Annotated in this window: 53 protein-coding genes, 1 tRNA gene and 1 pseudogene (1 of these 55 running past the window's edge); 41 read left to right on the top strand and 14 right to left on the bottom strand. The window is 69.2% G+C overall.

Going from position 1 to position 57671, the window contains the following annotated elements; genetic code table 11:
- The 11 genes and pseudogenes from JDV09_RS16005 to JDV09_RS15955 all read left to right on the top strand — a co-directional run.
- Positions 1 to 1253, top strand: partial view of a sensor histidine kinase gene (locus JDV09_RS16005; RefSeq protein WP_221370125.1) — the 3' portion only. The gene continues 358 nt to the left of window position 1, outside the view; only the last 1253 of its 1611 coding nucleotides appear in the window; its start codon lies off the left edge, out of view; its stop codon occupies positions 1251 to 1253.
- A gap of 67 nt (positions 1254 to 1320) precedes the next feature.
- A pseudogene (locus JDV09_RS16000) lies at positions 1321 to 2133 on the top strand (glycosyltransferase family 39 protein); the annotation flags it as partial.
- A gap of 132 nt (positions 2134 to 2265) precedes the next feature.
- Positions 2266 to 3543 (top strand): bifunctional glycosyltransferase family 2/GtrA family protein, encoded by a 1278-nt coding sequence (locus JDV09_RS15995; RefSeq protein WP_255605450.1) that lies wholly within the window; start codon positions 2266 to 2268, stop codon positions 3541 to 3543.
- Complete coding sequence (locus JDV09_RS15990; protein WP_221370123.1) at positions 3540 to 5468, top strand: glycosyltransferase family 39 protein; 1929 nt, start codon at positions 3540 to 3542, stop codon at positions 5466 to 5468. Before JDV09_RS15995 ends, JDV09_RS15990 begins: the two co-directional genes overlap by 4 nt.
- A 106-nt stretch (positions 5469 to 5574) precedes the next feature.
- Entirely contained in the window at positions 5575 to 6504 is a 930-nt protein-coding gene (gene cysD / locus JDV09_RS15985) for a sulfate adenylyltransferase subunit CysD (RefSeq protein ID WP_221370122.1), read from the top strand.
- Position 6505: 1 nt separating this feature from the next.
- Positions 6506 to 8353 carry a sulfate adenylyltransferase subunit CysN gene (cysC, locus tag JDV09_RS15980; RefSeq protein ID WP_221370121.1) on the top strand — a complete coding sequence of 616 codons (1848 nt, stop codon included), beginning with the start codon at positions 6506 to 6508 and terminating at the stop codon, positions 8351 to 8353.
- A complete protein-coding gene (locus tag JDV09_RS15975; RefSeq protein ID WP_221370120.1) occupies positions 8350 to 9093 on the top strand; it encodes a 3'(2'),5'-bisphosphate nucleotidase CysQ in 744 nt (247 codons plus the stop codon). The genes cysC and JDV09_RS15975 overlap by 4 nt, the downstream gene beginning before the upstream one ends.
- A gap of 116 nt (positions 9094 to 9209) precedes the next feature.
- Positions 9210 to 9848, top strand: a complete 639-nt coding sequence (locus JDV09_RS15970; protein ID WP_221370119.1) for a nuclear transport factor 2 family protein — start codon at positions 9210 to 9212, stop codon at positions 9846 to 9848.
- A gap of 76 nt (positions 9849 to 9924) precedes the next feature.
- Positions 9925 to 10401, top strand: coding sequence for an Rrf2 family transcriptional regulator (locus JDV09_RS15965; RefSeq protein WP_221370118.1), 477 nt, complete (start codon positions 9925 to 9927; stop codon positions 10399 to 10401).
- Positions 10402 to 10458: 57 nt separating this feature from the next.
- Positions 10459 to 11487 carry a nitronate monooxygenase gene (locus tag JDV09_RS15960; protein ID WP_221370117.1) on the top strand — a complete coding sequence of 343 codons (1029 nt, stop codon included), beginning with the start codon at positions 10459 to 10461 and terminating at the stop codon, positions 11485 to 11487.
- Positions 11484 to 12806 (top strand): flavin monoamine oxidase family protein, encoded by a 1323-nt coding sequence (locus JDV09_RS15955; protein WP_308124142.1) that lies wholly within the window; start codon positions 11484 to 11486, stop codon positions 12804 to 12806. Before JDV09_RS15960 ends, JDV09_RS15955 begins: the two co-directional genes overlap by 4 nt.
- Here JDV09_RS15955 and JDV09_RS15950 read toward each other — a convergent pair.
- The 3 genes from JDV09_RS15950 to JDV09_RS15940 are packed head-to-tail and all read right to left on the bottom strand — an operon-like array spanning position 12803 to position 15643.
- Positions 12803 to 13687, bottom strand: coding sequence for a DUF4097 family beta strand repeat-containing protein (locus tag JDV09_RS15950; RefSeq protein WP_221370116.1), 885 nt, complete (start codon positions 13685 to 13687; stop codon positions 12803 to 12805). The two genes, JDV09_RS15955 and JDV09_RS15950, sit on opposite strands and share 4 nt — an antisense overlap.
- Before the next feature lie 19 nt (positions 13688 to 13706).
- The gene (locus tag JDV09_RS15945; protein ID WP_221370115.1) at positions 13707 to 14351 is read right to left on the bottom strand and encodes a response regulator transcription factor; all 645 of its coding nucleotides are present in this window, start codon (positions 14349 to 14351) and stop codon (positions 13707 to 13709) included.
- The gene (locus JDV09_RS15940) at positions 14339 to 15643 is read right to left on the bottom strand and encodes a sensor histidine kinase (protein WP_221370114.1); all 1305 of its coding nucleotides are present in this window, start codon (positions 15641 to 15643) and stop codon (positions 14339 to 14341) included. The genes JDV09_RS15945 and JDV09_RS15940 overlap by 13 nt, the downstream gene beginning before the upstream one ends.
- A 210-nt stretch (positions 15644 to 15853) precedes the next feature.
- Here JDV09_RS15940 and JDV09_RS15935 point away from each other — a divergent pair, with 210 nt between their 5' ends.
- Entirely contained in the window at positions 15854 to 16996 is a 1143-nt protein-coding gene (locus JDV09_RS15935; protein WP_221370113.1) for a TDT family transporter, read from the top strand.
- Between the two features lie 54 nt (positions 16997 to 17050).
- Positions 17051 to 17926, top strand: a complete 876-nt coding sequence (locus JDV09_RS15930) for an LLM class flavin-dependent oxidoreductase (RefSeq protein ID WP_221370138.1) — start codon at positions 17051 to 17053, stop codon at positions 17924 to 17926.
- Positions 17927 to 17962: 36 nt separating this feature from the next.
- On the opposite strand, the gene JDV09_RS26860 is transcribed toward JDV09_RS15930, so the two are convergent.
- From JDV09_RS26860 to JDV09_RS15915, 3 genes are all read right to left on the bottom strand, one after another.
- Positions 17963 to 21013: a PQQ-dependent sugar dehydrogenase gene (locus tag JDV09_RS26860; RefSeq protein WP_304620183.1), complete on the bottom strand. Its 3051-nt coding sequence runs from the start codon at positions 21011 to 21013 to the stop codon at positions 17963 to 17965.
- Between the two features lie 348 nt (positions 21014 to 21361).
- Complete coding sequence (locus JDV09_RS15920; RefSeq protein WP_221370112.1) at positions 21362 to 22468, bottom strand: acyl-CoA dehydrogenase family protein; 1107 nt, start codon at positions 22466 to 22468, stop codon at positions 21362 to 21364.
- Positions 22469 to 22476: 8 nt separating this feature from the next.
- Complete coding sequence (locus tag JDV09_RS15915; RefSeq protein WP_221370111.1) at positions 22477 to 23634, bottom strand: acyl-CoA dehydrogenase family protein; 1158 nt, start codon at positions 23632 to 23634, stop codon at positions 22477 to 22479.
- Positions 23635 to 23735: 101 nt separating this feature from the next.
- Here JDV09_RS15915 and JDV09_RS15910 point away from each other — a divergent pair, with 101 nt between their 5' ends.
- A complete protein-coding gene (locus JDV09_RS15910) occupies positions 23736 to 24644 on the top strand; it encodes an EamA family transporter (RefSeq protein WP_221370110.1) in 909 nt (302 codons plus the stop codon).
- A gap of 58 nt (positions 24645 to 24702) precedes the next feature.
- Here the strand turns inward: JDV09_RS15910 and JDV09_RS15905 are convergent, their stop codons facing one another.
- Positions 24703 to 25563, bottom strand: coding sequence for an SDR family oxidoreductase (locus JDV09_RS15905; RefSeq protein WP_221370109.1), 861 nt, complete (start codon positions 25561 to 25563; stop codon positions 24703 to 24705).
- Positions 25564 to 25668: 105 nt separating this feature from the next.
- Between JDV09_RS15905 and JDV09_RS15900 the strand changes: the two genes are divergently transcribed.
- The gene (locus tag JDV09_RS15900; RefSeq protein ID WP_221370108.1) at positions 25669 to 26289 is read left to right on the top strand and encodes a DsbA family protein; all 621 of its coding nucleotides are present in this window, start codon (positions 25669 to 25671) and stop codon (positions 26287 to 26289) included.
- Between the two features lie 9 nt (positions 26290 to 26298).
- On the opposite strand, the gene JDV09_RS15895 is transcribed toward JDV09_RS15900, so the two are convergent.
- From JDV09_RS15895 to JDV09_RS15885, 3 genes are all read right to left on the bottom strand, one after another.
- Positions 26299 to 27147, bottom strand: coding sequence for a hypothetical protein (locus JDV09_RS15895; RefSeq protein WP_221370107.1), 849 nt, complete (start codon positions 27145 to 27147; stop codon positions 26299 to 26301).
- Between the two features lie 157 nt (positions 27148 to 27304).
- Complete coding sequence (locus JDV09_RS15890) at positions 27305 to 27598, bottom strand: hypothetical protein (protein WP_221370106.1); 294 nt, start codon at positions 27596 to 27598, stop codon at positions 27305 to 27307.
- A 298-nt stretch (positions 27599 to 27896) separates the two neighbouring features.
- Positions 27897 to 28199, bottom strand: coding sequence for a hypothetical protein (locus JDV09_RS15885; RefSeq protein ID WP_255605449.1), 303 nt, complete (start codon positions 28197 to 28199; stop codon positions 27897 to 27899).
- Positions 28200 to 28991: 792 nt separating this feature from the next.
- On the opposite strand from JDV09_RS15885, the gene JDV09_RS15880 reads away from it, so the two are divergent.
- On the top strand, positions 28992 to 29306 hold the full coding sequence (locus JDV09_RS15880; protein ID WP_221370105.1) for a hypothetical protein: 315 nt from the start codon (positions 28992 to 28994) through the stop codon (positions 29304 to 29306).
- Positions 29307 to 29368: 62 nt separating this feature from the next.
- On the opposite strand, the gene JDV09_RS15875 is transcribed toward JDV09_RS15880, so the two are convergent.
- Together JDV09_RS15875 and JDV09_RS15870 are read right to left on the bottom strand one after the other, a co-directional pair.
- The gene (locus tag JDV09_RS15875) at positions 29369 to 29554 is read right to left on the bottom strand and encodes an excisionase family DNA-binding protein (protein ID WP_221370104.1); all 186 of its coding nucleotides are present in this window, start codon (positions 29552 to 29554) and stop codon (positions 29369 to 29371) included.
- A 71-nt stretch (positions 29555 to 29625) separates the two neighbouring features.
- A tRNA-Arg gene (locus JDV09_RS15870) sits at positions 29626 to 29698 on the bottom strand.
- Between the two features lie 115 nt (positions 29699 to 29813).
- On the opposite strand from JDV09_RS15870, the gene argS reads away from it, so the two are divergent.
- The 7 genes from argS to JDV09_RS15835 all read left to right on the top strand — a co-directional run bounded on the left by argS (position 29814) and on the right by JDV09_RS15835 (position 39214).
- Positions 29814 to 31466: an arginine--tRNA ligase gene (gene argS / locus JDV09_RS15865; RefSeq protein ID WP_221370103.1), complete on the top strand. Its 1653-nt coding sequence runs from the start codon at positions 29814 to 29816 to the stop codon at positions 31464 to 31466.
- Positions 31463 to 32881 carry a diaminopimelate decarboxylase gene (gene lysA, locus JDV09_RS15860; protein WP_221370102.1) on the top strand — a complete coding sequence of 473 codons (1419 nt, stop codon included), beginning with the start codon at positions 31463 to 31465 and terminating at the stop codon, positions 32879 to 32881. Before argS ends, lysA begins: the two co-directional genes overlap by 4 nt.
- A 4-nt stretch (positions 32882 to 32885) precedes the next feature.
- The gene (locus tag JDV09_RS15855) at positions 32886 to 34202 is read left to right on the top strand and encodes a homoserine dehydrogenase (protein ID WP_221370101.1); all 1317 of its coding nucleotides are present in this window, start codon (positions 32886 to 32888) and stop codon (positions 34200 to 34202) included.
- Positions 34199 to 35284: a threonine synthase gene (gene thrC / locus JDV09_RS15850; RefSeq protein WP_221370100.1), complete on the top strand. Its 1086-nt coding sequence runs from the start codon at positions 34199 to 34201 to the stop codon at positions 35282 to 35284. The genes JDV09_RS15855 and thrC overlap by 4 nt, the downstream gene beginning before the upstream one ends.
- 23 nt (positions 35285 to 35307) lie before the next feature.
- Complete coding sequence (thrB, locus tag JDV09_RS15845; RefSeq protein WP_221370099.1) at positions 35308 to 36252, top strand: homoserine kinase; 945 nt, start codon at positions 35308 to 35310, stop codon at positions 36250 to 36252.
- Between the two features lie 301 nt (positions 36253 to 36553).
- Positions 36554 to 38545, top strand: a complete 1992-nt coding sequence (gene rho, locus JDV09_RS15840) for a transcription termination factor Rho (protein ID WP_221370098.1) — start codon at positions 36554 to 36556, stop codon at positions 38543 to 38545.
- Positions 38546 to 38614: 69 nt separating this feature from the next.
- Positions 38615 to 39214, top strand: a complete 600-nt coding sequence (locus JDV09_RS15835) for a maleylpyruvate isomerase family mycothiol-dependent enzyme (protein WP_221370097.1) — start codon at positions 38615 to 38617, stop codon at positions 39212 to 39214.
- Position 39215: 1 nt separating this feature from the next.
- Here the strand turns inward: JDV09_RS15835 and JDV09_RS15830 are convergent, their stop codons facing one another.
- On the bottom strand, positions 39216 to 39836 hold the full coding sequence (locus tag JDV09_RS15830; RefSeq protein ID WP_221370096.1) for a TetR/AcrR family transcriptional regulator: 621 nt from the start codon (positions 39834 to 39836) through the stop codon (positions 39216 to 39218).
- Between the two features lie 107 nt (positions 39837 to 39943).
- Between JDV09_RS15830 and fadD1 the strand changes: the two genes are divergently transcribed.
- The 17 genes from fadD1 to JDV09_RS15735 all read left to right on the top strand — a co-directional run bounded on the left by fadD1 (position 39944) and on the right by JDV09_RS15735 (position 55484).
- A complete protein-coding gene (gene fadD1, locus JDV09_RS15825) occupies positions 39944 to 41524 on the top strand; it encodes a fatty-acid--CoA ligase FadD1 (protein ID WP_221370095.1) in 1581 nt (526 codons plus the stop codon).
- 159 nt (positions 41525 to 41683) lie between these two features.
- Entirely contained in the window at positions 41684 to 41914 is a 231-nt protein-coding gene (gene rpmE, locus JDV09_RS15820; protein WP_221370094.1) for a 50S ribosomal protein L31, read from the top strand.
- A 101-nt stretch (positions 41915 to 42015) separates the two neighbouring features.
- A complete protein-coding gene (prfA, locus tag JDV09_RS15815; protein ID WP_221370093.1) occupies positions 42016 to 43089 on the top strand; it encodes a peptide chain release factor 1 in 1074 nt (357 codons plus the stop codon).
- Positions 43089 to 43940: a peptide chain release factor N(5)-glutamine methyltransferase gene (gene prmC, locus JDV09_RS15810; protein ID WP_255605448.1), complete on the top strand. Its 852-nt coding sequence runs from the start codon at positions 43089 to 43091 to the stop codon at positions 43938 to 43940. Before prfA ends, prmC begins: the two co-directional genes overlap by 1 nt.
- Before the next feature lie 13 nt (positions 43941 to 43953).
- Positions 43954 to 44616 carry an L-threonylcarbamoyladenylate synthase gene (locus JDV09_RS15805; protein WP_221370092.1) on the top strand — a complete coding sequence of 221 codons (663 nt, stop codon included), beginning with the start codon at positions 43954 to 43956 and terminating at the stop codon, positions 44614 to 44616.
- 12 nt (positions 44617 to 44628) lie between these two features.
- Positions 44629 to 45846: a glycosyltransferase family 4 protein gene (locus JDV09_RS15800; protein WP_221370091.1), complete on the top strand. Its 1218-nt coding sequence runs from the start codon at positions 44629 to 44631 to the stop codon at positions 45844 to 45846.
- Between the two features lie 272 nt (positions 45847 to 46118).
- Positions 46119 to 46565 carry an ATP synthase subunit I gene (locus JDV09_RS15795; RefSeq protein WP_221370090.1) on the top strand — a complete coding sequence of 149 codons (447 nt, stop codon included), beginning with the start codon at positions 46119 to 46121 and terminating at the stop codon, positions 46563 to 46565.
- Between the two features lie 51 nt (positions 46566 to 46616).
- Positions 46617 to 47387 (top strand): F0F1 ATP synthase subunit A, encoded by a 771-nt coding sequence (atpB, locus tag JDV09_RS15790; protein ID WP_221370089.1) that lies wholly within the window; start codon positions 46617 to 46619, stop codon positions 47385 to 47387.
- A gap of 108 nt (positions 47388 to 47495) precedes the next feature.
- Positions 47496 to 47756: a F0F1 ATP synthase subunit C gene (locus tag JDV09_RS15785; RefSeq protein ID WP_255605447.1), complete on the top strand. Its 261-nt coding sequence runs from the start codon at positions 47496 to 47498 to the stop codon at positions 47754 to 47756.
- 9 nt (positions 47757 to 47765) lie between these two features.
- Positions 47766 to 48269 carry a F0F1 ATP synthase subunit B gene (locus tag JDV09_RS15780; protein ID WP_221370088.1) on the top strand — a complete coding sequence of 168 codons (504 nt, stop codon included), beginning with the start codon at positions 47766 to 47768 and terminating at the stop codon, positions 48267 to 48269.
- Positions 48270 to 49607 (top strand): F0F1 ATP synthase subunit B/delta, encoded by a 1338-nt coding sequence (locus JDV09_RS15775; protein WP_221370087.1) that lies wholly within the window; start codon positions 48270 to 48272, stop codon positions 49605 to 49607.
- Positions 49608 to 49663: 56 nt separating this feature from the next.
- Positions 49664 to 51307, top strand: a complete 1644-nt coding sequence (gene atpA / locus JDV09_RS15770) for a F0F1 ATP synthase subunit alpha (RefSeq protein ID WP_221370086.1) — start codon at positions 49664 to 49666, stop codon at positions 51305 to 51307.
- A 33-nt stretch (positions 51308 to 51340) separates the two neighbouring features.
- Positions 51341 to 52270: a F0F1 ATP synthase subunit gamma gene (locus tag JDV09_RS15765; protein WP_221370085.1), complete on the top strand. Its 930-nt coding sequence runs from the start codon at positions 51341 to 51343 to the stop codon at positions 52268 to 52270.
- Between the two features lie 37 nt (positions 52271 to 52307).
- Positions 52308 to 53741, top strand: coding sequence for a F0F1 ATP synthase subunit beta (gene atpD / locus JDV09_RS15760; RefSeq protein ID WP_221370084.1), 1434 nt, complete (start codon positions 52308 to 52310; stop codon positions 53739 to 53741).
- Between the two features lie 7 nt (positions 53742 to 53748).
- Positions 53749 to 54630, top strand: a complete 882-nt coding sequence (locus JDV09_RS26855; RefSeq protein WP_255605446.1) for a coiled-coil domain-containing protein — start codon at positions 53749 to 53751, stop codon at positions 54628 to 54630.
- Positions 54631 to 54665: 35 nt separating this feature from the next.
- Positions 54666 to 55031: a F0F1 ATP synthase subunit epsilon gene (locus tag JDV09_RS15740; RefSeq protein WP_221370083.1), complete on the top strand. Its 366-nt coding sequence runs from the start codon at positions 54666 to 54668 to the stop codon at positions 55029 to 55031.
- Positions 55032 to 55055: 24 nt separating this feature from the next.
- Complete coding sequence (locus JDV09_RS15735) at positions 55056 to 55484, top strand: DUF2550 domain-containing protein (protein ID WP_255605445.1); 429 nt, start codon at positions 55056 to 55058, stop codon at positions 55482 to 55484.
- Between the two features lie 9 nt (positions 55485 to 55493).
- Here JDV09_RS15735 and JDV09_RS15730 read toward each other — a convergent pair whose 3' ends face one another.
- Complete coding sequence (locus tag JDV09_RS15730; protein WP_221370081.1) at positions 55494 to 56078, bottom strand: cob(I)yrinic acid a,c-diamide adenosyltransferase; 585 nt, start codon at positions 56076 to 56078, stop codon at positions 55494 to 55496.
- A 91-nt stretch (positions 56079 to 56169) separates the two neighbouring features.
- Here JDV09_RS15730 and murA point away from each other — a divergent pair, with 91 nt between their 5' ends.
- A complete protein-coding gene (gene murA / locus JDV09_RS15725; RefSeq protein WP_221370080.1) occupies positions 56170 to 57423 on the top strand; it encodes a UDP-N-acetylglucosamine 1-carboxyvinyltransferase in 1254 nt (417 codons plus the stop codon).
- Positions 57424 to 57671 lie beyond the last annotated feature (248 nt).

The raw sequence follows: 57671 nt of genomic DNA, 5'->3' as shown, positions 1-57671 counted from the left end.
CCCCCGGCCAGGCGATCGACACGGTCGGTGCGATCGTCGCGGGTCACCGTCGGGTGGTGGCGGGTGTCATCACCGACGACGGTTCACGGGCCGAGATCTCCGCTGCGGCCGCACAGCAACTGGCCGAGATCCCGGCCGACGGGAAGCCGCGGACGGTCGACCTCGACGGTCTGGGCCGCTACCGGGTGGTGGGCCTGAACCCGCACCACCTGAGATCCAGTGTGGTGACCGGGCTTCCGACCGCCGTCGTCGACGACACCCTGCTGTGGGTGCTGGTCATCTTCTGCGTCGTCGCCGCCGTCGCACTGGTCGGCGCGGCGAGTGCGGGCATCGTCATCGTGCGGCGCCAACTCGCCCCGCTGGCACGGGTTTCGGTGGCGGCCCGGCAGGTTGCCGACCTGGAGCTCGACCGCGGTGAGGTGCGGCTGCCCACCCCGATCATCGAGGTCGATCCCGCGGCCGCGCACACCGAGGTCGGCCAGCTGGGCTCGGCGCTGAACCGGATGCTCGACCGCATCGCCGGTGCGCTGTCGGCCCGGCACGCCAGCGAGACCCGGGTGCGGCAATTCGTCGCCGACGCCAGCCACGAGCTGCGCACCCCGCTGGCCGCGATCCGCGGTTACACCGAGCTGGCCCAGCGCCGGCCTGCGGAGCTGCCCGACGATGTGGCGCACGCCATCGACCGGGTGCAGTCCGAGACCGAGCGGATGACCCATCTGGTCGAGGATCTGCTGCTGCTGGCCAGGCTCGACGAGGGCAGGCCGCTGCAACGCGACCCGGTCGATCTGACCCGGCTCGTCGTGGACGCGGTCAGTGACGCGCACGTGGCGGGCCCGGACCACAACTGGGAGCTCGAGCTGCCCGATGAGCCGGTGACGGTCACCGGGGACGAGGCCCGGCTGCACCAGGTGCTGGCAAACCTGCTGGCCAACGCGCGCACGCACACGCCGGCCGGGACCTCGGTGACCACCTCCCTGGAGGCCGGCGGCGAGGTGGTGCTGACGGTCCTCGACGACGGACCGGGCATCCCGCCCTGGCTGCTGCCCGACGTGTTCGAGCGGTTCGCGCGTGGCGACTCGTCGCGATCCCGCAACGCCGGGAGCACCGGACTGGGCCTGGCGATCGTCAACGCCGTGGTGCGCGCGCACGGGGGGACCATCAGCGTCGACAGCGTGCCGGGCCGCACCCGGTTCGTGGTCAGACTGCCGAATCATTCACAGCAGGACCACAGTCGACCCCAATGGGACGCCTAGCGCAGGCATCGATCATCGTCGGGTGACCTTGCTCAGCCGTGCGCCGTCGGCGCCGGCCCCTGCCGTCGTGCGTGCCCGCCGAGGTCTCTCGGACCGCGCGCATCGACCGGCCTTCGCCGCGCTGCTGGTGATGACCGCCGGGTTGTACCTGTGGAACCTGGGGGCGAGCCGATGGGCCAATGCGTTCTACTCGGCGGCCGCGCAGGCCGGTTCGCGGGACTGGACGGCCATGCTGTTCGGCTCCAGCGACGCCGCGAACGCGATCACCGTGGACAAGACGCCGGCCGCGCTGTGGGTGATGGACCTCTCGGTGCGGATCTTCGGGCTCAACCCGTGGAGCGTCCTGGTGCCACAGGCGTTGATGGGGGTGGCCGCGGTCGCGGTGCTCTACGCCGCGGTGCGGCGCGTCGGCGGCCCCGGCGCCGCGCTGCTCGCCGGGGCGGTGCTGGCGCTGACACCGGTGGCGGCGGTGATGTTCCGGTTCAACAACCCCGACGCGCTGCTGGTGTTGCTGCTGGTGGTTTCCGCCTACTGCACGCAGCGGGCCTGTGCGAGCGACGCGAGCCGGTGGTGGCTGATCGGCGCGGGTGCGGCGGTCGGCTTCGGCTTCCTGGCCAAGATGCTGCAGGCGCTGCTGGTGCTGCCTGCGTTGGCGGCGGCCTACCTGGTCGCGGGGCACCGGCCGCTGCTCGACCGGGTCGTCGACCTGGCCGTCGCCGCGGTGGCGGTGGTCGTGTCCGCCGGCTGGTATGTGCTGCTCGTCGAGCTCTGGCCGGCCTCGGCGCGGCCCTACATCGGCGGCTCCCAGCACAACAGCATCGTCGAACTGGCGTTGGGCTACAACGGCTTCGGCCGCCTCACCGGCGACGAACCCGGCGGGCGCCGACCGCTACCCGTCGCAGAACATCGACGGCACAGTCGTTTTCGGCCTCGGTCGGGCACCGCAGATCTCACAGTCGGCGCATAGCTCGGGCCAACGATGAGCACAATTGCGCGGCCGAGCATGGGTGTCATGACCGCCACCGATCTGGAGCTCGGGTCCACCCTGCAGCGTCCGTTCGAGCCGCGGCCCGACGCCGCGCTGGCGGCGCGAGCGGCCGGGGTGCCGGTGCTCGACATCGTCGTGCCGGTGTACAACGAGCAGGCCGCGCTGGCGGATTCGGTGCACCGGCTGCACCGCTACCTGCGCGACGCGGTCCCGTTCCCGGCCCGGATCACCATCGCCGACAACGCCAGCGTGGACGACACCCCGAGGATCGCCGCGGAGTTGGCCGCCGAACTGACCGACGTACGTGTGGTGCGGCTCGCGCAGAAGGGCCGCGGCCGGGCGCTGCGGCAGGTGTGGTTGCAGTCCGATGCCGCGGTGCTCGCCTACATGGACGTGGACCTGTCGACCGACCTGGCGGCGCTGGCCCCGCTGGTGGCGCCGTTGATCTCCGGGCACTCGGACCTCGCGATCGGCACCCGGCTCGGCCGGGGTGCGCGGGTGCGGCGCGGACCCAAGCGGGAGATCATCTCGCGCTGCTACAACATGATCCTGAAATCGACTCTGGCCGCGGGATTCTCGGACGCCCAGTGTGGATTCAAGGCGATCCGCGCCGATGTCGCGGCGCGACTGTTGCCCCACGTCGAGGACACCGGCTGGTTCTTCGACACCGAGCTGCTGGTGCTGGCGCAGCGCAGCGGCCTGCGGATCGCCGAGGTGCCGGTGGACTGGGTGGACGACCCGGACAGTCGAGTCGACATCGTCGCGACGGCCGCGGCCGACCTGAAGGGCATCGCGCGGCTGCTGCGTGGTTTCGCCACCGGCGCGATCCCGGTGCAGTCGATCGCCGCACAGCTCGGCTCGCCGCGGACCTCCGCGGCACCGGGCTCACTGCTGCGCCAGGCGGTCCGGTTCGCTGCGGTGGGGGTGGCCTCGACCGTCGTGTACGTGGTGCTGTTCACGCTGATGCAGCAATGGGCGGGTCCGCAGCCGGCCAATTTCATCGCGCTGGCGCTGACCGCGATCGGCAACACCGCCGCCAACCGCCGCTTCACCTTCGGCGTTGCCGGGCGGGCACACCTCGGGCGACACCACACCGAGGGGCTCGTCGTCTTCGGTGTCGCGCTGTCGATCACCAGCGGCGCGCTGTGGCTGCTGCACCTCGTGGTGCCCGCCCCGCACCACGTCACCGAACTCGGCGTGCTGGTCGTCGCGAACCTGATCGCGACGGCGCTGCGCTTCGTCCTGCTGCGCGGCTGGGTGTTCCATCCGCGCCGCAACTCTGCAGAAGGAATCCCACGATGACACTCACCGTCGACGTTGCGGCGCCCGCCGACACCGCCGCGGGCACACACGGATCCGGTTCGAGGCCGGGCCGGTTCGGCCGGCTGTTGTTCGGCGACGGCTCGCAGCCGCGCTGGGCCCGTCCGGCGCTGCTGGGCCTGCTGGCCGCCACGGCGGTGCTGTACGTGTGGGGCCTCGGGTCCTCGGGTTGGGCCAATCCGTACTACGCGGCCGCCGCCCAGGCGGGCACGCAGGACTGGAAGGCGTGGCTGTTCGGGTCGTTGGACGCCGGCAACTCGATCACGGTGGACAAGCCGCCGGCCGCGCTGTGGGTGATGGGCCTGTCCGGCCGGCTGTTCGGTTTCACCCCGTTCACGATGTTGCTGCCGCAGGCGTTGATGGGGGTGGGGGCCGTCGCGGTGTTGTACGCGACGGTGCGCCGGGCGAGCGGGCCGGGTGCCGGCCTGATCGCCGCAGCGGCGCTGGCCGTCACCCCGGTGGCCGTGTCGATGTTCCGCTACAACAACCCCGACGCGTTGCTGGTGCTGCTGCTGGTGGTGGGCGCCTACCTGACGGTCCGCGCCATCGAGACCGGTCGCACCCGCTGGATGGTGCTGGTGGGTGTCGTGCTGGGCTTTGCGTTCCTGACCAAGTTGCTGCAGGCCTTCCTGGTGATGCCCGGGCTGGCGCTGGCGTTTCTGGTCGCCGGGCCGGTGGGGGTGTGGCGGCGCGTCGGCGTCCTGCTGGCCGGCGCCGCCGCGATGGTGGTGACGGCCGGATCGTTCCTGATGCTGGTCAGCCTGTGGCCCGCCCGCTCGCGGCCCTACATCGGCGGCTCCACCGACAACAGCCTGTTGCAGTTGGCGCTGGGCTACAACGGAATCCAGCGGGTCATGGGCGGGCAGGGCCCCGGCGGCGGCGGTGGACCGGGTGGGGCGGGCAACCTGTTCTTCGGCGGCGACCCGGGGATCACCCGGCTGTTCGGCGCGTCGATGGGCGCCGAGGCGTCGTGGTTGCTGCCGGCCGCACTCGTCGGGCTGGTCGCCGGCCTGTGGTTCACCCGGCGCGCCGCACGCACCGATCGGGTGCGCGCACAGTTGCTGCTGTGGGGCGGATGGCTGCTGGTCACCGGGGCCGTGTTCAGCTTCATGGACGGCATCATCCACCCGTACTACACGGTGGCCCTGGCGCCCGCGATCGCCGCGCTGACCGGCATCGGCGTCGTCGAACTCTGGCGCGGCAGGCGGTATCCGGCGCCTCGGGCGGTGCTGGCGGCGATGGCCGCGGTCACCGGGGTGTGGGCGTTCATCCTGCTGGCGCGCACCCCGGATTGGCAGCCGTGGCTGCGCTGGGTGGTGCTGGTCGGGCTGATCGTCGTCGCCGCGGTCATCGCGGCCGGTGTGCACCTATTGGGCCGTGCGGCGGCGGTGGTCGCCGCGGCGGCGGTCCTGTTCGGGGCGCTCGCCCCGGCGGCCTACGCGATCGAGACCGCCACGCACTCGGGCACCGGGCCGGGCAGGATGTCGGGCCCGGCCGTCGCTGCCGGCGTCGGCTTCGGCGGTCCGGGAGGCCCCGGCGGTCCGGGGGAGACGGCTCCGGACAGGACCGCGCTGTGGGAACTGATCGAGGCGGCCGACAACCGCTGGGCCGCCGCCGGCATCGGGTCGATGTCGGCGGGCAGCCTGGAACTCGAGACCGGCGCCTCGGTCATGGCGATCGGCGGGTTCACCGGCAGCGACGATTCACCGACCCTGCAGCAGTTCCAGGCCTACGTGGCCGACGGACAGATCGGCTACTTCATCGCCGACGGCCCGGGTGGTCCCGGCGGCGGCCCGGGCGGCCCCGGTGATGGGTCGGGAACATCGAGCCAGATCGCCGAATGGGTGCAGCAGAACTTCACCCCGATGGACGTGGGTGGTACCACCGTGTACGACCTGCAGCGCTGAGCCGGTCTCGGCTCGGCCGCCGGCGTTGACACGTCCCGGTCCGGCCGCCATAATTCCCCACAATGACAATTAATTTGGTCAGTCCTACCAACTTTATGGGGAAATGATGACCTCGACCGAGGAGCTCACCCAGAACGCGGGTCGTTACGAGCTGAGCCACCTGCGCGCGCTGGAGGCCGAAGCCATCCACATCATCCGCGAGGTGGCTGCCGAGTTCGAGCGGCCCGTGCTGCTGTTCTCCGGCGGCAAGGACTCCATCGTGATGCTGCACCTGGCGATCAAGGCCTTCCGGCCCGGGCGGCTGCCGTTCCCGGTGATGCACGTCGACACCGGCCACAACTTCGAAGAGGTGCTGGACACCCGCGATGCCCTGGTCGCCGAGCACGGGGTGCGGCTGGTCGTCGCCAGCGTCGAGGACGACATCGCCGCAGGGCGGGTGGTCGACAACGGGCCCTCCCGCAATCCACTGCAGACCGTCACGTTGTTGCGCGGCATCAGGGAGAACAGGTTCGACGCCGCCTTCGGGGGCGCCCGGCGCGACGAGGAGAAGGCACGCGCCAAGGAACGGGTGTTCAGCTTCCGCGACGAGTTCGGCCAGTGGGACCCCAAGAACCAGCGGCCCGAGCTGTGGAACCTGTACAACGGCAGGCACCGCAAGGGCGAGCACATCCGGGTCTTCCCGCTGTCCAACTGGACCGAGTTCGACATCTGGTCCTACATCGGCGCGGAGAAGATCGAGCTGCCGTCGATCTACTACGCGCATCCGCGCAAGGTGTTCGAGCGCGACGGCATGTTGCTGGCCGTGCACGAGTACCTGCAGCCGCGCGCCGACGAGCAGATCGTCGAGAAGACCGTCCGGTTCCGCACCGTCGGGGACGTGACCTGCACCGGGTGCGTCGAGTCGACGGCATCGACGGTCGACGAGGTGATCGCGGAGACCGCGCTGTCACGGCTGACCGAGCGCGGGGCCACCCGCGCCGACGACCGGATCTCGGAGGCCGGCATGGAGGACCGCAAGCGCGAGGGGTATTTCTGACATGACCACGCTGTTGCGTATCGCCACCGCGGGTTCGGTGGACGACGGCAAGTCGACCCTGATCGGCCGGCTGCTCTACGACTCGAAGGCCGTGATGGAGGACCAGCTGGCCTCGGTGGAGCGCACGTCGCGGGAACGCGGCCACGACTACACCGACCTGGCACTGGTCACCGACGGCCTGCGCGCCGAGCGCGAGCAGGGCATCACCATCGACGTGGCCTACCGCTACTTCGCCACGGCGAAGCGGAAGTTCATCATCGCCGACACCCCCGGCCACATCCAGTACACCCGCAACATGGTCACCGGGGTGTCGACCGCACAGCTGGCGATCGTGCTGGTCGACGCCCGCCACGGACTGCTCGAGCAGTCCCGCAGGCATGCCTTCCTGGCGTCGCTGCTGGGCGTCCAGCACATCGTGCTGGCGGTCAACAAGATGGACCTCGTCGACTGGGACCGGGAGCGGTTCGAGTTCATCCGCGACGAGTTCCACGACTTCGCCGCCCGGCTCGACGTGCACGACGTGACCACCATCCCGCTGTCGGCCCTCAACGGCGACAACGTGGTGACCAAGTCCGACGCGTCGCCCTGGTATGAGGGGCCCTCGCTGCTGAGCCACCTCGAAGAGGTCTACATCGCCGGCGACCGCAACCTGGTCGATGTCCGTTTCCCGGTGCAGTACGTGATCCGGCCGCAGACCCGCGAGCATCACGACCACCGCAGCTACGCGGGCACGGTGGCCAGCGGCCTGATGAAGGTCGGCGACGAGGTCGTCGTGCTGCCGGCCGGGAAGTCCAGCCGGATCGCGGCGATCGAGGGACCGGGCGGACCGGTGGACGAGGCGTTCCCGCCGATGGCGGTGTCCGTCAGCCTGGCCGACGACATCGACATCTCCCGCGGCGACATGATCGCCCGGCCCAACAACCAGCCCAGGGTCACCCAGGAATTCGACGCCACGGTCTGCTGGATGGCCGACGAGTCGGCGCTGGAACCCGGACGCGAGTACGTCATCAAGCAGACCACCCGCACCACCCGGGTACGGGTGACCGGTCTGGACTACCGCCTCGACGTCAACAGCCTGCACCGGGACAAGTCGGCCACCGCGCTCAAACTCAATGAACTGGGCCGAATCTCGCTGCGCAGTCAGGTCCCGCTGCTGCTCGACGAGTACAGCCGCAACGCGGCGACCGGTTCGTTCATCCTGATCGACCCGACCACCAACGTGACCGTCGCGGCGGGCATGGTGCTGCGGGACGGCACCGCACGCACCGCGAGCCCCAACACCGTGCGCCACGACTCGCTGTGCACCTCCGAGGACCGGCTCAGCACGGGCCGTATGATCTGGTTCACCGGGCTCTCCGGCTCCGGCAAGTCCTCGGTGGCGATGCTCGTCGAGCAGAAGATGCTCGAAAGAGGAATCCCCGCTTACGTTCTCGACGGCGACAACCTGCGCCACGGTCTCAACGCCGACCTCGGCTTCTCGATGGCCGACCGCTCGGAGAACCTGCGCCGGCTCGCCCACGTCGCGGCGATCCTCGCCGACTCCGGGCAGGTGGTGCTGGTGCCGGCGATCAGCCCGCTGAACGAACACCGCGACCTGGCGCGCAAGGTGGCCACCGACGCGGGCGTGGAGTTCTTCGAGGTGTTCTGTGACACACCGCTGGAGGACTGCGAGCGCCGCGACCCGAAGGGTCTGTACGCCAAGGCTCGAACCGGTGAGATCACCCACTTCACCGGCATCGACAGTCCCTACCAGCGCCCGAAGAACCCGGATCTGCTCCTCACCCCGGACCACAGCGTCGACGAGCTGGCGGATACGGTGATCGACATGCTCGAGAGCCGGTCGCGGTGACCGGTGATCACGAGCTGGCCGCGCGGCTGGCCACCGAGGCGGGCGCGTTACTGCTCGACGTGCGCGCAGAGCTTGCCGACGCGACCGCACAGGAGCGAAAAGACGCGGGAGACAAGCGCTCCCACGACTTCCTGATGGCCGCGCTGGCCGCCGAGCGGCCGGCCGACACGGTCCTCTCGGAGGAGGGGCCAGAAGAGGAGGCCGATCCGGTACGGCTGGCGGCGTCCCGGGTGTGGATCGTCGATCCGCTCGACGGCACCCGGGAGTTCTCCGAGCCGGGCCGGTCGGACTGGGCGGTGCACGTCGCGCTGTGGGAGTCGGGCGAGCTGGTGGCCGGTGCGGTCGCGCTGCCGGCGCAGGGCGCGACCCTGGCCACTCCGAGGGTGCCGTACCCGCCTGCGGCCCCGGGTGCGCCACGCATCGTCGTGTCGCGCACCCGCCCACCGGCCGTCGCGCTGCAGGTCAAGGATGCGCTGGGCGGCGTGCTCGTCGAAATGGGTTCGGCCGGAGCGAAGGTCGCGTCGGTGGTGCAGGGCATCGCCGACGTCTACGTGCATGCCGGAGGCCAATACGAGTGGGACTCCGCCGCACCGGTCGCGGTGGCCCGTGCGGCCGGGCTGCACACCTCGCGGATCGACGGCTCGCCGCTGGTCTACAACCAGCGCGACTCCACACTGCCGGACCTGATCGTGTGCCGCCCCGAACTCGCCGACGCGGTGCTCGCGGTCACGGCGCGCTGACCAGCCATTGGCGAACACGTCCCCGATCCGGGCTTGCGGCCGGACGGGTCCAGGCTAGAGTCGCGAAGAAACGTTCCCGCGGTGGGCGGGACCGCAAGGGGGTAGCGATGGTTCGCATGGGCATTCGCATCGGCACCGTGGCCACGGCGGCCGCCGTGTTGACGCTCGCAGGGTGCTCGTCCGAGGATTCGTCGGAGAACACGTCCGCGCCGCCGGAGTCCAGCGCGCCGTCCACGCCGGTGACCGCCGCGGCCGACGACGAACAGCAGATCCGCGATCTCGTCGACGCGCAGACCGATGCCTTCGCCGCCGGCGACTGGGCCGCGCTGGCGGACCTCACCTGCTCGGAGTTCCGGGAGCGGGTCAGCGATCCGGGCCAGTTCCTGGTCCCCCCGCTCGACATGTTCGGCCCACGCGAACAGGTGACGAGCCTCAGCCCCGCCCAGGTGTCCGACCTGCTCGCCCAGCGGTTCGGCTCCGGTGTCTCACCGGAGACCCTGGACCGCGTCGCGCAGGCCATCGTCGCGTACGACGACGCCGCCTACCGGGATGCCATGCTGGACCTGATGACCGAGTCGACCACGGTGACCGTCGACAACGTGGAGAACATCGAAATCGACGGTGACTCCGCAACGGCCGACATCACCACCACCCGGGTGATGGGTGACAACCCGCCCGCGACCAGCACCGACTCCACACCATATGTACGCGAGGACGGGGAGTGGCTGGACTGCTCCGACCCGTCCGGCCAGTGACCGGGCGCCGGATCTGAACACGCCTCCGGCGGGTGGCCTGCGCCGACCCGGCGACATGCCGGACTAACCTTGGCCCATGCGGATGTCGGCCAAGGCGGAGTATGCCGTCCGGGCCATGGTCCAACTCGCCACCGTCGACAAGGGGATCCTGGTCAAGACCGAGGATCTGGCCAGGGCACAGGGCATCCCACCGCAGTTCCTCGTCGACATCCTCTCCGAGTTGCGCACCGACCGGTTGGTGCGCAGTCAGCGGGGCCGCGACGGCGGCTACGAGTTGGCCCGTCCCGCCGCCGATATCAGCATCGCCGACGTGCTGCGCTGCATCGACGGACCGTTGGCCAGCGTCCGCGACATGGGGCTGGGGGACCTGCCGTACTCGGGTCCGACCGCGGCCCTCACCGATGTGTGGCGGGCACTGCGCGCCAGCATGCGCTCGGTGCTCGAGCAGACCAGCCTCGCCGACGTGGCCGCCGGGGCGCTGCCCGGGCACGTCGGTGCCTACGCCGACGACTACCGCAGACAGGAGGAGGCGCGCGGGCACTCGGAGGGTTAGCGACCTGCGCCCTGCGAAGCAGGTCCACACCGGCAACGGCCGTGGTAGGAAAACCCCGTGGCGTTCGACCTGCGTGATCTCGCCGCCCGGATTCTCATCGCGCCGATGGCGGGCGGACCGTCGTCGCCCGAATTGGCCGCCGCGGGTACCAACGCGGGCGGGCTGGGGTTCGTCGCGGGCGGGTATCTGAGCGCGGCGGCGTTCGCCGAGCGCCTGCAGGCGGCCGCGGGGCTCACGTCGGGGCCGATCGGCGCCAACCTGTTCGTACCGCATCCGAGCGCCGCCACCCCGGCCGCGGTCGAGCGCTATGCCGCAAGCCTGGCGGCCGAGGCGCAGCGCTACCGGGTCGCCCTGGGGCAGCCCCGATTCTCCGACGACGAATGGCCCGCCAAGCTCGACGTCGTGCTGGATCTGCGTCCCGCGGTGGTGTCGTTCACCTTCGGCCTGCCCGGTGCCGACGATCGGCGCCGACTGGCCGCCGCCGGAATCACCACCGTCGGCACCGTCACCACACCGGCCGAGGCGCGCGCGGCGGCCGAGTGCGGGCTCGACGCGGTGGTCGTGCAGGGGCCCGCGGCCGGCGGGCACCGGGGTGGCTTCGACCCCACCGCGTCGCCGCCGGCCGAACCGCTGGCGGATCTGCTGGCCGCGGTCACCGCGACCGTCGACCTACCGGTGGTGGCGGCCGGCGGGCTGATGACCGCCGCCGACGTCCGCCGGGTCCGGCGCCGGGGCGCGGTGGCCGCGCAGCTGGGGACTGCGTTCCTGCTGGCCGACGAGGCCGGCAGCAGCGCCGTGCACCGAGCCGCACTCGTCGACCCGCAGTTTCGTGAAACCGTTGTCACCAAAGCATTCTCGGGTCGCTACGCGCGAGGCCTGCGCAACCGTTTCATCGACGAGCACGACGCGGACGCGCCGTTGGGCTACCCCGAGGTGCACTACCTGACCAGCCCGCTGCGCGCCGCGGCGGTGCGCGCCGGGGACCCGCACGGGGTCGCCGTGTGGGCCGGGACGGGATTTCGGCTGGCCGCCGCCGCGTCGGCCGCGGACATCGTCGCGAACCTCACGGCGGATGGCGACGGGTGAGCGCCCTGACCCGCCGCGCGTTCGTTCTGGGTGCCGGCGTACTGGCCGCCGCCCCGATGGCGGCCGGATGCGGTCCGTCGCGGGATGCCCGGGGCGGGCATGTGATCGTGGTGGGCGCGGGAATGGCGGGGCTGGCCGCGGCGCGGCGACTGGCCGACGCCGGGGTCGATGTCACCGTCGTGGAGGCGCGCGACCGGATCGGCGGGCGTACCTGGACCGACACCTCGCTCGGGATTGCGGTGGATCTGGGTGCGGCGTGGATCCACGGCACCGACGGCAATCCGCTCGTGGCGCTGGCCGCCGCGGCCGGTGCCGACACGGTGGAGACCGACTTCGAGAACGTCACCGTCCTCGCCGACGCCACACCGGTGGATCCCGGGGCGGTGCAGCAGACGCTGCGGCGCTGGGACGCAACCCTGGACGAGGTCTACGACTCGGCGTCCGATGCCGCCGGCGATGCATCGGTGGGCGACGCGCTGGCGCGGTTCGCCGATCTGTCCGATCCGCTCGTGCAGTGGGCGGTGGCGTCGGCCATCACCGCCGAGTACGCGGCCGACCCCGGGCAGCTGTCGCTGAAGTGGTTCGGTGGCGAGGGTGAACTCGACGGCTCCGATCTGCTGCTGCCGGGCGGCTATGTCCAACTCGCGCGCCACCTGTCGCAGGGTTTGCGGATCGTGCTCGGCGCCGAGGTGTCCCGCATCGTCGATGACGGTTCCGCAGTGCGGGTCGAGACGTCGACGGGAGTGGTGACCGGTGACCGCGCGATCGTGACCGTGCCGCTGGGGGTGCTGAAGGCGGGCACCATCGAGTTCGATCCGCCGCTGTCCGACGCCAAGCGCGGTGCGATCGAGCGCCTCGGCTTCGGCGTGCTCGACAAGGTGGTGCTCACCTTCGACGAGCCGTTCTGGCCGTCCGACCCCGATGTGCTCGGGGTGGCGGGCACCGACCAGCCGGTGTCGGATCTGGTCAACGGCCTGCGCTTCAGCGATACGCCGCTGCTGGTGGGGCTTCGCGGTGGTACCAATGCCGTTGCCCGCGAGGCACTCTCCGACCGTGACGCGGTCGCGCAGGTGATCGCCACGCTGGCGGCCCCCGCGCCGACAGGCTGGCGGGTGACACGCTGGGCGGCCGACCCGTATGCCCGCGGGTCCTACAGTTTCCTGGCCGTCGGCTCGAGTCCGGCCGATCAGCGCGCACTGGCCGAGCCGGCCAGTGAGCGGCTGGCGTTCGCGGGCGAGGCGACCCATCGGGAGTTCTTCGCCACCGTGCACGGCGCCTACCTCAGCGGTCTGCGCGAGGCCGACCGGATCCTCGGCTAGCGCAGTTCCTCGACCACCACGTCACCGGTGTCCGAGCGCACGGTCAGCACCGATTCTGCGGCATCGCGGTCGCGGGTCCGCGGCACTGCCACCACCGTCGAGCCGTGCTGCTGCCCGGTCGTCGCGGTCACGAAGAACGGTCCCGGGCCCGGGAGCGCCAGGACGACGTCGCCATTGCCGGCCTCGGCCTCCGCGGTCGCGGGGGGCTGCGCGAAATCCACGCTTATGTCCCCGGTCGCGGTTACCGCGCGGAAGGTCTCCGATACCGAGATCGGTTCCCGGGAACGGATGTCCCCGTGATCGGCGGTGATGTCGACGTTGCGGGCCGACCCGCTGAGCACGACCGCGCCCTCCCGGGTGTGGGCGATCAATTGATCCACGTCGGCCTGGGCGAACACCACACCCGTCTGCTGCCGCGTGGTCACCGTCAACCCGTGCGCGAGCGCGGGCGGCAGCACCACGGTGATCTCGCCGGCCCGTCCCCAGTGCAGCACCGGCGTCGGATCGGACTCGATCGTCACGGTCGCGGTCAGCCCGTCGTCGCTGACCATCAGGGGGCGCGAGTCGGACGCCGCGGTCGTGACCGTCCGCATGTCCACCCGCGGTTCCCGGACGTCGCGATCGCTGGTGATGCGAATGACCACCGGAACCGAGCCGGTGTCGAGCGCCAGCGAGCGCAATGTCGAGGGCAGTGCCGCGGAGTCGGCCAGGACGCGGAACCTGCTGATACCCCACGCCGCGGTGGACAGCGCCACCACGGTGCCGATCACCAGTGCCGCGGCGACGACGATGAGCACCACCCGGAGCGCGGTGCGCCCTCCGGGGGACAGCGGCGGTGGCGGGGTGGCCGGTTCGGACGGCGGGGCGGTCAGTGTGGTCACGGTAAGTCCTTTCGCTACTTCAGGATTCGAGGAATCGCAGCACCGCGAGTACGCGGCGGTTCCCGTTCTCGTCGGGGGGGAGATTCAACTTGGCGAAGATCGAGGCGATGTGCTTCTCGGCCGATCCGACCGACATGTGCAGTGCCGCCGCGATGGCGGAGTTGGTTTTTCCCTCGGCCATCAGCTGCAGCACCTCGTGCTCGCGAGGGGTCAGCGCGTCGAGGGCGTTGCGGCGCTGGGAACGCACCAAGATCTGCGAGACCACCTCCGGGTCGAGCACGGTCCCGCCGGCGCCGACCACGGACACCGCGTCGAGGAATGCCGGCACGTCGGCGACCCTGTCCTTGAGCAGGTAGCCGAACCCCCTGGTGTCCGCGGCGATCAGGTCGGCGGCATAACGCTCCTCGACGTAGTGCGAGAGCACCAGCACCGGCGATTCCGGGTTCTGGCTGCGCAGCAGGGCCGCCGCCCGGATGCCCTCGTCGGTGAAGGTGGGTGGCATCCGCACGTCGACGATCGCCAGGTCCGGGCGGTGTTCGTTGACCAGTCGCAGCAGGTTGGTGGCGTCGGGAACCCCGCCGACCACCTGGTGGCCGGCGTCGGTGAGGATCCGCTCGATCCCGGCGCGCAGCAGGGCCGAGTCCTCGGCGATCACGATCCGCATGGCAACACCGCCGAGACGACGGTCGGTCCGGTGACCGGGCTGGACACGCTGAAGGTGCCGCGTGCGGCGCGTACGCGTTCGTCGAGCCCGCGCAGCCCGGTGGCCGCGAAAGCCCCGTCGTCGTCGGCGATCCCGGCGCCGCCGCATCCGTCGTCGAACACGGTGACGTGTAGTAGGCCCGACGACTCGTCGAGACGCACCGTGACCGCGGCGTGGGCGGCCCCCGCGTGCCGCGTGGTGTTGGTCAGTGCCTCGGCGACCACGAAGTAGGCGCACGCCTCGATCTCCTCGGGCAGCCGTCGCGGCAGGTGCACGCTCAGTGTGGTCGGTACCCCGGAGTTGACCGCGCGCTGCACCACCGAGGACAGCGCGGCATCCAGGCCGCGGTCCGCCAGGATGGTCGGGGCGATGCCGCGGACCACATTGCGCAACTCCACCAGCGCGCTCTTCGCGTCGTCGTGGGCCTCGGCGATGAGCGCCCTGGCCGCCGGCGGGTCGGTGTCGAGTTTGGTCTGGGCCAACCCGATCGTCATCGCCAGCGACACCAGCCGGGGCTGCACGCTGTCGTGCAGGTCGCGTTCGATGCGGTGGCGTTCGTTCTGCGCCGAGGTCACCGCTCCCTGCCGGGCGTCGGCGAGCGCGCTGACCTCGTACTTCAGCTGCGCGGTCGACGAGGGGGACAGCAGCCAGCGGTCGATCCGGGCGTCCAGCGCCGGCGCGAACACCACCAGCGCCACGGCGGCCACCAGGGCGACCAGCGCGAGCAGCCAGGCCACCGGGGTCGGCACGAACGACAAGCCGGCGTCGGCGTCGCTGTGGCCGATGGCGATCGCGGCCGCGGGCGCCAGGAACGTGAAGGCGAGCAGGGCCAGCGCCAGGCCGGCGACCAGGCCGTCGTAGATCATTCGCAGGTAGTGGTGGGCCACCGACTTCCAGAACTGCGCGCTGCTCACGTCGAGCCACAGCTGATGCGCCCAGCGCTGGATTCCGCTGTACGGCGACAATCGGCGCGGCGGGATCCCGATGCCCATGCCGAAAACCGCCTCGCTGCGGAGGCGTTCGGCGCGGCCGACGCCGCGCATCAGGTAGATGAAGACGACGCCGGCGACCGCGAAGCCGATGATGCTCGGAATCGACGAGATGCCGATCACCAGGATTGCCAGCGGTATCCAGAACCAGACCGCCGCCAGCGCGCCACCGGCGATCAGCGACGCGCTGGGCAAGACACCCATCGCGCGGGTACCCACCGGTGGCGCGGCCGGGCCCGTATCAATGTCTGTGAGAGCGACCATGGCATCCAACCTATGGACCCGGGCACGCGGGCGACACGGCGTTTTCCCGACATTCCCCCGGGGGTTAACCACCCCCTCTGCTCCGGGAGCGCCGTGAGCGGGCACCTCCCGCGTGGGCGGGCACCTCCCCCGTGAGCGTGCGGGTCTGTACGTCGACACGCCGCCAACGCCGGCACTACGCGCGCGCTCGTCGCTGTCCATACTGACGGCATGACCGCCGAACCGACAGCGGACCGGCACAGCGTGCTGGGCTATCTCGGGCCCAACTGGTTCGCCTCGGTGATGGGGACCGGCATCGTGGCGACCGCGGGCGCCTCGCTGCCGGTGCACATCCCGGGGCTGCGCACCTTCGCGCTGGTGGTGTGGGTGGCCGCGACGGTGTGGCTGGTGGTGCTCGTCGGCGCGACCGGTGCGCACTGGGTGCGCAACCCCGTGGTGGCCCGCAGCCACGCGCACAACCCGCAGATGGCGCACTTCTACGGCGCCGCGCCGATGGCGTTGCTCACGGTCGGTGCGGGGGCGCTGCTGGTCGGCGTGGACCTGATCGGTCAGCGCGCCGCGGTCGACCTGGCCTGGGTGCTGTGGACCGCGGGCACCGTCGGTGGTCTGTGGACGGCGGCGAGCATCCCGTTTCTGATGTTCACCCAGTACCACGTCGGACCCGATGCCGCGTTCGGCGGCTGGCTGATGCCGGTGGTTCCGCCGATGGTGTCGGCGGCCACCGGTGCGCTGCTGATCCCGCACATGGCCGACGGCGTCGGCCGCACCACGATGTTCTACGGCTGCCTGGCGATGTTCGGCATGTCGCTGGTCGCCTCGCTGATCATCATCACGATGATCTGGAGCAGGCTGGCGCACTTCGGGACCTCCGGCACGGCACGGGTGCCCACGCTGTGGATCGTGCTCGGCCCGCTCGGGCAGTCCATCACCGTCGCAGGGCTTCTCGGCACCGATGCCGCCCTCACGCTGGATCCGATCCTGGCCGATGGGATGAACGTGTTCGCGGTCCTCTACGGCGTGCCGGTGTGGGGATTCTCGGTGTTGTGGATCGCGCTGGCCACCTCGTTGACCGTGCGCACCCTGCGCCGCGGCATGCCGTTCGCGTTGACCTGGTGGAGCCTGACCTTCCCGGTCGGTACCTTCGTCACCGGGACGACCCAACTGGCGCTGCACACCGGGCTGCCGGCGTTTCGGGTGGCCGCGGCGCTGGCCTACCTGGGGCTGCTGTGTACGTGGCTGCTGGTGGCGGTGCGCACCTTCCGCGGCGGTGTGCGTCGCGGACTGTTCGCCCCGCCCGGGGCCGCCCCGGTGCGGGCGCAGAAGGATCCACCGGCCGCAGATCCGCCGCGCTGACGCCGCGGCCCCGCGCTCCGTGCCAGAATCGCGGACGTGCGGATCGGGATGACGATGCCGGTGATGGAGGCCGACCTCGACCGCGAGACGCTCAAGGCGTGGGCGCAGTTCGTCGACGACGGCCCGTTCTCGTCGCTGTGCTGGGGTGAGCGGATCGCGTTCGACAACCCGGAGAGCCTGACGTTGCTCGGGGCGCTGGCGGCCTGGACGGACCGGGTGCGGCTGGTCACCACGGTGGTCATCCCACAGTTGCACGACCCGGTGATGCTGGCCAAGCAACTGGCCACCGGCGACCTGCTGTGCGGCGGACGGCTGACCGTCGGGATCGGGGTGGGCGGACGCCACGAGGACTACCGCGCCGTCGGGGCCGACCCGGCGACGCAGACAATGCGCCGGCTCGGCGATCGGGTGGCGGTGATGAAGCGGGTCTGGGCCGGAGAGAACCTCACCGGCGCGATGCTGCCGGTCGGGCCGCCGCCGGTACAGCGGGGCGGGCCGCAGCTACTCGTCGGCACGATGGGGCCCAAGACGGTGCGCAGCGCCGCCGCCTGGGCAGACGGACTGGCCGGCATCACGCTGGACCTGGATGTGGACCGGGAGAGCGCGTTGTTCGACGTCGCCAGGGAAGCCTGGGACCGGGCGGGGCGAAACCCACCGCACCTGGCCACATCGTTCTGGTTCGCCGTCGGCGACGGTGACGCACCGCGGCAACAGGTGCACCGGCACCTGTTGCGGTACATGAACTGGATCCCCGCCCCGGTCGTCGACGCGATGGCGCCGACGACCGGGTGGGCGGGCACCGAAGATCAACTCCACGCGGTGTTGAAACGCTTCGCCGAGATCGGCACCGACGAGGTGCACCTGATCCCGACCAGCGCCGACCTCGACCAGGTGCGCCGCGTCGCCGACGTGATCAGCGACCTGGCCTGACCTGCCAGGACGGCGGCGGGTCGGCGTGGCGGGTGATCAGGCCGACTCCGGCGTGTACGTCACGGTGTACGAGGTCTCCGTCGACGGAGTCACGACGGTGTGCGTGGCGGCCCCGCCGTCGGACCAGCTGTCGAATACGAGCACTTCGCCTCCGACCGTCTGCGGCGACACGGCTCCCAGGGTGCGGACCACGCCGACCACGCCGCGCTCGGTGTAGGTGCCTTGATGGGGAATGCCGTCCAGGGTGTAGGTCGCATCCGGGTCACTGGCACCGAACGTGAGCTCGACCAGGTTCGGGTTCACATCGACGTACTGTGTGGTGGACAGACCGCTGGAGTCGGTCACCACCAGGATGATCCGGTAGTAGGTGGTGTCGAGCTGGTCGGGGTTGGTCGGAACGGTCATGGTGCCCGTGGAGCCGGTGACATCGTTCAGGAACGGATGTTTGTGGTCGAGGTGGTGGAACTCGACCGTCCAGCTGTACGCGGCCTCCGGAAGTTCGCCATCCTGATCATCGGTGGCGCTGGCGCTGAAAACGATGGTGTCCCCGGCGTCGTAGGTCAAATCGCTGACCGAGATCGTGGCCGTGGGAGGCGTGCTTCCCACGACGATCCGCTGCGTCGCCTGGCTGTCCTTCTCACCGTCACTGACGGTCAGCGTCACCGTGTAGGCGGTGAAGTCGTCGCCGGCGTTCCTTGTGAAGGTCGCGGTGGGATTGGCCTCGGTGGAGGTGGTGCCGTTGCCGAAGTCCCACAGGTACGTCAGGGTGTCGCCGGCGTCGGGGTCGGTGGAATCGGCGCCCGAGAAGTCGACGGTGAGGGAATCCTCGGCAGTCGATGTTGCCGATGCCGTGATCACCGCTGTGGGAGCGCGGTTACCGCCTGAGGGTGCGATCACCGAGATCGCTCCGGGATAGATGTCCAGCTGGTAGATGTTGCCGTCCGGCCCCTCTGCCAGTTTCACCACCGTTCCGGCGGAGCCGTCGAAGGTCTGCACGTCGATCACGCTGGAGTACTGCGAGTCGACGGTCAGCACCCGGATCCAGCCGAGCGAGTAGTCGGCGATGAACACCTTGTCGGTGTATTGCTCACCGAGTGCGTCGCCGGTGTACACCAGCACCGAGGTGATCGAGCCCGAGCGGGTCTCAGGCGGGTGGTGATAGGCATACAGTGGATTGGTGTACCCGCAGTCGTCGCAGATGCCTTCGGCGTAGGGCCAGCCGTAGTTGGCCTCAGGCGAAATGACATTGAGCTCTTCCCACGTTTTCTCGCCGACGTCACCGGCGAGCAGCGTGCCGTCCGGGGCGAAGTCGAAACGGAACGGGTTGCGGAAGCCGTAGGCGTAGATCAGCCGCGTGTTCGGGTTGTCGGACTCGATGAACGGGTTGTCGTCGACTGGTGTGCCGTCCCGGTTCAACCGCAGGATCTTTCCGTGGATGTTGCTCAGATCCTGTGAGTTGGTGTTCGTCGTGTTGTCGCCCACCGCCCAGTAGAGGTACTTTCCTTCGGGGTCGAACTCGAGCTCACCGCCGTGGTGGAGCTCCTGGGCCGGCAATGTCGATGTCACCAGTACCTGCTCGTTGCCGAGTGAATCCAGCGAGTCCGACATGGTGAAACTGGACAGCTGATCGTAGTTGTCGGCGTTGGTGTACCCGGCGTAGACGGTGTGATATCCCTCTTGACCGGCGTTCCAGAAGTTCGGGTCCACCGCGAGGCTGGCCAGACCTCGTTCGCCGTCGGCGCTGACCACGTCGAGTTCTATCAGCGTGGTCAGCTCGCCGGTGTGAACGTCGTAGGACTTTATCGAGCCGGATTTCTCGGTGATGAGGATCGTGTGGACATGGTCGGGATCGTCCGGGTCGGTGAGGAGTTCGAAGTCCGTCGGTTCGTTCAGGCCCGAGACGAGAGTGGTGCGGTCGAGGTCGGATGGCAGTTCTGTGGAGTCGCCGCATTGTTCGAGGAATGCGGCGTAATTCGCTACGAGCATTCGTCCCAACGGTGAATATCCGAGGGAGTCGACTAACTTCGTGATCTGGGCCTCGGCTTCCTGTAGCCAACTCCCAAGTGGTGAACGGTTGAACGCGGCGACGGCGTCGTCGACTTGCTTGCGCACCCATGCCAGTACCGTCCACATGACCGGGTTCTCGGGTCCGGGCGTATCGCCTGAGGGCGACGTCAGTTGACCGAGTATGTCGCCGACGTTCTTGACGAACACCTGCACTTGATTGACTGCCTCGCAGAGGCAGTCGGTTACCCGCGCGCTCAACTGCGCCTTGACGGTATTGATCGTCGAGTCGATCTGGTCCTGGATCTGGGCGATGACCTGCTGGGGGGTCGGCAAGCTGCCCGTGGCGGTCGTGTCGGTCTCGACCGTCCGCGCGACGGCGGCGGCCAGTTGCTCGACGATCGCCGCATCCTCGGCCGACAACGATTCCAGACCGACGTCGCCGGACGAGCCGACGGTTTCGACCGCCGGCGGGTCGGCCGAAGGCCCGGCGAGCGTCTGTGTGATTTCGGGCTGGCCCGCGGCGGTTTCGCCGGGCGGTTCGGTTTCTCCCGCGGTCGGTTCCCCGGGCGCCAACCCCTCGGTGCCGCCGGTTGTTTCGACCACTGCCGGGTCAGTGGGGTCGGTCTGGATGGTGCCGGAGGCGGGTTCTTCTGTGGTGCTGCTCGAACTGGAGTCGTCGCTGGCGGCTTCCGGGATCGTCGCGACGTCCGCCCCATCGGGCGTCGTCGACGCCGACGGCAGCGCAGTCTGGGAGCCGTCAAACGTCGTCGTGCCGGAGTCGGGCGAATCCGTGGACCCCGCCTCGTCGGACAAATCGGAACCGAGGGAATCGAGGTCGAGGTCCGAATCCGGCGAATCGGGGGACGGTTTCGAGGTGTCGGTGACCGACGACTGCGGGCCCGACGACGATCCGGCACCGGTCGTCGTCAAGCCGATGTTCGGTGATGCGGTCTCCGGTGCACCCGAGTCGGAGGACGATGAAACCGAGGTCGGTGGATCGGTGGCGGAAGTACCCGAGTTCGCGGGATCGGTGTCCGAGTCGGCCCGAGCGACTCCGGCGCCGGTAGCAAGTGCGCCCATGATTCCCAGCGCCACTGCAAACACGCCGAATCGGCTGACATACTTCACGCATCGGCCGGATTTCTCACCGACCGGGCGGTGCCTCGCGTCTTCTGCACTGAGCATGCGCGGTCCGTTCATGCAATGCGATTCGTCACGTTCAGCGACGCATTCCGGATTCCTCAGCAACATCGCCATCCCCCGGGTAGCGAAGAACATCAGGCGTTCGTCGTGACTATTTCACAGTTAGCCTGCCGATGCAGTGGCTAACGCAGAAGCGGCTTCTTCACGCGGCGACGACCGAGGCCCCGGGCCTGCGGCCGCTCGTGATCTGGGTTTGACAGCCGTGACCTGGCCGCCGGGCACGGCTCAGATCGTGACGACCTCGTAGTCGCCGAGCCGGCGCATCAGCACGTGCAGCTGGTCCTGCGACGACCCCAGGGTCTGCTCGATCGCGGTCAGCCGCGCCGCGTAGTGCCCGACGGGGTACTCGGCGGTCACCCCGATGCCGCCGTGCAGCTGAATGGCTTCCTGGCCGATGTGTCGACCCGATCGCCCGATCTGCAGCTTGGCCCGCGCCGCGATGGTGGGGTCGAGGTCGCCGTCGGCTATCGACATCGCCGCGTACAGCGCCATGCTGCGGGCCAGTTCCAGCGATACGTACATGTCGGCGGCCCGCTGGGTGAGCGTCTGGAACGTGTTCAGCGTGACGCCGAACTGCTTACGCTGGGTCAGGTACTCCGACGTCAGACGCAGCGCCTCCTCCATCGCGCCGAGCGCCTCGGCGCACAGTGCCGAGGAGACCCGCACCAGCGCATCGCCGACGGCCGCCGAGGCGTCTGCCGCCTCGCCCAACGGTTCGGCGGGCGTCGCATCCAGGTCGATCTGGGCGCCGCGCCGACCGTCGAAGGTGCGGTAGGGCTGCCGAACCACCGACGAGGCGTCGACGAGGAACAGCCCGGTGCCGGCGTCGGGCAGCGCGGCGCTGACGACGAGTGTGTGCGCGCAGTCGCCGGCGATGACCGGGTTCTTGCGTCCGCTCAGCAGCCACGAATCACCTTCGCGCGCTGCGTTCGTCGTCACCTCGGCGGTCGGGCCCCGCATCCCGCGCTCGAGGTGAGCGAAGGCCAGCAGCCGTTCCCCGGCGGCGACCTCGTCGAGCAGCGAGCGTTGCTCGGGGGTGCCCAGCCCGGCGATCAACGTGCCCGGCCCCAGCGCGGCGTGCACGACGGGTTCGGGTGCCAGGCGTCGGCCGATCTCGGTCGCCACCACCTGAATCTCGATCTGGCCGCCCGAATCCTCGTCGAAGCCGAGCCCGAGAACGCCGATCTCGGCCAACTGGCTCCACACTTCGCGGCTGAAGCCGAGGTCGGTGTCGAGGGTCTTCAGCCTGCTCTCGGGATCGTAGGCGCGCGAAAATACCTCGCGGGTGGTGTCGCGCAGCAGAACCTGTTCTTCACTGAGTTGAAAGTCCACAGCTCACCTCACAATCCGAGGATGGTCGACGCGATGATGGTGCGCTGCACCTCGTTGCTGCCGCCGTAGATGGATGTCTTGCGGTAGTTCAGGTAGCGCGGCCCGCTGTGCTGGGCCCACCCCGGTGAGGTGATGTCCTCGGCGCCGACGGGCAGGGCATCGGGCCCGGCCACCTCCACCAGGAGCTCGGTGGCAAGCTGCTGCAACTGGCTGCCGCGCAGCTTGAGCACCGACGAGGCGGGGTTCGGCTTGCCGCCCTTGGACCCCGAGGCCACCCGCATCTGCGTCAGTTCCAGTGCCAGAATGTCGTTTTCGGCCTCGGCGAGCCGCGCGGCGAACAACGGGTCGTCGAGCAGCCCGCCGGCCTTCGCGTGCTCCTTGACCTCGGCCAGACGCAGTTTGGTGCGACCGACCTGGGCGATGCCGTTGCGCTCATTGCCCAGCAGGAACTTCGCATACGTCCAGCCCTGGTTCTCCTCGCCGACGAGCTGGTCGGCCGGCACCCGGACGTCTTCGAAGAAGACCTCGTTGACCTCGTAGCTGCCGTCGACCAGTTTGATCGGCCGCAGCGTGATGCCGGGGGTGTTCATGTCGATCAGCAGGAACGAGATACCGGCCTGCTTCTTGGGGGCGTTCGGGTCGGTGCGGACCAGGCAGAAGATCCAGTCGGCGTACTGGCCCAGGGTGGTCCACGTCTTCTGGCCGTTGACGACGTAGGTGTCACCGTCGCGCAGCGCGGTCGTCCGCAGCGATGCCAGGTCGGAGCCGGCCTCGGGTTCGGAGAAACCCTGGCACCACCAGATGTCCAGCGCCGCCGTCGGCGGCAGGAAGCGCTGCTTGATGTCCTGCGAGCCGAACTCGGCGATCACCGGGCCGACCATGTTGGCGTTGAACGTCAGCGGCTCCGGCACGCTGGCGAGCTGCATCTCGTCGAGCCAGATCTGCTGCTGTGTCGGAGTCCAGTCCTTGCCGCCCCACTCGACCGGCCAGTTCGGCACGGCCAGCCCGTGGTCGTTGAGGATCTTGTGGGCGGTGACGATGTCATCGCGGTTGGCCTCGGCCCCGGTGCGGGTGCGTTCGCGGATCTCGGCCGGGATCTGGGTGCGGTAGAAGGTGCGTAACTCGTCGCGGAAGGCGGCTTCCTCGGGCGTCAGTGCCAGCTGCATTCCGGCCTCCTCGTCGGCGTCGGCGGATCTATCGCCCAGACTAACCACCTGGTTGGTTGGCAGGGGCGGAAGGGCCCGGGTAGCCCTGGTGTACTCGTTCCATGGCGCAACCGGCTGGACCGCTACCCCGGTGGTCGGTCCCGCTGTTCTTCGTGGTGGGTGCCGTGTCGCAGTACCTGGGCGCCGCGGTCGGGGTGTTCCTGTTCGAGACGACGAATCCGGCAGCGGTCGCGTGGTTGCGCGCGGCAGCGGCCGCGGTGGTTCTGCTCGCCTGGCGGCGGCCGTGGCGGAGGCGCTGGACCGGCCGACAGGCCTGGACCGCCGCCTGCTTCGGCTTCGTCACGGTGGGGATGAACGTGGCGTTCTACGAGGCGATCGCGCGGATCCCGCTCGGCACCGCGGTCGCCATCGAGTTCGTCGGCCCGATCGCGGTGGCCACCCTGGGGTCCCGCCGTGCCCGCGACGTGCTGGCAGTGACCCTGGTGGGTGCCGGTGTTGTGTTGCTGGCCGGGGTACAGACCGATGTCGACCGGGTGGGTGTGGTCTGTGCGCTGATCGCGGCCGCCCTGTGGGCGGGATACATACTGCTCGGCAAGCGGGTGGCCGATGCCGGCGCCGGACTGGACTCGCTGGCCGTCGGGATCGCCGCGGCGTCGGTGGCGCTGGCGCCGCTGCTCATCGGCATCCAGCTGGCCGTCGATGCCACGGCGCTGGTCGAACCCCGAACGTGGCTGTACGGGGCCGCGGTGGGTGTCTTGTCCAGCGCCATCCCGTACGCACTGGACCAGCCCGTCCTTTCCACCATCGGACGCGCTCGATTCGCGCTGCTGCTGGCGTTGCTGCCCGCCACGGCTGCCGTCGTCGGCGCCGTCGTGCTGGCGCAGGCGCCCACCACGATCGAGGTCGCCGGTATCGGGTCGGTGATGCTGGCACTGGTGGTCAGAGCGACATCGGAGGCCCGGCCTCAGCAGCCGCCTCAGCAGCCGCCACAGCCGCCGGCGCCGATGTGAGCCACCCTTCGCGGCAGGACTGTCCAGCCCGGACGACCGCCCGAAGGGGTGACCGCGATCAACTCTGCGGATAACCCTTGAATCTCTTGAACCGCCACAGGTAGGACGCCAGCCGGCGTGCCGGCACCGGCCTGGGCCAGTCGTCGGGACGGAAGTAGGCATCCGACCCGCCGTCGACGAAAACGACGCTGCCGCACAGGAAGTCCGCGGAGTCGGAGAGCATGAAGAGCACCCAGTCCGCCAGCCGCCCGGCGTCGCCGAATCCGCCGATGGGGACCGGGAAGGCATGGATGGCCTTGGCTTCTGCGGGGGTGTCGAGCTGCTTCTGCAGCAGCGGCGTCATGATCGCTCCCGGTGCGATCGCGTTGAGTCGGATGCCCGCACCCGCCCATTCGCGGGTCACCGCATGCCGGCGCACCCACCGGCTGACCGCGATCTTGGAGGCCGCGTAGGCCATCGACGGCGCGGCCGGACCGAACACGCGAAGGCTGCGGATCGCCTTGTCGCCGTCGCCGGCGAGCAGGGCGCGCACCGTGCGGCGCGGCACAACGGGGACGGTCGTGGTCGAGTTACTGGAGAAGACAACGACTTTGGCCCGGTCGGCGGCGGCCAGCGCGGGTCGCCATGCCTCGAGGAGTTCCACCACGCCGAAGTAGTTCACCTGCGCGATGAGGTGCGGGCGGTCGCGGCCCGGGGCCGGTCCCAGCCCGGCCGCGAGCACCGCCCCGTCGAGTCTCCCCGTGCAAGCCGCCAGGACGTCGCCCGCGGCGGTCGCGCGCCCGGACGGGGTCGACAGGTCGGCGACGATTTCGGCCTCCGTGAGGTCGACGCCGATCACGGTGTGGCCGTTGTCGCGCAGTTTCCGCGCCGTCGCCCGCCCCATCCCCGATGCCGACCCGGTGACTGCGTAGGTGCCCATCGGTGAACCCTAACGGCGATGCCGGGTCCGCCCCCGGGCCGTCTCGGAAGCCCGGCGCAGGGCATCGCGAATGCCGGCTCACCGGTCGGGGATACCCTTGCGACGATGCGTATCGTTGAGGTCTTCGCCGATGTCCTGTGCCCGTTCACCCACGCCGGACTGCACACGCTGATCGACCGGCGCGCCGCACTCGGGCACACCGAACCGCGTCTGCGCATCCGGGCCTGGCCGCTCGAACTGATCAACGGCAAGCCGCTCGACGCGCACCACATCGGGGTGGAGGTCGCGGCGCTCCGGGCGTCGGTGCGCCCCGACCTGTTCACCGGGTTCTCGGTCGATTCCTTCCCGCGCACCTCCATGACCGCGTTTGCGCTGGCCGCCGCGGCGAACCGCAGCGGAGATCCCGTGCTGAGCGAGGAGGTCGGCCTGGCCCTGCGCGATGCGGTGTTCGAGAAGGGTCTCGACATCGGCAGACCCGAGGTCGTCGCCCCGATCGCGGCCCGATTCGGACTCGAACCGCTGGACGCCGAGGCGGCGTCGGCCGCCGTGCACGCCGACTGGGAGGAGGGGCGTGCCCGCGGCGTGATCGGTTCCCCACATTTCTTCACCGACGACCTCGAGGGCCGCTTCTGCCCGGTCCTCGACATCAGCCGAGACGATGTCGGCAACTTCGTCATCGCCTGGAAACAGGGCACCGAGGCGTTCGTCGACAGCATTCTGGGCTGAGTTTTTGCGTCACGCGTGGTCGGCGCTGCTCGTCGCCCGCTGGTCGAGGGACACGGCCCAATAGCGCAGACCGACCGCCCAGCCGCACCACGCGATGAGCACGATGACGTTCGCCGGCAAGACCCTCGGGTCGTCGATCGAGGTCACCACCATTATCACGGCGATCAGGACGATCAACATCACCCAGAGGTGGAAGACGAGGCGGGCGAACTTGGCCCTGATACCGGTGAGTCGGTGGAGCAACAGCGCACGCCGGACCGTCATCGGATCGTGGGGCGCAGACTCGGGCGACGTCTCGGCGCGCAGCGACAGGAACCGGAAGCCCATCGCGACAAGCGTGTACATCGCGATGCCGATCAGATCGGCGTAGACGAGGCCCCCGGAGATGTAGTTGGGGACACCGAGGGTGTCCGTTCTGCCGAAGGCCGAGCCGAGGGCCCCGGAGACCTGCAGGATCATGACGCCCAGGAAGAAATAGTAGAAACCGCGCAGGACCCGGGCACTGCGGCGGTGCATCGGATATGCGAGTAACAGTCGGCGCACGGTGACCGAACGCTTCTGCGCCTCGCGTGAGGGGGGCTTGGACTCGGCGACGAGCTCTGCGGCTTCCTCGAGCCACTCGTGTGCCCGCACGGCCGACTGCTGCTCCTGGTCGGGTGCTATGTCCTTGCTCGCTTTGAACCACTCGGTGGCGAACTCGATCTGCCTGCTGGCGTCCTCGAACGCGAGCTTGCGCCGGCCGGCTCGGGTGCGCCGTTCGCGCCAGTCGCCGATCACCAGCGCGCCGATGCCGATTCCGGCCGTGAGGATCGGAGTGATGACCGTCAGTGCGATGTTGATGGCCTGATCGGAGTCCACCGCCGCCTCCTCCACGCGGAGTGCCCGCGGTGCACGATCCTAGCGGGCGAAGGGGCTGTCGTCGGGCATTCGAGCAGGTCAGATAGTGCCCGGTCGGTATTCGGACCTGACGGGCCGTTCCCGTTGTGGCAACGACTCCCGGCTGCGGGCCGTCTCGTCAGGACGTCGCGCGCTCGCGGGCGGCGTCGAGTTCGGCCAGTAGCGCGTCAACCTCGGGTCGTTTCTCTGCGGGGACGATCAGTGAATAGAACGAGCCGATTCCGATGGTGAGCTGAAGGAGGTGCTCACGCTCGCCACCGAACAGCTTCTTGCGCCGGCTCAGTTCCTTGACGTCGGTGCCCGAGTACCTGTCGGCGGGGTTGCGGCCCACCGAGTTGTTGGCCCGCAGTTTCTCCACCCACACACCATCGACCACGATGCTCTCGCCGTTGATCCCGTCGATGCGAAACATCGGCAAATCCTAACCGGGTGTCCGCTGGTTGGGCGTCATGAGCGCGGGGGCGTCGGCCCGGCGCGAGTGACCACCTTGGGCCGGCCCACACCTCTGTCGTACTGGCCGTGCGTGTGGGCTGTGCCGTCGACGCAAGGCCGCATCGAGGGCTACGCGCCACAGCGCCACAGCACGCCGCTGTCACCCGCAGCGCGACGGCCAGCGGCATCCCGCGCAGGATCGACATCCGGTGGCGTTCACCGAACCCGAGCGACTCGCCGGGTTGGCGTGGCGGCTCGGGTGCGCGTGGTTGAAAGGCCTAACCCGAGGTCCTGAGCTCGCGTTGCCCCCGAGGCTTTGTCCGCCAGCCGAGATAGGCGAAAAGCAGTGTGAGCGCGGAAAAGAGCACAACCTCACCCCACGCGTACCCGGTGCTCCAGGTCCTGCCGAAGTACCGCAGCGAATCCATGTCGGCGAACAAGGCGAAACCGAGGTGCGTGATGGCGAACCCGGCGAACAGGCCAGCCAGGAATCGGTACATCCAGTACCCCCGCGAATCGTCGCGAACGTCGACATCCTGAGCTGATCGGGCGAGCAGGCGGGCCTGGTCAGGGTCGTGCAACCCGTCGGCGGTGCCACGTGACTTCGGTCTTGGAGCGGTCTGTCCCCCGCAAATCCGATGAGTGATTGCGAAACCCCTTGTGCAGCAATGATTGTCGACTCATCGCTTAGCCGGATTGTGTTGCGGTACAGTCGCTTTGGGGCCGGTTCGGGCGGATCGCCCCGATGATGAACCCCTTAGGGGATATCAAAGAGGGTGAAACCTGTCATCGCCTATGTCATTGGGTGTCAACGGTTGTGACGAACCCTGCCGGGCCGGTCGCTCACCGGCGACGTCGAGCAACACGCTGGCTGCGCCCCGGCCCGGCAGGCCAGGTCAATTGGCGCAGGACAGGGTGGACTCGAGCGCCGATTCCGGCGATGAACCCGCGACTCGAGACGATGTGCACGGCGTTGGCCAATTCGGGCGGATGCTGCTCGACGTGCTCGACCACGCACGCTTACGACAGCCGCGATCTACGTGGCTACCAGCGATGACGAAGCCGTTTCGGCGCCGCACATCAACGCCGCGAATGCCGATGAGCGGACGCAGGTGGTCCGGCGCGACGCGGCGGGGCCGGACGTCGCGGCTCTCCCGGCGGATTAACGGTTTTGAGTGGCCCGCGTGGACCGGTTCTTTGACGGCTCCGGTTCCGCTCGGCCACGAAGCCACCCGGCGGCGGGGGTTCCTTACCTGGGGGATAGGCAACCTTTCCTGTTTGGAGGCGGAATCTGGCTTCCCGGCGATTACGAAGCCGCTCCTTGATCCACGACCATTTCTCTTGAGCAGCGACCGACCGACAGGAGAAGATCAATGACCACCACCTTCGAGCCAACCGCCATCCAGGGTCGTCACGCATGGTTACGGTGGCTTGCGCCCGCCCTCATGGCGTCGGCCATCGCGCTCGGGGCCATGGCCCTAGACGCACCCACGGCGAATGCCGACAAGCTCTCCGAAAACACAATCAAGAGCGAGTGCAAGGACGCAAATGGCGGCACATACACCACCACGCTCAAAGGCAGAACAAGGTTCTCCACGTGCAGCTATAGCGACAACGAGGGCAACTCATCCACGGACTACTACGTAAATGGCCAGTACTATTCGACTCGGCCGGGCCGCCCCGCCTGAGATACGCGGCGTCAAGCGCGTTTGGACCTGCCCCGCCCTCCTTTGATGGTCAGGTTCCATGCTCACACCGGCCATCCGGCCGCGATCAGCCCGTCGACCCAAGCGGCCGGGATGCGGGTGGCGTTACCGACGCGGACCGTGGGGCACTGCTCGGCGCCCACCCAGCGGCGAACGGTCGTGACGTCGACGCCCAGGCGGGCGGCGGCCTGCCCGAACGTCAGTGCGGCGGCGGCGGCGGTGGTGATCATGGGGTGCTCCGTTCGGCGCGGAGCCACGCCGGAGCAAGTTGCACGGGGTTGCATCTGTGCTGGTCAGAGGGTGCCCCCGGCAGGATTCGAACCTGCGGCCTTCTGCTCCGGAGGCAGACGCTCTATCCCCTGAGCTACGGGGGCGTGTGCGGTGCTGACTGCAACCGACGACGCCGTTGGGCGTGGCCTAGCGTAGCGCATCCGCGGAAGGGGAAACGGATTCGGGGCCTGAACACCTCAGACCATAGGATGGACCCCCGTGACCCCCGCCGATCTGGCCGAGCTGCTCAAGTCCACCGCCGCCGCGGTGCTGACCGAGCACGGCCTCGACTCCGCCGTGCTGCCCGCGACCGTCACCGTCGAGCGGCCGCGCAACCCGGAGCACGGCGACTACGCCACCAACCTGGCCCTGCAGATCGGCAAGAAGGCCGGCGCCAACCCGCGCGAACTGGCCGGCTGGCTGGCCGCGGCGCTGGTCGCGCAGGACGGTATCGCCGCCGCCGACGTCGCCGGCCCGGGGTTCGTCAACCTGCGCATCGAGGCCTCCGCGCAGAACGTCATCGTCGGCGACATCATCGCTGCGGGCGCCGGCTACGGCGACTCGGCGGGGATGACCGGGCAGAAGGTCAACCTCGAGTTCGTCTCGGCCAACCCGACCGGGCCGATCCACATCGGTGGCACCCGGTGGGCGGCCGTCGGTGACGCGCTGGGCCGGCTGCTGAGCACACAGGGCGCCGAGGTGGTGCGGGAGTACTACTTCAACGACCACGGCGCGCAGATCGACCGATTCACCAACTCGCTGGTCGCCGCCGCCAAGGGCGAGCCCACCCCGGAGGACGGCTACGCGGGCAGCTACATCGCCGACATCGCCGCGCAGGTGCTGGCCAAGGACCCCGGCGCCCTCGCCCTGCCCGAGGCCGAGATGCGCGAGACCTTCCGGTCGGTCGGCGTGAACCTGATGTTCGATCACATCAAGGAGTCGCTGCACCAGTTCGGCACCGACTTCGACGTCTACACCCACGAAGACTCGATGCACACCTCCGGGCGCGTCGACGAGGCCATCGCCCGGTTGCGGGAGAACGGCTCCATCTACCAGGAGGACGGCGCAGTCTGGTTGCGCACCACCGACTTCGGTGACGACAAGGACCGCGTCGTGATCAAGAGCGACGGTCAGCCCGCCTACATCGCCGGGGACCTCGCGTACTTCCTGGACAAGCGCCGGCGCGGGTTCGACCTGTGCATCTACATGCTCGGCGCCGACCACCACGGCTACATCGCCCGGCTCAAGGCCGCCGCGGCGGCGCTGGGTGACGACCCGGACACCGTCGAGGTGCTGATCGGGCAGATGGTCAACCTGGTGCGCGACGGCCAGCCGGTCCGGATGAGCAAGCGCGCGGGCACGGTCATCACCCTGGACGACCTGGTTGACGCGATCGGCGTCGACGCCGCCCGCTACGCCCTGATCCGCAGCTCGGTCGACACGCCGATCGACATCGACCTGCAGCTGTGGTCCACCGCGTCCAACGAAAACCCGGTCTACTACGTGCAATACGCCCACGCCCGGCTCTGCGCGCTGGCCCGCAACGCCGCCGAGCTGGGCGTTACGCCGAACACCGCGCACCTCGATCTGCTGACCCATGACAAGGAAGGCACGCTGATCCGCAACCTCGGCGAGTTTCCCCGGGTGCTCGAGACGGCCGCCGGTCTGCGCGAACCGCATCGGGTCTCGCGCTACCTGGAAGACCTGGCCGGCGACTACCACCGCTTCTACGACTCGTGCCGGGTGCTGCCGCAGGGTGACGAGCAGCCCGGTGATCTGCACGCCGCACGGCTGGCGCTGTGTGCGGCCACCCGGCAGGTGATCGCCAACGGGCTGGGCATTCTCGGCGTCAGCGCCCCGGAGCGGATGTGATCGCTCACCCCGCGGGCCCCAGGCACGCCGAAGAGATCCACCACGGCGGGGCGCCGGACCGGCCGCAGACCGCCGCGGAGGTCGCCGCGCTGGCGCCGAACGTGTGGCCGCACAACACGGTTCGTGGCGGCGACGGTGTGGTGTCGATGGCCGGGGTCCCCGTCACCGAACTCGCCGCGGAGTTCGGCACCCCGCTGTTCGTCATCGACGAGGCGGATTTCCGGGCCCGGTGCCGCGATATCGCCGTCGCGTTCGGCGGTGGCCGGTATGTGCGCTACGCGGCCAAGGCGTTCCTGTGCACTGAGATCGCCCGCTGGGTCGACCAGGAGGGGTTGGCGCTCGACGTGGCCGGCGGCGGCGAGTTGGCGGTGGCACTGCACGCCGGCTTCCCGCCGGAGCGGATCGCCATGCACGGCAACAACAAATCCGTCGCCGAGTTGACCGCCGCGGTCAAGCACGGCGTCGGCCACGTGGTGGTCGACTCGATGACCGAGATCGAGCGGCTCGACCGGATCGCCGGGGACGCCGGCGCCGTGCAGGACGTCCTGGTGCGGGTCACCGTCGGGGTCGAGGCGCACACCCACGAGTTCATCTCCACCGCGCACGAGGACCAGAAGTTCGGCCTGTCGCTGTCCAGCGGCGCGGCGCTGGCCGCGGTGCGGCGGGTGTTCGCCACCGACCACCTGCGCCTGGTCGGCCTGCACAGCCACATCGGATCGCAGATCTTCGACGTCGCCGGGTTCGAGTTGGCGGCCCACCGGGTGATCGGGCTGCTGCGCGACGTCGTCGCCGAGTTCGGTCTGGAGAAGACCGCGCAGATGTCGATCGTCGACCTCGGCGGCGGGCTGGGGATCGCGTATCTGCCCGAGGACGACCCGCCGCCGATGCACGAACTGGCGGACAAGCTGCTGGCGATCGTGGGCAACGAATCGGCCGCGGTCGGGTTGCCCGCCCCCGATCTGGTGGTCGAACCCGGCCGCGCCATCGCCGGCCCGGGTACCGTCACGCTCTACGAGGTGGGCACCGTCAAGGACGTCGAGGTCGCCACCGACCGGTACCGCCGCTATGTCAGCGTCGACGGCGGGATGAGCGACAACATCCGGACCGCGCTCTACGGCGCCGAGTACGACGTGCGACTGCTCTCGCGCCGCAGCGAGGCTGCACCGACCCTGTCGAGGGTGGTCGGCAAGCACTGCGAAAGCGGTGACATCGTGGTGCGCGACGCCTGGCTGCCCGACGACGTCGCCCCGGGTGACCTGCTGGGGGTCGCGGCCACCGGCGCATACTGCTATTCGATGTCGAGCCGCTACAACCTGATCGGCCGACCGGCCGTGGTGGCCGTGCGCGATGGGCGGGCCCGCCTGATCCTGCGCCGGGAGACGTTCGACGACCTGTTGAGTCTGGAAGTGAGGTAGAGCGGTGACTGACGCGATCGGGGTAGCAGTCCTGGGGCTGGGCAATGTCGGCAGTCAGGTGGTGCGGATCATCGAGGACAGCGCCGCGGACCTGACCGCGCGCATCGGCGCGCCCCTGGTGCTGCGCGGCGTCGGGGTCCGGCGGATCGACGCCGACCGCGGCGTCGATCCGGAGTTGCTGACCGACAACATCGAGGCGCTGGTCTCCCGCGACGACGTCGACATCGTCGTCGAGGTGATGGGCCCCGTCGATCCCGCCCGCAAGGCGATCCTGGCCGCGCTGGAACAGGGCAAGTCCGTCATCACCGCGAACAAGGCGCTGATGGCGGCATCCACGGGTGAGCTGGCGCAGGCCGCCGAGAACGCACACGTGGACCTGTATTTCGAGGCCGCGGTGGCCGGCGCCATTCCCGTCATCCGCCCGCTGACCCAGTCGCTGGCCGGTGACAGCGTGCTGCGGGTGGCCGGGATCGTCAACGGCACCACCAACTACATCCTCTCCGAGATGGACAGCACGGGCGCCGACTACGCCACCGCACTGGCCGACGCCGGTGCGCTCGGCTACGCCGAGGCAGATCCGACCGCCGACGTGGAGGGCTACGACGCGGCGGCCAAGGCGGCCATCCTGGCGTCGATCGCGTTCCACACCCGGGTCACCTCCGACGACGTCTACCGGGAGGGCATCACCAAGGTCTCCGCCGAGGACTTCGCCTCGGCCCGCGCGCTGGGCTGCACGATCAAGTTGCTGGCGATCTGCGAGCGGCTCACCGGCGAGGCCGGTCAGCAGCGCGTCTCGGCGCGGGTCTACCCGGCCCTGGTGCCGCTGGACCACCCGCTGGCCGCGGTCAACGGCGCGTTCAACGCCGTGGTGGTCGAGGCCGAGGCGGCGGGCCGGCTGATGTTCTACGGCCAGGGTGCCGGTGGCGCGCCGACCGCCTCGGCGGTGCTCGGCGACCTGGTCATGGCGGCCCGCAACCGGGTGCACGGTGGCCGCGGCCCCCGCGAATCCAAATACGCCCAACTGCCGATCGCGCCGATCGGCGACATCGTGACCCGCTACTACGTCAACATGAACGTCGCCGACCGGCCCGGCGTGCTCTCCGCGGTGTCCGCGGAGTTCGGTAAGCGCGAGGTCAGCATCGCCGAGGTCCGGCAGGAGGGGATGGTCGACGAGGGCGGTCAGCGCTGCGGCGCGCGAATCGTCGTCGTCACCCACCAGGCGACCGACGCCGCATTGTCCGAAACCGTTGCCGCGCTGGCCGATCTGGAGGTCGTGCAGAGCGTCAACAGCGTCCTGCGGATGGAAGGGACCACCGAGTGAGTACCACTGCCCGTCGTGCCGTGCACCAGCCCTGGCCGGGGTTGATCGCGGCCTATCGCGACCGGCTGCCGGTCGAGGACGAGTGGACGCCGATCACCCTGCGGGAGGGCGGCACCCCGCTGCTGCCGGCCCCGCGGTTGTCCGAATACACCGGGTGCACAGTGCATCTGAAGGTGGAGGGCCTCAATCCGACCGGTTCGTTCAAGGACCGCGGGATGACCATGGCCGTCACCGAGGCGGTGGCGCGCGGCCAGCAGGCGGTGTTGTGCGCGTCCACGGGCAACACCTCGGCCTCGGCCGCCGCCTACGCCGCGCGGGCCGGGATCACCTGCGCGGTGCTGGTGCCGCAGGGCAAGATCGCGATGGGCAAGCTGGCCCAGGCCGTGATGCACGGCGCCAAGATCATCCAGATCGACGGCAACTTCGACGACTGCCTGGAGCTGGCGCGCAAGCTGACCGCCGACTTCCCGTCGGTGTCGCTGGTCAACTCGGTGAACCCGTTCCGCATCGAGGGCCAGAAGACCGCCGCGTTCGAGATCGTCGACGCGCTCGGCGACGCCCCGGACGTGCACGCGCTGCCCGTCGGCAACGCCGGCAACATCACCGCCTACTGGAAGGGCTACACCGAATACCACCGCGACGGGTTGGCTGCCCGGTTGCCACGGATGCTCGGCACCCAGGCCGCCGGCGCTGCGCCGCTGGTGCTCGGCGAACCGGTCACCGATCCCGAGACCATCGCCACGGCGATCCGGATCGGCTCGCCGGCGTCGTGGACGTCGGCGGTGGAGGCGCAGCAGCAGTCGGGCGGCCGGTTCCTGGCCGCCACCGACGAGGAGATCCTGGCGGCCTACCACCTGGTCGCCCGTGCCGAGGGCGTGTTCGTCGAACCCGCGTCGGCGGCCAGCATCGCCGGGCTGCTGAAGTCCATCGAGGACGGCTGGGTGGCCAGGGGGTCGACGGTGGTGTGCACCGTCACCGGCAACGGGCTCAAGGACCCCGACACCGCGCTCAAGGGCATGCCGGCCGTGATTCCGGTCCCCGTCGACCCGGTGGCCGTGGTCGCCGAGCTCGGCCTGGTGTAGGACAGGTTGGGAAACGGATTCCATTGATCCCCACACTGCCCTCCGGGCTGGCGGCCACCGCTGTGGTCGCGGCCTCCAGCGCCAACCTCGGCCCCGGATTCGACAGTATGGGGATCGCGGTCAGCCTGTATGACGAGATCGTCGTCGAGACAACGGAATCCGGGCTGGTCGTGGAGGTCGAGGGCGAGGGCGCGGGCCGGGTACCGCTGGATGGATCGCACCTCGTGGTACGTGCGATAGAGCGTGGGTTAGGGCAAACCGGCGTGCGTGCAGCGGGACTGCGCGTGCGCTGCCGCAACGACATTCCGCATTCCCGTGGGCTCGGGTCGTCGGCCGCGGCCGTGGTCGGCGGCTTGGCCGCCGCCAACGGTCTTGCCGCGCAGGGTGGTTCGACTCCGATGACCGACACCGAACTCGTCCAGGTCTCTGCAGAGTTCGAGGGCCACCCCGACAATGCCGCCGCGGCGGTGCTCGGTGGGGCGGTGGTGTCCTGGACGGCCGCCGGGGAGTGCGGGCCCCGATACGCCGCGGCGCAGATCCAGCTGCATCCCGATGTCAATCTGTTCGCCGCGGTCCCACAGGTGCGCTCGTCCACCGCGGAGACCCGCGTGCTGCTCCCGGAGCAGGTCAGTCACACCGATGCGCGATTCAACCTCAGCCGGGCGGCGTTGCTCGTGGTGGCGCTGACCGAGCGCCCGGACCTGTTGATGGTGGCGACCGAGGACGTGCTGCACCAACCCCAGCGGGCAGCAGCCATGCCGGCGTCCGCGGAATACCTCGCGGTGCTGCGGCGTTGCGGGGTGGCAGCGGTGCTGTCGGGCGCCGGACCTGCAGTGCTGGCGCTGAGCACCGCCGCCGAACTGCCGGCCGAGGCGGTCGAGTTCGGCAACGCGCACGGGTTCACGGTCGCCAGGATGTCGGCCGGGGACGGCGTGACGTGGTCCTCCGGTGTGGCCGTTCGCAGGTAGCTGAGACGGTCTGATCGGGAGTAACACACGCAACATGCGAATCAGCCTGTTTCTTGCTTCCGGCCCGGATGCGGGTTATCCTCGCTCTCGTCCAGCAATCGCGGCGTGTTTTACCTGCGCCGGCACTAGGACGACCACTCTTCTTTCAGGTGTTCAATTTGTGGACAGACGGTTCGCCGTATCGCGGCGAATCCCGGCGATCACCGTTGCAGTGGCAATGGTGTGACCGTGGCGCCCAGCGCATCGGCTGAGCGCACCGAACCCCCGCGTGACTCGATCAGCGAGGGAAGAAAGGAAATCCGTGACTGATACGGACCTCATCACGGCTGGTGGCAGCACCGACACCGGTGAACTGTCGAACACCGTGACCCCAGACATCTCGACGCCGGCGGACAACGCCGCACCCACGCAGAGCGCCCCGGCCGCTTCCGCAGACCGGCGTGGCTCGCTCACCGGCCTGGTGCTGCCGGAGCTGCGCGCGCTGGCCAAGGAGGTCGGCGTGGAGGGCGCTTCGGGGATGCGCAAGAGCGAACTGATCGCCGCCATCCGTGACCGTCGCGGGGAGTCCGACGGCGGCTCCGGCGCCGAGGCGAAGAACGGCACTACGACGCCGGCCGCCGACCAGACCCCTCCGGCGGCCGACGCCGCTGCGTCGTCGCAGGCTGGAACCGAGCAGCAGCCGGCCCAGCAGCGCCGTGAGCGCCGGTCGGCCTCCCGCGGCCAGGGCGGACCCAACAGCGCCGAGCAGGCCGAGGAGCAGACGCCGCAGGACGGCGGCGCCCAGGCGCAGTCGGCCGACGCGAGCGCGCCGGAGCAGACCAGGCAGGGCCAGCGTGACAGCCAGGACCGCAACGACCGGTCGGACAAGAACGGCAGGGCCGACCGGTCCGACCGGTCCGACAAAGATTCAGACAACCGTGGCGACGGCTCCGACCAGCAGGGCGGGCAGAGCCGCGGCGGCAACGCCGGCGGTCGCGCCGAGAACAACTCCGGCGGCCGATCCGGCGACGGCGGTAACGACGACGACGGCGAAGGCCGCCAGGGCCGGCGCGGTCGGCGGTTCCGCGACCGCCGGCGTCGTGAGCGCGGTGGCGGGGACGGCGGCGGTGGCGATCGGGCCGACACCGAACTGCGCGAGGACGACGTGGTGCAGCCGGTGGCGGGCATCCTCGACGTACTGGACAACTACGCCTTCGTGCGCACGTCGGGCTACCTCGCGGGGCCCAACGACGTGTACGTCTCGATGAACATGGTGCGCAAGAACGGCCTGCGCCGCGGCGACGCCATCACCGGCGCGGTGCGGGTGCCCCGGGAAGGGGAGGGGGGGAACCAGAATCCCCGGCAGAAGTTCAACCCGCTGGTGCGCATCGACAGCGTCAACGGCGGGTCGATCGAGGACGCCAAGAAGCGCCCGGAGTTCGGCAAGCTCACCCCGCTGTACCCGAACCAGCGGCTGCGCCTGGAGACCACCAGCGAGAAGCTGACCACCCGGGTCATCGACCTGATCATGCCGGTCGGCAAGGGCCAGCGGGCCCTGATCGTGTCCCCGCCGAAGGCGGGTAAGACCACGATCCTGCAGGACATCGCCAATGCGATCACCCGCAACAACCCCGAATGCCACCTGATGGTGGTGCTCGTCGACGAACGGCCCGAAGAGGTCACCGACATGCAGCGATCGGTCAAGGGTGAGGTCATCGCCTCGACCTTCGACCGGCCGCCGTCAGATCACACGCAGGCTGCCGAGTTGGCGATCGAGCGCGCCAAGCGTCTCGTGGAGCAGGGCAAGGACGTCGTCGTGCTGCTGGACTCGATCACCCGCCTGGGCCGCGCCTACAACAACGCCTCGCCGGCGTCGGGCCGCATCCTCTCCGGTGGTGTCGACTCCACCGCGCTCTACCCGCCCAAGCGGTTCCTGGGCGCGGCGCGCAACATCGAAGAAGGCGGTTCGCTGACGATCATCGCCACCGCGATGGTCGAGACCGGATCCACCGGTGACACGGTGATCTTCGAGGAGTTCAAGGGCACCGGCAACGCCGAGCTCAAGCTGGACCGCAAGATCGCCGAACGGCGCGTGTTCCCCGCCGTGGACGTCAACCCGTCGGGCACCCGCAAGGACGAGCTGCTGCTCAGCCCCGACGAGTTCGCGATCGTCCACAAGCTGCGCCGGGTGCTGTCGGGTCTGGATCCGCACCAGGCCATCGATCTGCTGATGAGCCAGCTGCGCAAGACCAAGAACAACTACGAGTTCCTGGTCCAGGTCTCCAAGAACACGCCCGGCGGCGACGCCGACTGATTGATTTGGGCGTGCCGGGTCGCGCAGGCGGCGACCGGGCACGCCCAAATCACATCTCGCGGAGTGGGGATGGATTCGGACACGGTCTGGCGGCACGTCGACACGCAGCGCGGCGAGGTCGCCGACCTCATCGAGGCCATCGATGCACGCGATCCGGCCTCGTGGGACACCCCGTCGCTGTGTGCCGGATGGACCGTCGGCGACGTGGCCGCGCACCTGACGCTGCCGAACGTCCCGATGTCGCGGATGTTGTTCGAGGTCGTGCGGTGCGGTTTCCGGTTCAACACCGCGGTGCACCGTCTGGCGATCGCCGACACCCGCACTCCCGCGCAGATCGCCGCGGATCTGCGCGCGCTGGTGGGCTTCCGGCGCCATCCCCCCGGAACGACCGAATGCGAGCCACTGACCGACCTGCTGGTGCACGCCCAGGACATCTGCGTACCGCTGGACATCGACCGGCCCATGCCCGTCGACGCCGCGGTGGCCGCCGCCGAGCGGGTGTGGGGGATGGGGTTCCCGTTCAACGCGCGCAAGCGGTTCGCCGGAGTCCGGCTGGTCGCCACCGACGCGGATTTCGCGGTGGGCGCCGGACGTGAGGTCAGGGCACCGATCCGGGATCTGCTGCTCCTGCTCACCGGCCGACCGTCGGCCGTGACCGCGACGGGCTAGCTCAGCCGATCGCCGGGTCGCAGCGCAGGCCGGCCACGATGTAGCGCCGGGCGTGCCGCAGCACCGACTCGTGGTCGTCGACGTCGCACTTCTCGCCGGGCACGGTCGCCAGGCTCATCATGATCCGGGCGATCCACTCGGCCGCCTCGGCGGTGTCGGTGTCCGGGTGGATCTCGTCCCGGTCGACCGCGGCCCGGACGTAGGGCTCCCAGAACGCGGCGATCTCGGGAATGAGTCCGCGCACACCGAGCCCGACGCAGGCGGTGAACGCCTCGGGTTCCTCCTGGCGCAGCTTGAGCACCAGCGCCCCCGGCGTCTCGGACTCCCGCAGCGCCAGCGCGACGCCGGCGGCGATCTGCTCGTCCAGCCCGATCACCGCGTCCAGCCGGCAGTGCGCCTCCGCCCAGAACGCGTCGTTGAGCCGGACGATGGCGGCGCCGAGCAGTTCGGCCTTGTCCGGAAAGTGCCGGTACAGCCAGCCGCGGCTGACGCCGGCCACCTCGGCGACCTCGGACACCGTGGTGGCCCGGATCCCCTTGGCGGTCAGGCACTGTTCGGCGGCGTCGATCAGGCGGTCGCGAACCGGTCGTGTCGGCGGTTTCGCCGCTGTCTCGACGCTCACCGCCCTATCTTCGCAAATGACCGGCCCTCGGTGGGCCGATGTGCGGCGCGGTGGGCCGATCGAGTAGACAACTATTCAAATCTGTTCATACGGAGAAGGGCGCGCAGGTGGCGGAGACGGTGCAGCAGCTGCTTCGGGAGCGGCGCGGCGATGACGGTGTCGCGATCCGGTACGACGGCCGGACCTGGACCTGGCGCGAACACCTCGATGCGGCGGCGGGTCAGGCCGCCGCGCTGATCGGCCTGGCCGCGCCGGACCGGTCCCTGCACGTCGGTGTGCTGCTGGGCAACACGCCCGACATCCTCACCGCGATGGCCGCCGCGGGGCTCGGCGGCTACGTGGTGTGCGGGATCAACACCACGCGTCGCGGCGACGCGCTGGCCCGCGACATCCGCCGCGCCGACTGCCAGATCCTGCTCACCGACGACGACCACGCCGCCCTGCTGGACGGCCTCGAACTGGGCGGGATCCGGGTGCTGGTGGTCGGCGGCGCCGAATACGCGGAGCTGATCGAGCGGGCCGGCGACCTGCAGCCGCTGCACGAAGCGGGCGCGACCGACACCTTCATGCTGATCTTCACCTCCGGCACCAGCGGCGACCCGAAGGCGGTCAAGGTCATGCACGCGATGGTGCTGCTGGCCGGCGCGGCGCTCGCGGCGCGCTACGAGCTGACCTCCGACGACGTCTGCTACCTGTCGATGCCGCTGTTCCACAGCAACGCGGTGCTCGCAGGGTGGTCGGTGGCGTTGAACGCGGGCGCCACGATGGCGCCGGCGCAGTTCAGCGCCTCCCGGTTCGTCGACGACCTCCGTCGCTACGGCGTGACGTACATGAACTACGTCGGCAAGCCGCTGGCCTACATCCTGGCCGGCCCGGACCGCCCCGACGACGCGGACAACCCGCTGCGGGTGGCGTTCGGCAACGAGGCCACCGACCGCGACATCGCCGAGTTCGGCAGGCGGTTCGGCTGCGAGGTGTGGGACGGGTTCGGCTCCACCGAGAACGCGGTGACCGTCACGCGTGAGGACGGGTGTCCGCCGGGGTCGATCGGCAAGGGGTTCCCCGGGGTCGCGATCTACGACCCCGAGACGGTGACCGAGTGCGCCGTCGCCCGGTTCGATGCGCACGGGGCGCTGGTCAACGGCGACGACGCCATCGGCGAGCTGGTCAACACCGACGGCGCAGGTATGTTCGCGGGCTACTACAACGATCCCGGCGCCACCGACGAACGCATGCGCCACGGCATGTTCTGGTCCGGTGACCTGGCCTACCGCGACGCCGACGGCTGGATCTACCTGGCCGGTCGCACCGCGGACTGGATGCGGGTGGACGGCGAGAACATGACCTCGGCGCCGATCGAGCGCATCCTGACCCGGCTGCCCGTCATCAGCCAGGTCGCCGTCTACCCGGTGCCCGACGAGTTCGTCGGCGATCAGGTGATGGCCGCGATCGTCCTGGCCGACGACGCCACGCTGACGCCCGGGCAGTTCGCCGACTTCCTGGCCGGCCAGCCGGATCTGTCGCCGAAGGCCTGGCCCCGCCACGTCTGGATCGCCACCGAGCTGCCCAGCACCGCGACCAACAAGGTGCTCAAGCGCGAGCTGGTCGCGATGGGCAGCGAACCGGCCGGCCGACTGTTGTGGAGGCGCGACGGACTCACCTATCGTGCCGTCCCCACCGAGGAATAGTGGGTGCCGAGTGCGCGTTTAGGCTGCTGGCGGTTGACCTGGCATAATCAGGCCAGCTGTCCGGCCTCCGGCCGGGCACGCCGTCACCTCGGTTCCGGTTCACGCCGCAGCCTCCCGGCACGGGAGGGCGACCCGGGGCCCACGAGCAAAGAGGAAGCCATGAAACCGGGTATTCACCCTGACTACGTCGATACCACCGTGCTGTGCGGCTGTGGTGCCACCTTCACCACCCGCAGCACCAAGAAGAGTGGGCAGATCACCGTCGAGGTGTGCTCTCAGTGCCACCCGTTCTACACCGGTAAGCAGAAGATCCTCGACAGCGGCGGCCGCGTGGCCCGCTTCGAGAAGCGGTACGGCAAGCGCTCCGCGAAGGCCGAGGCCGACAAGTAGCTGTTCGACCGGCGCCCGTTCCTGCCGCTGTATGCGCAGGCCGGGCGCCGTTTCATGGGTGGGAGTTCACACCGGGGGCCGACCGCGGCCGAGGAGGCGAGATGACCGACACCGCTCCGGCGATCGAGGCGGTCCTCGCCGAGCACGCCGACTTGGAGCAGCGCCTCGCCGATCCGGAACTGCACGCCGACCCGGCCGCCGCGCGTAAGGCCGGCCGGCGGTTCTCGCAGCTGTCGCCGATCGTGGCCACCTACCGCAAGTTGGCGGCCGTCCGCGGTGACCTGGAGGCCGCCCGCGAGCTCGCGGCCGACGACGACTCCTTCGCCGACGAGGTCGGGGAACTCACCACCACGGTCGAGGAGCTCGACACCCACCTGACCGACCTGCTCGCCCCGCGCGACCCGCACGACGCCGACGACATCGTGCTCGAGGTCAAGTCGGGCGAGGGCGGCGAGGAGTCCGCGCTGTTCGCCGCGGACCTGGCCCGGATGTACATCCGCTACGCCGAGCGGCACGGCTGGACGGTCACCGTGCTCGACGAGACGACCTCCGACCTCGGTGGCTACAAGGACGCGACGCTGTCGATCGCCAGCAAGGGCGACTCGGCCGACGGGGTGTGGTCCCGGCTGAAGTTCGAGGGCGGCGTGCACCGCGTGCAGCGCGTGCCGGTCACCGAGTCCCAGGGCCGGGTGCACACCTCGGCGGCCGGCGTGCTGGTCTACCCGGAACCCGAAGAGGTCGAGCAGGTCCAGATCGACGAGTCCGACCTGCGGATCGACGTCTACCGCAGTTCAGGGAAGGGTGGCCAAGGAGTTAACACCACCGACTCCGCGGTGCGGATCACCCACCTGCCCACCGGAATCGTCGTCACCTGCCAGAACGAGCGCTCCCAGCTGCAGAACAAGGCCCGCGCACTGCAGGTGCTCGCCGCGCGCCTGCAGTCGCTGGCCGAGGAACAGGCCCAGGCCGACGCGTCCGCCGACCGCGCCAGCCAGATCCGCACCGTCGACCGCAGCGAGCGGATCCGCACGTACAACTTCCCCGAGAACCGGATCGCCGACCACCGGATCAACTACAAGTCGCACAACCTCGACCAGGTCCTCGACGGTGACCTGGACCCGCTGTTCGACGCGCTGGCCGCCGCCGACAAGCAAGCCCGGTTGCAGAACACGTGATGCCGGCCGACCGGCCGGCGACGATGCGCCGGATGATCGACGCCGCCACCGACCTGCTGGCCGCTGCCGGGGTCGGAACCCCCCGCGCGGACGCCGAACTGCTGGCCGCCCACGTCGCGGGCACCGAGCGCGGGCGGCTTGCGCTCGTCGAACCGGACACCGAGTTCGCCGGCCGCTTCGCCGAGCTGACCAGCAGGCGCGCCGAGCGGGTGCCGTTGCAGCACCTGATCGGCACGGCGCCGTTCGGGCCGGTGACCGTGCACGTCGGTCCGGGGGTGTTCGTGCCGCGACCGGAGACCGAGGCCATGCTGGAGTGGGCGCAGGCTCAGCCGCTGCCGGGCGCACCGCTGATCGTGGACCTGTGCACCGGGTCGGCGGCGCTGGCGGTGGCGCTGGCCGCGCACCGCCCCGACGCCCGGGTGATCGCCGTGGACGACTCGGCCGAGGCGCTGGCCTATGCCCGGCGCAACGTGCGCGGCACCGCGGTGCAGTTGGTCTGCGCCGACGTCACCGCCACCGGCGTGCTGTCCGAGCTGGACGGGACCGTCGACCTGCTGGTGGCCAACCCGCCGTACATCCCCTCCGGTGTGCAGCTGGAACCCGAAGTGGCACGGCACGATCCGGCGCATGCGCTGTTCGGTGGGGAGGACGGCATGGCGGTGATCGACGGCATCGTCGAACTCGCGGCGCGGTTGCTGCACCCCGGCGGCCGCTGCGCGGTCGAACACGACGACACGACATCGGCGCAAACCGCCGAGGCGTTCCTCGGCACCGGGCGGTTCGCCGAGGTCACCGCCCGACACGACCTGGCCGGCCGGCCCCGATTCGTGACCGCGGTGCGGGCCGGGTGAGAGGCTGGCTGGTGTGACCGAGATGTTCGACTGCACCGACCCGGCGCAGCGCGAGACCGGCATCGCCTCGGCGGTCAGTGCGCTCAAGGGTGGTCGTCTGATCGTGATGCCCACCGACACCGTGTACGGCATCGGGGCCGACGCGTTCGACGGCAGCGCGGTCGCGGCGCTGCTGTCGGCGAAGGGCCGGGGCCGGGACATGCCGGTGCCGGTGCTGGTGGGGTCGTGGCACACCATCCAGGGCCTGGTCTACACCGTGCCGCAGACCGCGCAGGAACTGATCCGGGCGTTCTGGCCGGGCGCTCTGAGCCTGGTCGTCCGTCAGGCGCCCTCCCTGCAGTGGGACCTCGGGGACGCCAACGGCACCGTGATGCTGCGCATGCCGCTGCACCCGGTGGCGATCGAGTTGCTGCGCGAGGTCGGGCCGATGGCGGTGTCGAGCGCCAACATCTCCGGGCGGCCCGCCGCGGTCACCGCCGCGCAGGCCCGCGACCAACTCGGTGACCTCGTCGAGGTCTACCTCGACGGCGGACCGGCCGAGCAGCAGGCCGCATCGACCATCGTGGACCTGACCGGTGCCCACCCGCGGGTGTTGCGGGAGGGTCCGGTGAGCATCGATGCGATCGCGGGAGTCCTCGGGGTGGAAGCGGCCGGCCTCGTGCCCGCGGCGGAGTAGATCTGGAGTCCGGTGCATTACGCTTCCGCGGCGGCTACCGCCATCCAGGCCGGTGACAGCATTCTGGCGCTTTCCGACCAGGGTGCCGGTGTCCCGCTGCGCGAACTGGCACTGGTCGGGCTGACCGCCGCGGTCATCACCTACCTGGCCACCGGCTGGGTGCGGGTGCTGGCGATGCGGTGGGGCGCGGTGGCCTACCCGCGCGAGCGCGACGTGCACCTGCAGCCGACCCCGCGGATGGGTGGTCTGGCGATGTACCTCGGGGTGGTCGCCGCGGTACTGCTGGCCTCCCAGCTGCCCGCGCTGACCCGCGGGTTCGTGTACTCATCCGGCATGCCCGCGGTGGTCGTGGCGGGCGGACTGATCATGGTCGTCGGGCTGATCGACGACCGGTGGGGGCTGGATGCGCTGACCAAGTTCGCCGGTCAGATCACCGCGGCCAGCGTGATGGTCACCATGGGGGTGTCCTGGAGCGTGCTCTACATCCCGATCGGCGGGGTGGGCACGATCGTCCTCGACCAGGTGGCCTCGATCGTGCTGACCCTGGCGCTGACCGTGGCGATCGTCAACGCGATGAACTTCGTCGACGGCCTCGACGGGCTGGCCGCCGGGCTCGGCTTGATCACCGCCTCGGCGATCTGCATCTTCTCGATCGGGCTGCTGCGCGACCACGGCGGCGACGTGCTGTTCTATCCGCCGGCGGTGATCTCGGTGGTGCTGGCCGGGATCTGCCTGGGCTTTCTGCCGCACAACTTCTACCGGGCCCGGATCTTCATGGGCGATTCCGGCTCGATGCTGATCGGTCTGATGCTGGCCGCCGCCTCGACTACCGCTGCGGGCCCGATCTCGCAGACCGCGTACGGGGTGCGCGACGTCTTCGCGCTGCTCTCGCCGTTCCTGCTGGTGATCGCCGTGATGTTCGTGCCCGCGCTGGACATGCTGCTGGCCATCATCAGGCGTACTCGTGCGGGCCTGAGCCCGTTCAGCCCGGACAAGATGCATCTGCATCATCGGCTGCTCGAGATCGGGCACTCGCACCGCCGGGTGGTGCTGCTCATCTACCTGTGGGTGGGCATCGTCGCGTTCGGTGCGGCGAGCACCATTTTCTTCGATCCGAAAGACACCGCGGCGGTCATGGCCGGCGCCATCGTGGTTGCCGTCATCGTCACCGCGATCCCGCTGCTGCGCGGCCGCGAGACCCCTGCTGACGGGGTATACGACAAAAAGTAGTAGGCCCTCTTTTGGGGCCTTCACCATGTGTTAGGGTTCGGTGAGAACCCGATCAAAACCTCGCGGGTTGCCGGCCTCCGGACCCCCGGTTCGTCACCGGGCGGGACGGGACAACGACCGACAGTTTGACCTATCACAGGGAGCTACCCCTTGGGTGATTCCAGCGCGCGCGACGCCCTCGGATACGCTACGGGCGCCACGCACAGGATCATCGGGACCCGGTCCCTGGATGGCCCACCGAATTTCGACGACCGCGGGATCGAGGTGAAGCAGTGACGACGCCAGCGCAAGACGCGCCGTTGGTGTTTCCGTCCGTCGCATTCAGGCCGGTGCGCCTGCTGATCGTCTGCGTTGCGCTGACCGCGCTGGCCTTGGTGGCATCCGGCTTCACCGGCAACATCTTCTTCGGTGCTTTCTTCGGCTTCGGTCTGCTCCTCGGCCTGGTCAACGCGTTGCTCGTGCGCCGTGCCGTCGAGTCGATCACCGCCGAGGAACATCCGCTGAAGAAGAAGATGGCGGTGAACTCGGCGACGCGACTGCTCGTCATCAGCGTCGTCGCGCTCGTCGTCGCGTTCTACTTCAGGGCCCACGGCGGGGTCGCCGTGCTCTTCGGGCTGGCGGTCTTCCAGGCCCTGCTGGTGATGAGCACCAGCATCCCGGTGCTGAAGAAGATTCGCAGCCAGGGACTGGACGTGCTCGACACGGAATCCCAGCCTTGAGCCGACCGACATGATTGAGCCGACCTACATGAACGGGAAATGACAGGAACCATGACCGACTCCATCCTCGCCGCTGAGGAAGGTGGCCCCGCTATCGAGGTCGGGCACCACACGATGGTGTTCGAGATGTTCGGTATGACGTTCAACGGCGACACCATCCTCGCCACCGCGATCGCCGCGGTGATCGTCATCGCCCTGGCGTTCTACCTGAGGTCGAAGGTCACCTCGACCGGCGTTCCGGGCGGGGTGCAGCTGTTCTGGGAGGCGTTGACCATCCAGATGCGCGGACAGATCGAAAGCGCGATCGGCATGCGGGTTGCCCCGTTCGTGCTGCCGCTGGCGGTGACGATCTTCGTGTTCATCCTCGTCTGCAACTGGCTCGCGGTCCTTCCGCTGCAGTACGGCATGCCCAGCGGTGCGGCCGGCGAGCTCTACAAGTCGCCGGCCTCCGACATCAACTTCGTCCTCGCGCTCGCGCTGTTCGTGTTCGTCGCCTACCACGCCGCCGGGATCTGGCGCCGCGGCATCATCGGCCACCCGATCAAGGTCGTGAAGGGCCATGTCGCGTTCCTGGCGCCGATCAACATCGTCGAGGAGCTCGCCAAGCCGATCTCGCTGGCACTGCGACTCTTCGGCAACATCTTCGCCGGCGGCATCCTGGTCGCGCTCATCGCGATGTTCCCCTGGTACGTCCAGTGGGCGCCCAACGCGATCTGGAAGACGTTCGACCTGTTCGTCGGTCTGATCCAGGCGTTCATCTTCTCGCTGCTGACGATCCTGTACTTCAGTCAGTCGATGGAGCTCGAGCACGAGGAGCACTGACCGACCGACACGCCGATCCAACGACTGACTGCAACGTCCCTACGAACAACGACCACGAACTCTGGCGGCCACAGCTAATGAGCCATCAGTTATCAAGGAGGATAAGGAATGGAAATCGATCCCAACGCCATCATCACGGCCGGCGCACTGATCGGCGGCGGTCTGATCATGGGTGGCGGCGCGATCGGCGCCGGTGTCGGTGACGGCATCGCCGGTAATGCCCTGATCTCCGGCATCGCCCGCCAGCCCGAGGCGCAGGGCCGACTTTTCACACCGTTCTTCATCACCGTCGGTCTCGTTGAGGCGGCCTACTTCATCAACCTGGCCTTCATGGCGCTCTTCGTCTTCGCCACGCCGGGCCTGCAGTAATCCATCGGCATGGGCGAACTGACCGAATCTGTTCTCGCGGCCGCTGAGGAGGGCGGGGGGACCAGCAACTTCCTGATCCCCAACGGAACCTTCTTCGCGATCCTGCTGATCTTCCTGATCGTGCTCGGCGTGATCACGAAATGGGTTGTGCCACCCGTCAGCAAGGTGCTCGCCGAGCGGGAGGCCATGCTGGCCAAGACCGCCTCCGACAACCGCAAGTCGGCCGAGCAGGTCGCCGCGGCGCAGGCGGACTTCGACGAGACGATGGCCACTGCCCGTGGCGAGGCGGCCGCGATCCGTGACGAGGCCCGCACCGCGGGCCGCCAGGTCGTCGACGAGAAGCGTGCGGCGGCCAGCGGTGCGGTCGCCGAGTCCGTGGCTTCGGCCGACGAGCAGCTGTCGCAACAGGGTTCGGCGGCACGTTCCGAACTCGAGTCATCGGTCGACGGGCTGTCCGCGACGCTGGCCAGCCGGATCCTGGGCGTCGACGTCAAACCAGGTGGGAGTCGTTAGATGTCGATCTTCATCGGTCAGCTGATCGGCTTCGCGGTGATCGTCTTCATCATCGTGAAGTGGGTGGTACCGCCCGTACGTGCGCTGATGCAGAAGCAGCAGGACGCGGTGCGGACCGCGCTCGCCGAGAGCGCCGAGGCGAGCCGCAAGCTCGCCGACGCCGACGCGATGCACGCCAAGGCGCTCGAAGAGGCCAACGCCGAATCCGCCAAGGTGACCGAGGAGGCCAGGCAGGATTCCGGACGCATCGCGGCCCAACTCGTCGAGCAGGCCGACGTCGAGGCGGAGCGCATCAAAGCCCAGGGCGCCCAGCAGGTGCAGCTCATGCGGCAGCAGCTCGTGCGCCAGCTTCGTACCGGTCTGGGCGAGGAGTCGGTGCAGAAGGCCGAGGACATCGTCCGCGGGTACGTCGCCGATCCGGCCGCGCAGTCCTCGACCGTCGACCGGTTCCTCGGCGAGCTCGACGCGATGGCGCCGTCTTCGGTGGTGCTGGAGTCGGGCGCCCCGTTGAGCCTGCGGGCGGCCAGCCGTGAGGCGCTGGCGTCGCTGGTCGCGGCGTTCGAGTCGGCGACCGCGGGTGCGTCCGCCGAGGCGTTGACCACGCTGGCCGACGACCTCGTGGCGGTGGCGAAGCTGCTGATCTCCGAGCCGGTGCTCAACAAGTATCTCGCCGAGCCGACCGGCGACTCGGCCGCCAAGACGCAGATGGTGGCGCGCCTGTTCGACGGCAAGGTCGACGCCACCACGCTGGACCTGCTCAAGACCGCCGCCTCGCAGCGGTGGTCCAGCGAGGCGAACCTGATCGATGCGATCGAGCACGTCGCGCGGCTGGCGCTGCTGGTGCGCGCCGAGCGGGAGGGTCAGGGCGAGGAGCTCGAGGACCAGTTGTTCCGCTTCGGCCGGGTGCTCGACACCGAGTCGCGGCTGAACCGGCTGCTGTCCGACTTCGAGGCGCCCGCCGAGCACCGCGTCGACCTGCTGAACAAGGTCCTCGACGCCGGGGCGGGGGTGAACGCCACCGCCAGGACGCTGCTGACCCAGACCGTTGAGCTGATCCGCGGCGAGTCCGCCGACGTCGCGGTCGACGATCTGGCCGAGCTGGCCGTCGCCCGGCGCGGCGAGGTCGTCGCTCAGGTGACCGCGGCCGCCGAACTGTCCGACGCTCAGCGCAGCCGGCTCACGACGGTGCTGGGCCGGATCTACGGCCGCCCGATGTCGGTCCAGCTCACCATCGACCCCGCAGTTCTGGGTGGACTGCTGATCACCGTTGGCGACGAGGTCATCGACGGCTCCATCTCCTCCCGATTGGCCGCGGCCCGTACCGGGCTGCCGGACTGACCGGGACCGCAACCACAGCATTTGATCGAACCACAGAGGCAGGAAGACGAAAAGCCATGGCAGAGTTGACAATCTCGGCTGCTGACATCGAAGGCGCGATCGAGGACTACGTCTCCTCCTTCACCGCCGAGTCCGATCGCGAGGAGGTCGGCACCGTCGTCGACGCCGGCGACGGTATCGCCCACGTCGAGGGGTTGCCCTCGGTGATGACCCAGGAACTGCTCGAGTTCCCGGGCGGGGTTCTCGGTGTCGCGCTGAACCTCGACGAGCACAGCGTCGGCGCGGTGATCCTGGGCGACTTCGAGAACATCGAAGAGGGCCAGCAGGTCAAGCGCACCGGCGAGGTGCTGTCGGTGCCCGTCGGCGACGGCTTCCTCGGCCGCGTCGTCAACCCGCTCGGCCAGCCGATCGACGGCCAGGGCGACATCGCCTCCGACACCCGCCGCGCGCTGGAGCTGCAGGCGCCGTCGGTGGTTCAGCGCCAGAGCGTCAGCGAGCCGCTGCAGACCGGCATCAAGGCCATCGACTCGATGACCCCGATCGGCCGCGGTCAGCGCCAGCTGATCATCGGTGACCGCAAGACCGGCAAGACCGCGGTGTGCGTCGACACCATCCTCAACCAGCGCCAGGCCTGGGAGACCGGTGACCCCAAGCAGCAGGTGCGCTGCGTGTACGTCGCCATCGGCCAGAAGGGCACCACGATCGCGTCGGTGAAGCGTGCGCTCGAGGAGGGCGGCGCGATGGACTACACCACCATCGTCGCGGCGCCGGCCTCGGACTCGGCCGGCTTCAAGTGGCTCGCCCCCTACACCGGTTCGGCGATCGGCCAGCACTGGATGTACGACGGCAAGCACGTGCTGATCATCTTCGACGACCTGTCCAAGCAGGCCGACGCCTACCGCGCCATCTCGCTGCTGCTGCGCCGCCCGCCGGGCCGCGAGGCCTTCCCGGGTGACGTGTTCTACCTGCACTCGCGGCTGCTGGAGCGCTGCGCGAAGCTGTCCGACGAGCTCGGTGGCGGATCGATGACCGGTCTGCCGATCATCGAGACCAAGGCCAACGACATCTCGGCGTTCATCCCGACCAACGTCATCTCCATCACCGACGGCCAGTGCTTCCTGGAGACCGATCTGTTCAACCAGGGTGTGCGCCCCGCCATCAACGTCGGCGTCTCGGTGTCCCGCGTCGGTGGCGCCGCCCAGATCAAGGCGATGAAGGAGGTGGCCGGCTCGCTGCGACTGGAGCTGTCGCAGTTCCGCGAGCTGGAGGCGTTCGCCGCGTTCGCCTCCGATCTGGACGCGGCCTCCAAGGCCCAGCTGGACCGCGGTGCCCGGCTCGTCGAGCTGCTCAAGCAGCCGCAGTACACGCCGTACCCGGTGGAGGACCAGGTGGTCTCGATCTTCCTGGGCACCGGCGGGCATCTGGATTCGGTTCCGGTCGAGGACGTCTCGCGCTTCGAGTCCGAGCTGCTCGAGCACGTCAAGGCTTCGCACGACGACATTCTGGCCGGCATCCGGGAGACCAAGAAGCTCTCCGAGGAGGCCGAGCAGAAGCTCGCCGACGTCATCAACGAGTTCAAGAAGGGCTTCTCCGCCACCGACGGCAGCTCCGTGGTGGTGAACGAGCCCGGCGCCGAGGCAATGGACGAGGAAGACGTCCAGAAGGAATCGGTCAAGGTCCGCAAGCCGGCCGGCAAGTAGGCGACGAGGCCTAGAAGGGTTCTGGAGAGCTAGATGGCTGCAACACTGCGCGAGCTTCGCGGGCGCATCCGCTCCGCCGGGTCGATCAAGAAGATCACCAAGGCCCAGGAGCTGATCGCCACGTCGCGGATCGCCAAGGCGCAGGCCCGAGTCGAAGCGGCTCGGCCCTACAGCACCGAGATCACCAGCATGCTCACCGAGCTCGCCAGCGCCAGCGCCCTGGACCATCCGCTGTTGGTGGCCCGGGCGCAGCCCAAGCGGGCCGGGGTACTGGTGGTGTCCTCTGACCGCGGGTTGTGTGGCGCCTACAACGCCAACGTGCTCAGGCAGGCCGAGGAGCTCTTCGCGCTGCTGCGTGAGGAGGGCAAGAACCCGGTGCTCTACGTCGTCGGCCGCAAGGCGCTGGGGTACTTCAGTTTCCGGCAGCGGGCCGTCACCGAGTCGTGGACCGGCTTCTCGGAGCGCCCGACCTACGAGCAGGCCCGCGAGATCGCCGACACGCTGGTGACCGCGTTCATGTCGGGCGCCGACGACCAGGGTGACGAGCCCGGCGCCGACGGCATCCTGGGCGTCGACGAACTGCATGTGGTGTTCACCGAGTTCAGGTCGATGCTCTCGCAGACCGCGGTGGCACGCAGGATCGCGCCGATGGTCGTCGAGTACGTCGAGGACGACCGCCCGGCCGACGGGCCGCAGACGCTGTTCTCGTTCGAGCCGAACGCGGAGACGTTGTTCGACGCCCTGCTGCCGCGCTACATCGCGACCCGGGTGTACGCCGCGTTGCTGGAGGCCGCGGCCTCGGAGTCGGCGTCGCGGCGCCGGGCGATGAAGTCGGCCACCGACAACGCCGACGATCTGATCAAGGCCCTGACCCTGGCCGCCAACCGCGAGCGTCAGGCCCAGATCACCCAGGAAATCAGCGAGATCGTCGGCGGCGCCAACGCGCTGGCCGACGCGAAATGACCTTCAGTAGTACGCCCCATCAGGAAGCGAAGAGAACATGACTGCACCAGCGCAAGCCAAGGAGACCACCGGCCGCGTGGTCCGCATCACCGGCCCGGTCGTCGACGTGGAGTTCCCGCGCGGCGCCGTACCCGAGCTGTTCAATGCGTTGCACGCCGACATCTCCTACAAGGAACTGTCGAAGAAGCTGACCCTGGAGGTCGCACAGCACCTCGGCGACAACCTGGTGCGCACCATCTCCATGCAGCCCACCGACGGCCTGGTCCGCGGTGTCGAGGTGTCCGACACCGGCCGCTCCATCTCGGTGCCGGTCGGCGACGGAGTCAAGGGCCACGTGTTCAACGCGCTCGGTGACTGCCTCGACGAGCCGGGCTACGGCAAGGACTTCGAGCACTGGTCGATCCACCGCAAGCCGCCGGCCTTCTCCGACCTGGAGCCCCGCACCGAGATGCTGGAGACCGGTCTGAAGGTCGTCGACCTGCTCACCCCGTACGTGCGTGGCGGCAAGATCGCGCTGTTCGGCGGCGCCGGTGTGGGCAAGACGGTGCTCATCCAGGAGATGATCAACCGTATCGCCCGCAACTTCGGTGGTACCTCGGTGTTCGCCGGTGTGGGGGAGCGCACCCGTGAGGGCAACGATCTGTGGGTCGAGCTCGCCGACGCCAACGTGCTCAAGGACACCGCCCTGGTGTTCGGTCAGATGGACGAGCCACCGGGCACCCGTATGCGGGTCGCGCTGTCGGCGCTGACCATGGCGGAGTTCTTCCGCGACGAGCAGGGCCAGGACGTGCTGCTGTTCATCGACAACATCTTCCGTTTCACCCAGGCCGGCTCCGAGGTCTCGACGCTGCTCGGCCGGATGCCGTCCGCGGTCGGCTACCAGCCCACGCTGGCCGACGAGATGGGTGAGCTGCAGGAGCGGATCACCTCGACGCGTGGTCGGTCCATCACGTCGATGCAGGCCGTGTACGTGCCCGCCGACGACTACACCGACCCGGCGCCGGCGACCACGTTCGCCCACCTTGATGCGACCACCGAGCTCTCCCGTGCGGTGTTCTCGAAGGGCATCTTCCCCGCGGTGGACCCGCTGGCGTCGTCGTCGACGATCCTGGACCCGGCGGTCGTCGGTGACGAGCACTACCGCGTCGCCCAGGAGGTCATCCGGATCCTGCAGCGCTACAAGGATCTGCAGGACATCATCGCGATCCTCGGTATCGACGAGCTCTCCGAAGAGGACAAGCAGCTGGTCAACCGGGCCCGCCGGATCGAGCGCTTCCTGAGCCAGAACATGATGGCGGCCGAGCAGTTCACCGGCCAGCCCGGCTCGACGGTGCCGCTGAAGGAGACCATCGAGGCCTTCGACAAGCTGTGCAAGGGCGAGTTCGACCACCTGCCCGAGCAGGCGTTCTTCCTGATCGGCGGCCTCGACGACCTGGCGAAAAAGGCCGAAAGCCTCGGCGCCAAGCTGTGATGAGCGCTTGCGCGAAGAACGGATTGGCACCGATGAGCGCTTGCGCGAAGAACGGATTGGCACCGATGAGCGCTTGCGCGAAGAACGGATTGGCACCGATGAGCGCTTGCGCGAAGAACGGATTGGCACCGATGAGCGCTTGCGCGAAGAACGGATTGGCACCGATGAGCGCTTGCGCGAAGAACGGATTGGCACCGATGAGCGCTTGCGCGAAGAACGGATTGGCACCGATGAGCGCTTGCGCGAAGAACGGATTGGCACCGATGAGCGCTTGCGCGAAGAACGGATTGGCACCGATGAGCGCTTGCGCGAAGAACGGATTGGCACCGATGAGCGCTTGCGCGAAGAACGGATTGGCACCGATGAGCGCTTGCGCGAAGAACGGATTGGCACCGATGAGCGCTTGCGCGAAGAACGGATTGGCACCGATGAGCGCTTGCGCGAAGAACGGATTGGCACCGATGAGCGCTTGCGCGAAGAACGGATTGGCACCGATGAGCGCTTGCGCGAAGAACGGATTGGCACCGATGAGCGCTTGCGCGAAGAACGGATTGGCACCGATGAGCGCTTGCGCGAAGAACGGATTGGCACCGATGAGCGCTTGCGCGAAGAACGGATTGGCACCGATGAGCGCTTGCGCGAAGAACGGATTGGCACCGATGAGCGCTTGCGCGAAGAACGGATTGGCACCGATGAGCGCTTGCGCGAAGAACGGATTGGCACCGATGAGCGCTTGCGCGAAGAACGGATTGGCACCGATGAGCGCTTGCGCGAAGAACGGATTGGCACCGATGAGCGCTTGCGCGAAGAACGGATTGGCACCGATGAGCGCTTGCGCGAAGAACGGATTGGCACCGATGAGCGCTTGCGCGAAGAACCGATGGGTTGAGCTGTCGGGTCCGATAATCCGAGAGGTGGTGTGACATGGCCGAAATGAACGTCGAGATCGTCGCCGTGGAGCGTGAGCTCTGGCACGGCGAGGCCACGTTCGTCTTCACCCGCACCACCGCCGGTGAGATCGGGATCCTGCCCCGGCACATCCCGCTGGTGGCCCAGCTCGTCGACGATGCGATGGTGCGTGTCGAACGCGAAGGCGAGGACGATCTGCGGATCGCGGTCGACGGCGGGTTCCTGTCGGTCACCGACGAGGCCGTGCGGGTGCTGGTCGAAAACGCACAGTTCGAGTCCGAGGTCGATGCCGACGCGGCCAAGCAGGACGCCGAGTCGGACGATCCGAGGACGGCGGCCTGGGGACGCGCGCGCCTACGCGCTATCGGCCAGATCGACTAGTCGGGCGGGCCGGTGAACGCGTCCATGCTCTTCATGGTCGCGTTGGTCTGTGTGCTGCTGCTCGTCGTCGTGGCCCTGTTCTACCGGCTGTGGAAACTGCGCCAGGTCGGCGGGACCGCCGCGATCCTGCGTGATGTCCCCGCCGTCGGCGGCCAGGGCTGGCGGCACGGGGTGATCCGCTACCGCGGCGGCGAGGCGGGCTTCTATCGGCTCTCGAGCCTGCGCTGGTGGCCGGACCGCAGGCTGAGCCGGCGCGGTCTGGAGATCGTGTCGCGGCGGTCACCGCGCGGCGACGAGTTCGACATCATGACCGATGAGATCGCCGTCCTCGAACTGTGCGACGCCGGACCGGGCCGCGGCTATGAGATCGCCCTCGACCGTGGTGCGTTGACGGCGTTCACCTCCTGGCTGGAGTCGAGGCCGTCGCCGCGGACGCGTCGCCGCAGCTACTGAGCCCGGGGGTTACTGATCGCCTTGGTGCTGCCCGCCGGGCTGCCAGAGCACGTCGCCCTCCGGGTTGGCCACCCGGGACAGGATGAACAGCAGGTCCGAGAGCCGGTTGAGGTATTTCGCCGGAAGCACGCTGACCGTGTCGCCGTGTGTGTCGAGCGCCTGCCAGGCCGAGCGTTCGGCCCGCCGGGCCACGGTCCGCGCGACGTGCAGGAGGGCGGACAGCGATGTGCCGCCGGGCAGGATGAACGAGTTCAGCGCGGGCAGATCTTCGTTGAACTCGTCGCACCAGGCTTCCAGCCGGTCGATGTAGGCCTGCTGGATCCGCAGTGGCGGGTACTCGGGGTTCTCGACGACCGGGGTGGACAGGTCGGCACCGGCGTCGAACAGGTCGTTCTGAATCTGTCTCAGGACCGCCAGGATCCTCTGGTCGGGACCGCCGAGTGCCACGGCAACACCGATCGCGGCGTTGGTCTCGTCACAGTCGGCGTAGGCCACCAGGCGTGCGTCGTTCTTCGGGACCCTGCTGAAATCGCTGAGGCCGGTGGTCCCGTCGTCGCCGGTCCGGGTGTAGATCCGCGTCAGATGGACAGCCATACCGAAACGCTACGACACCGGTATGGGGGTGTGTCCATCGCGGTGGCTTGGCGGACTGACATGGCCAAGCGGGCTGTTTACACTAACCGGCGTGAGCGAGCATTTCGTGGTGACCGGCGGAAACCGGTTATCGGGCGAAGTGGCCGTCGGGGGGGCCAAGAACAGCGTGTTGAAGCTGATGGCGGCGGCGTTGCTCGCCGAGGGCACCAGCACCATCACCAACTGCCCTGACATCCTCGACGTGCCGCTGATGGCCGAGGTCCTGCGCGGTCTGGGGGCCACCGTCGAGCTGGTGGGCGACATCGTGCGGATCACCTCGCCGGACGAGCCGAAGTACGACGCCGACTTCGCCGCGGTGCGACAGTTCCGGGCGTCGGTCTGCGTGCTGGGTCCGTTGGTCGGCAGGTGCCGGCAGGCCAAGGTGGCCCTGCCGGGCGGTGACGCCATCGGGTCCCGGCCGCTGGACATGCACCAGTCGGGGCTGCGTCAGCTGGGCGCGCGTTGCACCATCGAGCACGGTTGCGTCGTCGCAGAGGCCGATCACCTGCACGGCGCAGAGATCCAGCTGGAGTTCCCGTCGGTCGGCGCGACCGAGAACATCCTGATGGCCGCGGTGCTGGCCGACGGAGTCACCACGATCCACAATGCGGCACGTGAGCCCGACGTGGTGGACCTCTGCACGATGCTCAACCAGATGGGGGCCCAGATCTCGGGCGCGGGGTCGTCGACGCTGACGATCACCGGGGTCGACCGGCTCTATCCGACCGAACACCGGGTCATCGGTGATCGGATCGTGGCGGCGACGTGGGGCATCGCGGCGGCGATGACCCGCGGGGACATCTCGGTGACGGGGGTGGACCCGGCGCATCTTCAGCTGGTGCTGCACAAGCTGCACGACGCGGGCGCCACGGTGACGCAGAGCGACGACGGCTTCCGGGTGGTCCAGTACGAGCGTCCGAAAGCCGTCAACGTGGCCACCCTGCCGTTCCCCGGTTTCCCGACCGACCTGCAGCCGATGGCCATCGGCCTGGCGGCGATCGCCGACGGTACGTCGATGATCACCGAGAACGTGTTCGAGGCACGGTTCCGTTTCGTCGAGGAGATGATCCGGCTGGGGGCCGACGCACGGACCGACGGCCACCACGCCGTCGTGCGGGGTATCCCGCAACTGTCCAGTGCGCCGGTGTGGTCGTCGGACATCCGGGCCGGCGCAGGGCTGGTGCTGGCCGGCCTGGTCGCCGACGGCGATACCGAGGTGCACGATGTCTTCCACATCGATCGCGGCTATCCGAGGTTCGTCGAGAATCTGGTCGCGCTCGGGGCCGAGATCGAGCGTGTCGCATAGCTTTACGGCCGCCACACCCGCTGTGTGCTGGTCATTTGGGTGTGTGCGCGACAGCGCGTAGTATTTCCGACAGAAGCCAACGGCCCGGTCCGGACGGACAACCGATCGGACAGAGCGGACGGGGCTTGACCTCCCTGAGTAGATGAAGTACGCTGGCAGGGTTGCCTGAAACCGGGTGAAAACCGGCGCCGGGGTGTGTTGTTTGAGAACTCAATAGTGTGTTTGGTGGTTTTTGTTTGTTGTTTTTT

This window comes from Mycolicibacterium xanthum (genome assembly GCF_019710635.1).
Lineage (GTDB): Bacteria > Actinomycetota > Actinomycetes > Mycobacteriales > Mycobacteriaceae > Mycobacterium > Mycobacterium xanthum.
The sequence above is the reverse complement of the archived record's forward strand: the minus strand, read 5'-3'. Positions and strand labels throughout refer to the sequence as shown.

Coding starts and splice junctions, on each gene's coding strand:
- rpmE (WP_221370094.1), top strand. CDS start 41,684: ATGAAACCGGGTATTCACCCTGACTACGTCGATACCACCGTGCTGTGC.
- JDV09_RS15935 (WP_221370113.1), top strand. CDS start 15,854: ATGACCGCCGAACCGACAGCGGACCGGCACAGCGTGCTGGGCTATCTC.
- JDV09_RS15900 (WP_221370108.1), top strand. CDS start 25,669: ATGCGTATCGTTGAGGTCTTCGCCGATGTCCTGTGCCCGTTCACCCAC.
- JDV09_RS15940 (WP_221370114.1), bottom strand. CDS start 15,643: ATGGTCGCTCTCACAGACATTGATACGGGCCCGGCCGCGCCACCGGTG.
- JDV09_RS15930 (WP_221370138.1), top strand. CDS start 17,051: ATGCCGGTGATGGAGGCCGACCTCGACCGCGAGACGCTCAAGGCGTGG.
- JDV09_RS15970 (WP_221370119.1), top strand. CDS start 9,210: ATGGGCATTCGCATCGGCACCGTGGCCACGGCGGCCGCCGTGTTGACG.
- JDV09_RS15780 (WP_221370088.1), top strand. CDS start 47,766: ATGGGCGAACTGACCGAATCTGTTCTCGCGGCCGCTGAGGAGGGCGGG.
- JDV09_RS15890 (WP_221370106.1), bottom strand. CDS start 27,598: ATGTTTCGCATCGACGGGATCAACGGCGAGAGCATCGTGGTCGATGGT.
- atpB (WP_221370089.1), top strand. CDS start 46,617: ATGACCGACTCCATCCTCGCCGCTGAGGAAGGTGGCCCCGCTATCGAG.
- JDV09_RS15915 (WP_221370111.1), bottom strand. CDS start 23,634: ATGCAGCTGGCACTGACGCCCGAGGAAGCCGCCTTCCGCGACGAGTTA.
- cysC (WP_221370121.1), top strand. CDS start 6,506: ATGACCACGCTGTTGCGTATCGCCACCGCGGGTTCGGTGGACGACGGC.
- JDV09_RS15835 (WP_221370097.1), top strand. CDS start 38,615: ATGGATTCGGACACGGTCTGGCGGCACGTCGACACGCAGCGCGGCGAG.
- JDV09_RS15880 (WP_221370105.1), top strand. CDS start 28,992: ATGACCACCACCTTCGAGCCAACCGCCATCCAGGGTCGTCACGCATGG.
- JDV09_RS15910 (WP_221370110.1), top strand. CDS start 23,736: ATGGCGCAACCGGCTGGACCGCTACCCCGGTGGTCGGTCCCGCTGTTC.
- atpD (WP_221370084.1), top strand. CDS start 52,308: ATGACTGCACCAGCGCAAGCCAAGGAGACCACCGGCCGCGTGGTCCGC.
- JDV09_RS15995 (WP_255605450.1), top strand. CDS start 2,266: ATGACCGCCACCGATCTGGAGCTCGGGTCCACCCTGCAGCGTCCGTTC.
- prfA (WP_221370093.1), top strand. CDS start 42,016: ATGACCGACACCGCTCCGGCGATCGAGGCGGTCCTCGCCGAGCACGCC.
- JDV09_RS15785 (WP_255605447.1), top strand. CDS start 47,496: ATGGAAATCGATCCCAACGCCATCATCACGGCCGGCGCACTGATCGGC.
- JDV09_RS26860 (WP_304620183.1), bottom strand. CDS start 21,013: ATGGGCGCACTTGCTACCGGCGCCGGAGTCGCTCGGGCCGACTCGGAC.
- prmC (WP_255605448.1), top strand. CDS start 43,089: ATGCCGGCCGACCGGCCGGCGACGATGCGCCGGATGATCGACGCCGCC.
- JDV09_RS15735 (WP_255605445.1), top strand. CDS start 55,056: ATGCTCTTCATGGTCGCGTTGGTCTGTGTGCTGCTGCTCGTCGTCGTG.
- JDV09_RS15905 (WP_221370109.1), bottom strand. CDS start 25,563: ATGGGCACCTACGCAGTCACCGGGTCGGCATCGGGGATGGGGCGGGCG.
- JDV09_RS15965 (WP_221370118.1), top strand. CDS start 9,925: ATGCGGATGTCGGCCAAGGCGGAGTATGCCGTCCGGGCCATGGTCCAA.
- JDV09_RS15765 (WP_221370085.1), top strand. CDS start 51,341: ATGGCTGCAACACTGCGCGAGCTTCGCGGGCGCATCCGCTCCGCCGGG.
- JDV09_RS15945 (WP_221370115.1), bottom strand. CDS start 14,351: ATGCGGATCGTGATCGCCGAGGACTCGGCCCTGCTGCGCGCCGGGATC.
- cysD (WP_221370122.1), top strand. CDS start 5,575: ATGACCTCGACCGAGGAGCTCACCCAGAACGCGGGTCGTTACGAGCTG.
- JDV09_RS15990 (WP_221370123.1), top strand. CDS start 3,540: ATGACACTCACCGTCGACGTTGCGGCGCCCGCCGACACCGCCGCGGGC.
- JDV09_RS15875 (WP_221370104.1), bottom strand. CDS start 29,554: ATGATCACCACCGCCGCCGCCGCCGCACTGACGTTCGGGCAGGCCGCC.
- atpA (WP_221370086.1), top strand. CDS start 49,664: ATGGCAGAGTTGACAATCTCGGCTGCTGACATCGAAGGCGCGATCGAG.
- JDV09_RS15730 (WP_221370081.1), bottom strand. CDS start 56,078: ATGGCTGTCCATCTGACGCGGATCTACACCCGGACCGGCGACGACGGG.
- JDV09_RS15740 (WP_221370083.1), top strand. CDS start 54,666: ATGGCCGAAATGAACGTCGAGATCGTCGCCGTGGAGCGTGAGCTCTGG.
- JDV09_RS15775 (WP_221370087.1), top strand. CDS start 48,270: ATGTCGATCTTCATCGGTCAGCTGATCGGCTTCGCGGTGATCGTCTTC.